Origin of the sequence: Brevundimonas sp. (assembly GCF_018608325.1) — a bacterium.
In the GTDB taxonomy this organism is placed as follows: domain Bacteria; phylum Pseudomonadota; class Alphaproteobacteria; order Caulobacterales; family Caulobacteraceae; genus Brevundimonas.
The window spans coordinates 7,729-65,399 of sequence record NZ_JABAZW010000159.1 but is presented as its reverse complement, the minus strand read 5'-3'; the positions used below and the strand labels follow the sequence as shown (position 1 = coordinate 65,399).

The following is a 57,671-nucleotide window of genomic DNA, read 5'->3' as shown; positions in this document are numbered from 1 at the left end:
CGGCCGAAGGTGTAGCCGACGCGGGCGCGCAGGGCGGCGTTCCAGTCGAAGCTGTAGAGGGTGCGCGCCTGCATGCGGATGTCGTCGGGGAACAGCGGCGAGCCGTCGGGTTCGCGCAGGATGCGAAGCTCGCTGGAGACGGAATCCTGGTTCGCCTTGGCGCTGCCCCACGAGCCTTCGCCCTGGATGCCGACGACCCAGCGGCCCGCGACCTGCCAGTCGTATCCTGCTATCAGGCCCAGACGGGCGTCGCGGGCGGTGACATCGGCGGATTCGCTGGCGGGGATCGGCCCGGTGGAACCGTCGAGGAAGCTGGTCTGGCCCCGGCTCTTCAGCCATTCGTACCCGGCCAGCAGGCCGACGCGCAGGCCTGACCAGTCGCCGTCGAAGTTGCCGAAGACCACGCCCTGATCCAGCACGCTCTCGACCGCGCGGGTGCGCTGGGCCAGCGAGTCCGCCTGACGGGGACCTCCGAACCGGCTGGTCAGGTTCAGGCGGAAGGCGCGCCCCGGCGAGGGCATCAGCCCCATGGTCAGCGCGTCCATGTAATAACGGTCGGAGACGTTATCGACGGCGAAGTCCAGGCTGATGCTGTCGCTGATCCGATAGGCGCCCCACAGGTCGACCAGATCGTAGGGCGTCCAGTCCAGCACCGCCATCGAGCCGCCGTATGTGACGACCGAGGTGTCGCGCCCGCCGACGTGGCGGTAACGCGCGCCCAGCGTCAGGTCTTCGTCCAGCAGGCGCGCGCCCAGCGTGACGGCCAGCGAACGCTTCGGCGGGATATGCGCCGGGATGTAGCTGTTGATCGTATTGCCTTCGCGGCAGACCTTGTCCGTGTCGCAGAACTGGGTGTGCGTATAGAGGGTGCCGCCCGCCTCGGCGAAGAAACGGCCCACGTCATAACGGGCGTTCAGTTCGACGCCCTGGAACTCGGCCCGGCCGATGTTGATGACCGAGGTCAGGCCGTCGCTTTCGCCGCGCGTCAGATAGTCGTCCACATGGTTGGAGAAGACGGCGAACTTGGTCTGCAGCACGTCGCCGCCCAGGAAGGCGGAGTCCTTCTGATAGTTGACGCCCAGTTCGGTGTTCCTGGCGCGCTCTGGCCGCACGGGATTGCGCGGGTCGGGGTAGAAGGAGAAGCCGGTGGTGGATTCAAACAGGCTGGGCGCGCGGATGGCCTCGGCGTAGCGGACGTAGAACTGAAGCCCCGCCGTCGGCTCGACCAGCAGCGACAGGATCGGTGACACGCCCGAGCTCTTGGCGCGGTTGTAGCCCTTCACCCGGTTCGAGCTGGAGCCCGCCGTGACATCGACCAGATTATAGTCGCGCGACTGGGTGTCGGTGTAGCGCAGGGCCGCGTTCAGGATCAGCCATTCGTTAGGCTTCAACTCGCCCGCGACAAAGGCGCTGTATTCGTCGCGCTCGCCGTCGCGGGGCTCCAGAAAGGCCGGATAGTTGGAGTTGTCCTTGTAGTCCTTCCATCCCTTGGGCGGCGAAATCCGCTCGTGGGTGTAGGAGGCGCCGTAGTTGACGGCCAGCGGCCCGACCGGGGTGTCGAAGCCGGAGGTGTTGGACAGGTTCAGGCCCCAGCGGTCCGACTGGCTCATATAGGCCACGTCCTGAATCGACAGCGATCCGTCCCACATCACATAGCGGTAAAGGGTCTCGATGCTGGTGTAGTTTGCGGTGGACCAGGCATCGGCCTTCAGGTCGATCAGACGGCTGCCAGCGGGCTTGTAGCGATAGCGGCCGGTCCAGGTGTCGACCTCGGTGCGGCTCAGCGGCGACTGCAGCGGCCCGCCGTAGCGGATGATCTGCGACGGCATGGTTTCGCCGAAGTCGCTCTCATAGCGCATGTACGACAGGTCCAGCGCCTGTTCGTCGGTCGGGCGGATCACCGCGCGAAGCAGGTAGGAGGTGTTCTTCTGCGAGCTGGACAGCACCTCTTCGCCATGGTCGTAGCGCTGCACCCCGTAGGCGTTGGGGATCAGGCCGCTTTCGCCCGAGAAGTAGTTGCCGACCTCGCGGTGCGTATAGGCGGCGACCAGATCGAACCGGTCGAAACGGCGGCCCAGCGCGATGCTCAGGCTCTGGCCGTCGTTGAAGTCCAGCGCGCCGGGACGGTTGAAGCGTTCAGCCGTGCCCTTGCCCGCGCCCAGGGTTCCGGCGGCGGGCGGTGCGACGGTGTTGCCGGTCAGGCCGATGCGGACCTGGGCGCCGAACACGCCGTCGCGCGCGACCAGATCATTGACGCCGATGGTCTCGACCCGGACCACGCCGCCGGTTGCGCCGACCCCATCCGCCGAGGCGCTGGGGCCTTTTTCTATGGTGACCGAACCGACCAGGTCGGGGTCCAGATAGGTGCGCCCCGCAACGCCGGAATAGCCGCGATAGACGGTCGACTGCTGCAACGACCCGTCGATCACGACCGGCACCCGGTCCATGCCCTGCATGCCCCGGATGTTCACATCCAGAGCGCCCGAGTTGCGGTTGTCGCTGTTGATGACGCCCGGCGTGCCGCTGAGGAAGTCGCCGGTCGAAACGCCCCGGTTCCGCTGGATGGCCTCCTGCGAGATGTAGGCGCTGGAGCTTGCGGTGCGATAGGGGGCGTCGGCGGGGGCGGGGCCGCTGCCGGCCGACAGGCCCGCCAGTCCCGGTTCGCTGGCTGCGCCCTGAACCCGAACGGCGCCCAGCATGATGGCTCCGTCCGCCGCGTCGGGCGCACGCTCCAGCGTGACCACATTGCCGTCCAGCCGATAGGTGAAGCCGGTGCCGTTCAGCAGACGTCCCAGCGCCTGCATCGGCGCGGCGTGGCCGCTGATGCCCGGGGACTGCACACCGCGGATGGCGGCGGCGTCGACGCTGACCTGAAGGCCCGACTGGCGGCCGAAGGCGGTCAGGGCGGCGCCCAGAGGCTGGGCCGGGATGGAGAAGTCGCGGGCGGTGACCGTGGCGCTGGACTGGGCCGCTGCGGGGAAGGCCGTCGTCAGGCCCGCCAGAGCCGTCGTCGCCATCAACAGGCCGCCAAGGGCCACCGCCCGCCGTTCACGCCGCTTCGCCGCCAGAGAAATCAACACGCCTTACGCTCCATTGTCGGTGGCCCGACATTATTGCAAATGCAACGCAACTGCATTGCTCGTTGCATCAGGAGACGAACCGAGGCGGCGGTGTTTCGGAAGTTTTTTCGTCCCGCGGGCCAAGCGACGGTTTAGTCGAAGGAAATTATCATCACCCAGGGCGATATGCGCTGCACCGTCGCCCCATTGGCCCGCGATACGGCGATCAGGGCGCCGACCGGGTCGCCCAGATCGTACACCCCCGTCACCCGCGCCGTCTCCAGCCGCGCGCCCCGGGTCAGGATGACGCCGCCGTACCACGGCCGCAGGGCGTCCACGACTGCGCTGACCGGCTGAGCCTCGACGATCAGCCGCTTCTGGGTCCAGGCGGCGACATTGTCAGGATCGGTCCCCAGCAGCTGCAGGGCGCCGGTCTTGTCGGCGCGGGCCATTTCGCCCGCCGTCAGGATGCGCGAACCGCCCTTGGGCGCGGTGGTCTCGACCTTCACCCGGCCATGGCGAACTCCGACCAGAGCCTCGGCCGAGCGGACCTCGAACCCGGTGCCCAGCACGGTGGTCTCGATGCGTCTGGAGGTCACGCTGAAGGGGCGGTCGGGATTGCGTGCCACCTCGAAATAGGCGTCGCCCTTCAACAGGTCGATGTGGCGCTGGTCGGCCTGATAGCGCACGGTGACGGCGCTGCGCGGCGCCAGCGTCAGGCTGCTGCCGTCCTCCAGCCGCACGGTGCGAAGCTCTTGCGCACCGGTCGCATAGTCGGACCGCAGCCGCAGCACTGCATCGGGCGCCGCCACCACGGCGAACAGGGCCGCAGCGCAGGCGGCGAGGGCGGCGGCTAGACGTCTGCCGCGTCGGGTGGGTGCAGTCTGGCGAGCGCGGCCCTGAATGGGGCGTCGTGCGGATGGAACGGCGGCAGCAGCGGCGATGGTGTGCGTGGTTTGCGCGAGCTCGCTCCAGGCGGCGGCGTTCTCGGGCGTGGCGCAGACCCAGGCCTCGAAGCTTTCGAAGACGGCCTCGTCCTCGGTCTCGCGCAGGCGGATCAGCCAGTCGGTCGCCTGACGGTCGGCAATGTCGCGCAATGAGGCGTTCAGGCTCATGGGACCATTCCTGGGGCCGAGGCGGCCTGCGCGGCCGGGGCGGCGGCGCTTCTGAATGAATAGACGCATGGGCGTCGTGGTTTTTCGGAAACCCTCTGCATGTTTGCGTCAGCCCCTGCGGCGCAGAGCGTCGCGGCAGCGTTCGACCCCTTCTGCGACCAGTTCATGCGCGACCGTCACCGATACGCCCAGACGTTCGGCGATGTCCTTCAGCCGCGCGCCCTCGATCCGGTGCATTTGCACGGCGACCTGCATCCGCTGGGGCAGGGCCTGCATCGCCGTCAGGGTCTTGCGCAGGGCCTCGCGCGATGCAGCGGCAGCTTCGGGTGTCGGTTCGTCAGTCTGTGCGGCCTGTTCGGCGGCGTTCTGGTCGGTGAAATGCAGTCGCTCGAAGCGCGCTCGCCGCATCCGGTCCAGCGCCAGATTGCGAACGGTCCGATACAGAAAGGCCTCTGGTCGGTCGGCGGCGGCGAAGGCGTCGGACCCATGCAGTCGCACCCAGGCGTCCTGAACCACATCCTCGGAGGCGGCGCGGTCACGGGTGATGGCGCAGGCGTATTCGACCAGACCGGCGCGACGCAGGTGAAAAAGGTCTTTCAGAGAGTTCGAGGCTGGCAAGTCGGCCATCCCCCAAACTGCCGGTTATAATACCCGTTCCACATGCGACCGATTTGCATTTACTGCAAGGCTATTGCGCTCTGTAGGAAACCCCTCTCCTAGAGTGGGCATTATAAATTCGAGTATGAAGAACCTAAAAGATATCAGTCCGACCCGGACTTATGCCCCTTCCAGTCGAACAGTTCTTCCAGCACCTGCACGGCCTGACCGCGCTCTGAGGTCAGGCCGGGATCGCGATTCATGATCAGGCGGGCGTCGTCAGCGGCGGCCAGCATCAGGGTGCGATGTTTGATTGGATCGGCGAAACGGTAGGCGGGGAAACCGCTCTGTTTCAGGCCCAGAGGATCGCCGCCGCCGCGCAGGCGGAAATCCTCTTCGGCGATGACGAAGCCGTCCTCGGTGCGGCGCAGGGTCTCCAGACGCTCCTTGGCGGTTTCGCCTAACGCGCCGTCCTGACCGCCATACAGCAGGATGCAGGAACTGGCCTTGGCGCCGCGTCCGACGCGGCCTCGCAACTGGTGCAGTTGGGCCAGGCCGAAACGGTCGGCGTGTTCGATGACCATGATCGAGGCGTTGGGCACATCGACGCCGACCTCGACAACTGTGGTGGCGACCAGAACGGGGATACGGCCGTCTGCGAAGTCGGCCATGACGGCTTCACGCTCGGCGCCCGGCATCTGGCCGTGGGCCAGTCCGACCTCGACGTTCAGCAGGCGTCGCAGATCATCGGCACGGTCCACGGCGGCGGCGAGGTCGATGGCTTCGGATTCTTCGACCAGAGGGCAGATCCAGTAGGCCTGAGCGCCGCTTTCGACGGCGGTCTTCAGGCGCGCGGCGACCTCGCCGATGCGCGCCAGCGGCAGGACGGCCGTGGTCACCGGCGTGCGGCCGGGCGGTTTCTCGGTCAGGCGGCTGACCTCCAGTTCTCCATACTGGGTCAGTTCCAGTGTGCGGGGAATGGGGGTCGCCGACATGGTCAGCAGGTGAACGGCGCCGATGCGCGGGTCGCCCTTGGCCTGAAGTCGCTGGCGTTCGTTGACCCCGAAACGGTGCTGCTCGTCGATGACGGCCAAGGCCAGCCGGTCGAACCGCACGGCGTCCTGGAACAGGGCGTGGGTGCCGATGGCGACCTGAGCTTGCCCTGAGACAAGGGCGGCCAGTTTCTCACGCCGCTGGGCGCTGGTGTCGCGTCCGGTCAACAGAACGGCGGTGACGCCTGCCGCCTGCAACAGCGGACCCAGCTTTTCATAATGCTGGCGGGCCAGGATTTCGGTCGGCGCCATCAGGGCGGACTGCAAGCCGCTGGAGGCCGCATCCGCCAGTGCAAGGGCGGCGACGGCGGTCTTGCCCGAGCCGACATCGCCTTGCAAAAGGCGACCCATCTGCTGACCGGACGCCAGGTCGCGGCGGATTTCGGCGACCGCCTGAGCCTGAGCATTGGTCAGTTGGAAGGGCAGGGCCTGAAGCAGGTGTTCGGATGCTGCACCGGGTGTGATGACGGGGGCGAGCTTGATCTCACGCGCGCGGCGACGACGGGCCAAGGCCAACTGGTGCGCCAAAAACTCGTCATAGGCCAATCGCTGGCGCACAGGGGCGTCGGCTGTCAGATCGAGTTCGCCAGTGGGGACGTGCAGGGCGTCCAGCGCCGCGCGCCAGCCCAGCCAGTTCTGCTTCTTCAGCCATGCGGCGTCCTGCCACTCTGGCAACTCGGGCGCGGCGGGCAGGGCGGTCTGAACCAGTTTTCGTAACTGGCGTGAGGTCAGGCCTTGGGTGGCGGGATAGACGGGTTCCGATGACGGGATGTCCGCCGCCTTGTCCACCGTCACGATGTCAGGGTGGACGATCTGGACCTCGCCATTGAAGCGTTCGACCTTGCCGGACACCAGCCGCGTCTCGCCGCGCGGCAACAGGCGGTCGACATGCTGGGGCGAGCCGCCGAACCAGACCTTCAGCGGTGCGCCGGGACGGCTGGGCACGAACATCCGGTCGATGGTCACCTCGAAGATGCCGACCTCGCCATCGACGGCGGTGGCGGCCTCCATCGGGCGGCGCACGATGACGCCGGACGGGCTGAGGAAGACCAGATCGCGCACCAGCGGCCCGGCCACCTTCTGCACCAGCGGCAGGACGCGCGGCCCCACACCCTTCAGGGTGGAGACCTCGGCGAACAGGGGAAAGAGAATCTGCGGACGCATCGCCGTGAACATAGCGTGACCATCACGGGTGGCGAAGTGGCTCCGGGGACGCTATTTGACCCAACCTGTTTGAAAGTCTGGACCGGGCAAGGATTCTTGTGGCCGAAATCGACGCGCGTCCCCAAAGCGAAAGTGGCGACGAAATGACCCCTGAACGTAAGCAGCGGCTGGGCCGCATCCAGTTCCGCTCATGGCGGCGGGGCTTCCGCGAGGCCGACATGGTGCTGGGCCCGTTCTCGGATCAGGTGGCGCCGACCCTGAGCGATGCTGAGCTGGATGAATATGAGCGGCTGATCAACGAAGAGGATCAGTGGCTCTACGGCTGGATCATTGAACGTGATCCCACGCCGCCCGAGTTTGAGACGCCGGTGATGGCCAAGGTGCGAGCCTTCATGCGCGCGCATGTGGCCGCAGAGGTCAGCAAGGGGATCGGCTGATGGATGCGCAGGTGCATCGGACCGACGCCGAACTGGGCGGCGCGCCGGAAGGTCTGGACGCCCTGATCGTCGCAGAACGGGTCAAGGCGTCAGGCGGCGTCGGTCTGTTCGTGACGCGGGACTACCAGCGATCGGCTTCCTTCGTTCAGGCGTTTCAGTTTTTCACTCAAGATATTGAAGTGCTGGAATATCCGGCGTGGGACTGTCTGCCCTATGACCGGCTGAGCCCCACAGCCGGGATTGCCGCACAACGTATGGCGACCCTGACGCGGTTGGCGCAGCGCAAGCCCGGGGACGGCTCTGTTCTGGTGGTGACGACGGTGTCGGCGGCCATGCAGCGCACGCCGCCGAAGTCGGTGACGACGCTGGCGGGCTTTGACGCCAAGGTCGGGCATGATCTCGATATTCAGGCGCTGGAGCGGTATTTCGCCGCCAACGGCTATGTGCGCGCATCGACTGTTTCCGAGCGCGGCGAGTTCGCTGTGCGCGGCGGTGTGGTGGATGTCTTCCCGCCCGGATTCGCCGAGCCGGTGCGTCTGGACATGTTCGGTTCCGAACTGGAATCGATCCGCACCTTTGATCCCGAGACGCAGCGTTCGACGGGGCAGATGAAGGCGGTCGCTCTGGCGCCTGTGTCCGAGGCCCTGCTGGACAAGGAAGCCATCTCGCGATTCCGCACCGGATACCTGAACCTGTTCGGGGCGCCGGGGGACGATCCCCTCTACGCCACGATCAGCGAGGGTGCGCGACGTCAGGGCATGGAGCAGTGGCTGCCGCTGTTCTACGACGGGCTGGACACCCTGTTCGACTATCTGCCGGATCAGGCGCAGGTGTTTCTGGACAATCAGGTCGAGACGGCGCGCAGTGAGCGCTGGGATCTGGTCGCTGACGCCTATGAGGCGCGCGCCGAGGCCGCAAAGACCAAGGGGAACGCCAGCGCCAATCGCGCCCTGCCGCCCAAGCGGCTTTATCTGGACGCGGGCGACTGGAACCAGGCGCTGGCCGGACGCGCGGTGCGGCGGTTCACGCCGTTCTCTACGGGCGGAGAGGATGCCGGCGGACGGCTGGGGCGGACATTCGCGGCCGAACGCGCGCAGGACAGCGTCAATCTGTTCGAGGCCGTCGCCGCCCATGCCCAGACGTTGAAAAGCCAGGGCAAGCGGGTGCTGTTCGCGTCGTGGACCGAGGGTTCGTCGGACCGTCTGGCCACCATGCTGGCGGACCACGGACTGGATCACATCATCGCCGTGCGCGACTGGAGTGATGTCCAGAATGCGCCGAAGGACATCTATCTACGCGGCGTTCTGCCGGTAGAGCATGGGTTCGTCACCGACGATGTGGCGGTGATCTGTGAGACGGATATTCTGGGCGACCGTTTGGCGCGACCACGCAAGAAGCGCCGTGCCTCGAACTTCCTGGCTGAAGCTTCAGCCCTGACGACCGGCGATCTGGTCGTGCACCTGGATCACGGCATCGGGCGGTATGAGGGGCTGAAGACGCTGGATATCCAGCAGGCGCCGCATGACTGTCTGGAACTGTTGTACGCTGGTGAGAGCAAGCTCTATCTTCCGGTTGAAAACATTGACCTTCTGACCCGATATGGCTCGGATTCTGATGGTGCGCAACTGGACCGTCTGGGCGGCGCTGGATGGCAGGCGCGCAAGGCCAAGGCCAAGGAACGTCTGCGGGCGATGGCCGAGGGGCTTATCGCGCTGGCGGCCAAACGTGCGCTGCGGGAAACCGAGGCGGTGGTTCCGCCGTCCGGTCTGTTCGCCGAATTCTGCGCCCGCTTCCCCTACGAGGAAACGGACGACCAGTTGAACGCCATCGGCGATGTGCTGGAAGATCTGGGCAAGGGCACGCCGATGGATCGCCTGATCTGCGGCGACGTCGGCTTCGGCAAGACTGAGGTGGCCCTGCGGGCGGCGTTTGTGGTGGCCATGACGGGGCAACAGGTGGCCATCGTGGCGCCCACGACCCTGCTGGCGCGCCAGCACTTCAAGACTTTCACCGAACGTTTCGCCGGCTGGCCGGTGAAGGTGCGGCAGTTGTCGCGGATGGTGGGCTCTAAAGAGGCGTCGGAAACGCGCCAGGGCCTGAAGGACGGCTCAATCGAGATCGTCGTCGGCACCCATGCGGTTCTGTCGGAACAGGTTGGGTTCCGCGATCTGGGTCTGGTGATCGTGGACGAGGAGCAGCATTTCGGCGTCAAGCATAAGGAGAAGCTGAAGACTCTGCGGGCCGATGTTCACCTGCTGACCCTGACCGCAACGCCGATCCCGCGGACGCTGCAGATGGCCCTGTCCGGCATTCGCGAAATGTCGATCATCGCCACGCCGCCGGTCGACCGTCTGGCGGTGCGGACCTATGTGACGCCGTGGGACCCGGTGCTGGTGCGGGAGGCCCTGCTGCGCGAGAAATATCGCGGCGGTCAGGCCTATTACGTCGCGCCGCGCCTGAAGGACCTGCCGGACATCGAGAAGTTCCTGCGTGAGCAGGTGCCCGAGGTGAAGTTCGTCGTTGGCCACGGCCAGATGAGCGCGACCCAGTTGGAGGAGGTGATGAGCGCCTTCTACGACGGCGAATACGACGTGCTGGTCTCGACGACCATCGTCGAAAGCGGGCTGGATATTCCGACGGCCAATACGCTGGTGGTGCACCGCGCCGACATGTTCGGCCTGGCGCAGCTTTATCAGATCCGCGGACGGGTCGGACGGTCAAAGGCGCGGGCCTTCGCCTATCTGACCACCGATGCCATCAAGCCGATGACCCTGTCGGCCGAGCGGCGTCTGCAGGTGCTGCAGTCGTTGGATAATCTGGGCGCCGGTTTCCAACTGGCCAGCCACGATCTGGACCAGCGCGGGGGCGGCAACCTGCTGGGCGACGAACAATCGGGTCATATCCGCGAAGTCGGCGTCGAACTTTATCAACAGATGCTGGAGGATGCGGTCGCCGAACTGCGCGAAAACGGCGAGCCGGGTTCTGTAGATCGCGGCTGGTCGCCGTCGATCAATGTGGGCGCTTCTGTTCTGATTCCAGAGAACTACGTCCCAGACCTGAATGTGCGTCTCAGCCTTTACCGACGCCTGTCCGACGCCGAACAGGCGGAAGACCGTGAAGCCCTGGCGGCTGAACTGATCGACCGGTTCGGGCCCTTGCCGGATGAGGCGCAGCAACTGCTGAAAATCGTCGGGATCAAGGCCAACTGCCGCAAGGCCTGTATCGAGAAGATCGACATCGGTCCGCGCGGTGCGGTGCTGACCCTGCGTGACAACAGCTTCCCCAATCCGGTGGGACTGGTGGGGTTGATCCAGAAGAACCAAGCGTTCTGGAAGATCAGGCCGGATCAGAAGATCGTAGTGTCGGGCGACTGGCCGACAGCGGAAGACCGTCTGAAGGTGGCGGAACGGATCACGGCCGATCTGGCGCGGGTGGCGGGAGCTTAAGCTACCGCTACAGCGGCGCTAGCGCGTCTGTTCGAACAGATCGGCGGACGCGCGCTCCAGCAGGGCGCCGGGGGCCTCGCCCTCGCGCATCTCTGCAACGCCGACATCGAACTCGGCGACGAATGGCGAGCGGTCGGCGCCTGCGTCAAAGGCGGTGCAGCCGATGACGGCGGCGATGCGTTCAGCGGCCAGCCGCGCCTGTGCGGCGTGTGTGGCGGGCAGGGCCAGGGCGAAGACTTCCTTGGCCAGACGCGCGGGCGTGTCCTCGATGCGGACCAGGCGCGAAACCATGGCCCCGATCTGAGGCATGGCCCGGTCCAGCCAGCCGCCCTGGCGCGCCCAGGTGACGGCATCGTTCTCACGAACACGCAGGACGCAGACGGACAGAGGGCGACGGCGCGCGCGGGCGCCGTCGGTGATGCGTCCCAGATGCGCGGCGAAGAGTTCAGGCGTGAACAGACCCGTCGTCGGGTCCATCAGGTCCAGACTGCGCACCGAGTCCAGCGCACGACGGATCGCCAGATGTCTGCGGTGAGCCGAGGCCAGCGCCAGAAGGCGTTCGGCCGTTTCATCTTCAGGCGTGTCGGCGGCCGCAACATCGGCGAACCCGCGATTGAACAGCTCAGACAGGCCGATCTCGGTCTGGCCGCGCAGATAGAGCATCAGCGGGATGTGATAGAGGCGGGTGTTCCGCTTCATGCCCGAGGCGATGGACAGGGCAGGGGCGTGATCTTCGGCGCCCCACAGCACGGCGGCGTCAAACGGGCTTTCGTGCAGATAGTCGAACGCGGTGTAGGGCGTCGGCGCGGCGATCACCTCGACGCCTTGGGCGGTCAGAAGGTTTGACAGGGCCAGGAAACGCCGGTCAGCCGATCCGGCCGCCAGCACACGTAGCGGCGCTTCATCTTCCGGGCGGGCGTTCAGGTCGACGCCACGCAGAGAGAAGGTCGTGGTGCGGAGCTGGTATTCCTCTTCAGCGATGGAGGCGCGGACCAACTGCTCCAACCGCAGGGCGGCTTGCGCCGGGTGCGGCGGCGCAGACATGACCAGATCGGCGCCTTCGACGGAATCAGGGCGAGCGCCGACGACCAGCACGGGCAAGCGGCGAGGCTCTGCAGCCTCGCGCAGACGCAAAGCCACGTCAGGCGCAAAGGACGCCATGTCGATGATGGCCGCTTCGAGAGGGAAATCCTGAAGCGTCGCGGCGGCGGAAGCCAGATCGCGGGCGGTCACAGTGCGCCAGCCCAGCGCATCCAGGCCCTCAGCCAGCGGCCCGATCCGACCGTCATCGGCCGCCAGGATCAATACACGCGCGTCGAAAGCCAAGCAGATCGTCTCCAGGGGACGCCCCCGTCCCAACGCGCCCATACCGCCTGGACCGCGCGCGGACCATAGGGATGCTAAGCTTAAGGAAGTTATGTCGTGGACGAACGTCCCAATACGGGAACATTCACGCGGTTGCGACTTCCTTGCGCGCGGGAATCCGTTAGGTTCCGCCGCTTGGCGTAACGGTTGTGGGGACCGGCTTGAGTGACAATCTGACCCGATCGGTGCTGAAGGCGCCCAGATTCTGGGGCGGCCTTGCGGTCCGAGCCTTCACGCGCAGCTGGGGCCGCGACGTGATGCTCTATACGGGCGGAGTGTCGTTCTTTGCGCTGCTGGCCGTGTTTCCGGCTATCGCCATCCTGATCGGCTTCTACAAGCTGGGTCTGTCGATCTCAGAGGTCAGCGCCCAGGCGACGGCCTTGTCCGACCTGCTGCCCAGCGCTGCGCAGAACATCTTTCAGAGCGAAATCACGCGGTTGAGCAACGCCTCTGCGCGGACGGTGTCGGCTCAAAGCGCCTTCGCCCTGATTGTCGGCGCCTATGCGGCGCATCGGGGGTTCAAGGCCCTGTTGGCCGGGTTGAACCTGATCCACGATGAGACGGAGCCGCACGGCTTCTTCAAGTTCAATCTGCTGGCCTTCTTTGTCGCTGTCTTCGCCTTTGCATTGTTCACTGTCGTGTCGGGCGCCGTGGTGACGGTTCGGATCATGGCCCATGCCGCCAACGCCTCGGGCGCTGTTGTGGAGCATGGACGGTTCATGCCGTTTGATACGGCTCTGCCTGCTGTCGGCCTCGTGATCGGCCTGACCATGCTTTATCGTTATGCAATGAGCCACTCGACGCCGGTGAAGTGGGTTCCGGCCATTACGGGCGGCGTGGTCGCAACCTGCATGTCGGTCGTGTCTTCGTGGCTGTGCGCCATCTATGTCGAGCAGATTGCGCCGCTGGGCGCGACCTATGGCTCGGTCGGGGCCGTGGTGGTGCTGCTGATCTGGTTGTCGTGGAACGTGAACGCCATCTTCTATGGCGGCGCCTTCGCCACCGAGATGGAGATCGCTGACAAGGCCCGAGCCCGGGACGTGCCGGAGGAGGCCCCGGCCGAGGTCGTCAATCTTTCCGAGCGTCGGGCCTCGCGGGTCCGCTCTCGACGGTGAGGTGCAGGACGCCGTCGATTTCCTCGATTTCGATCAGGCGACCGTTCTGCTGTGACATCATGAACGGCACGTCGATGCGCGCCATCGGGTCCGTGGCCAGCAGGAGGAAACGCGCACCCGGCGCGGCGTTGGTCATGGCCTTCTGCAGTTTCAGGCTGGGCGTCGGGCAGCGGTGACCGCGCGCGTCGACAATGATGGGTTGGCTCACCCCAGTTGATCCGCCAGCATCGACAAGGCGGTGCGGACGCTGGCCAGTCGAATGGCGTCACGGTCGATGTCTCCGAACCGTTTTTCGACGTGGATCAGGCCCTTTGGTCCCTGAGACGCGAAATGCACCAGGCCGACGGGCTTTTCTGCTGAGCCGCCGCCTGGTCCTGCGATGCCGGTGACCGAGACGCTTATCTGTGCGCGAGAGTTGGCGACTGCGCCTTCGGCCATGGCCCGTGCGGTTTCTTCAGAGACCGCGCCGTGGGCCATCAACGTGGTTTGACGGACGCCCAGCATCTGGGCCTTGGCTTCATTGCTGTAGGTGACAAAGCCCCGATCCAGCGCAGACGATGAGCCGGGAATGGCGGTCAGGGCGGCGGACACGAGCCCACCCGTACAGCTCTCGGCTGTCGCCAGCATCAACTCTCGGGCGGCGGACGCCGCGACAATCTGTTGCGCCAGTTGCTGAATATCATCGGGAAACATCTGCTTTTCATAATCGCCGAACCGGGTTCTAACCAGAGGCATGACCGATTTCGTGGATGCGCCAACCCCAGTTTCGGACGTAAAGCGGGATCGGTCGACGCCGATCCTTTTCGCTGTCGCCATCTTCACCTCGGCCTGTCTGGTCTTCGTCGTGCAGCCGATGGTGACCAAGCTGGTGCTGCCGACACTGGGTGGTTCGCCATCGGTGTGGAATGCCTCGATGGTCTTCTTCCAGACGGCGCTGCTGGCGGGCTATGGCTATGCTCACCTGCTTCAGAGGATCGGGTCGATCCGAACGCAGGTCATGGTGCATGTGGGCTTGCTGCTGCTGGCGGCCCTGTTCCTGCCGCTGAAGATCAACGGCCTGTTGGGTGATCCTGATCCGGCGGCGCCGGTGGCGTGGCTGCTGGGGACGCTGGCCCTGTCGATCGGCGCGCCGTTCGCCATTCTGTCCGCGACGGCGCCGCTGCTGCAGGCCTGGTACGCGCGGGTTCGGGCGGGCTATGCCGATGGCAAGAACCCCTATGTCCTCTACGCCGCCTCGAACCTGGGCAGTTTCCTGGCGTTGTTGGCCTATCCGGTCCTGATCGAGCCGTTGGCCAGTCTGTCAGGGCAGCGCTGGGGGTGGAGCGGCGGTTACGGCCTGTTCCTGCTGATGGTCGTCGGACTGGCTCTGGTGGTCTGGCGGCGACGTGCGGATACAAGCCCTGAGCCTGAGAAGTTGGCGGCCAGCGCGCCGATCCTGTGGCGCGAAAAGGGAATGCTGGTCCTGCTGGCGGCGGCGCCATCCAGCCTGATGCTGGGCGTGACCGCGCACCTGTCGACGGACGTGGCCTCGGCGCCCTTCCTGTGGGTGATCCCGCTGGCGCTCTATCTGCTGACCTTTGTCATCGCCTTTCAGGCGCGGCCCATCATCCCACCGCATATAGGCTTGGCCTTCCACGGCGCGGCGGCGGCCCTTTGCGCGGCCATGATCGCGTTCCGAACGGGCGAGTGGGCACTGGTCTTTTTCGTCAATCTGACGGCCTTCTTCTTCACCGCCCTGATGTGTCACCAGCGTCTGGCGGCGCGACGCCCGGCGCCAGATCGGCTGACAGAGTTCTATCTGCTGCTGTCGTTCGGCGGTGTGGTCGGGGGTGTTTTCAACGCCCTGATCGCGCCCGTCATCTTCAACATGGTCTGGGAATATCCCATCGTCTTGGTCGCAGCGGTGCTGTTGCGTCCGTGGGGGCGTGACGCCTTCAAGCCGTGGCAGATCATCTGCTTCCTCGGCGCGCTGGCCATCGCATTGGCGCCTCCGGTCTTGCTGGAGATCATGCGCTATAATCCGGATTTCCGGGCCATGGTGCCGCCAGGTGAGACGCCCCGGATCGCGCAGGGCATTCTGGGCATCGCCGCCGTCATCGCGTTTCTTGTGCGGGATAGGGCGCTGCTGTTCGCCATTGTGCTGGCGACGATGGTCTGGTCGGGGCTGCATATTGCACGCGGCTATGACTGGGACCTGACGGAGCGCAGCTTCTTCGGGGTGATGCGTGTGGCGACGACGCAGGATCAGGCTCTGGGCGGGCGCATTCATGTCCTGATGCACGGCACGACCCTGCATGGCGCCCAGTCGATGGAGGCTTCGCATCGCTGCGCCCCGACGTTGTACTATGCCAAGACAACGCCTTTGGGGCAGTCGGCCCTCAAGACGCAGGAGCGCCACCCGGACGGCGCCGTCATCGGCGTGGTGGGGCAGGGCTCAGGCGCGATGGCTGCCTATAAACGCGCCGAGGACCGCCTGACATTCTTCGAAATCGATCCGATGGTGGATCGACTGTCGCGCGACCCCAAGTGGTTCAGCTTCATCAATGGCTGCGCCGAGGGGCCGATCCGCACGGTGTTGGGCGATGCGCGCCTGACGATGGAGCGTGAACCGGCGGGAACCTATGACCTGCTGATCATCGACGCCTTCACCTCTGACGCCGTGCCGACCCACCTGCTGACGGTCGAGGCGATCCAGGGCTATCTGCGCCTGCTGAAGCCGGATGGCGTCGTGGTGCTGCACCTGTCGAACCGCAATCTGGAGATCACCCTGCCAGCAGAGGCGGCGGCTCAGGCGCTGAATGTCCCGAACCTGCACCAGATCTACTTCGAACGTCAGGACGGACCGGGCATGTCAGAGGCCTCGACTGAGGCTATGATCATCGGCAAGTCCGAGGCCGCGCTGACGCCCTATCGCGAGGATGGACGCTGGCGAAAGCTGGAGCGGACTGACGTTCGTCCGTGGACGGATGACTACGTCAATCTGTTTGGTTCGCTGCTTCGTCAGTGGAAGCTGGCGGCGCGTTAAAGCGTCTGTGGCGCGGGCATATCGACCGTGGCGACGGCCTGAGCCGCCATGCCTTCGCCACGTCCGGTGAAGCCCAGGCCCTCGGTCGTGGTGGCCTTCACACTGACGGCGTCGAGGGGCAGCGCTAGAATGGCGGCGATCCGTTCACGCATAGCCTGACGATGCGGCTTCACCTTGGGCTGTTCGCAGATCAGGGTGACGTCGACATTGATGATGCGGCCACCGCGTGCTGCGACCAACTCTGCGGCGTGCTGGAGGAAACGGTCGGATGCCGCGCCCTTCCATTTCGGATCGCTGGGCGGGAAATGATCGCCGATGTCGCCCTCGGCGATTGCGCCCAGAAGCGCATCGGTCAGGGCATGCAGCCCCACATCTGCATCCGAATGGCCAATCAGTGTCTGGTCGTGCGGGACTTCGACACCGCACAGCCAGACCGACCCGCCGGGGCCCCAGCGGTGGACATCATAGCCGGAGCCGATGCGGGTCTGACGGGGCAGCAGGGCCTCGGCCATGGCGAAATCCTCGGGGTAGGTCAGTTTCATCAGGCGTTGGTCGCCTTCGATCAGGGCAACGCGTCCGCCGTTACGTTCGACGACGACGGCTTCGTCTGTGGGGGCGTCAGCGCCTGTCCAGGCGGCGTAGGCGGCTTCAATGGTCTGGCGGCGGAAGGCTTGCGGCGTCTGGGCGCGCCATAGGCCGTCGCGCTCGACCACGCCGGCCATCTGGCCGTTCTCGCCACGACGCAGGCTGTCCGCCACGGGCAGGGCCGGCAGAGCGCCGTCGGCAGTATCCAGTGCGGCCAGCAGACGTTCGATGACGGCTTGGGACAGCAGGGGGCGGGCCGCGTCGTGGATCAGGACGGGCTGATCCGGTTCGCACGTCAGGGCGGAAAGGCCTGCACGGACAGAATCGGCGCGCGCCGCTCCGCCAGCGACGGCGCGCCAGTTCGACAATCCGGCCAAGGCGTCTGCGGTGCGCGCATCCTCACCCGGCGCGACCACGATCACGACCTCATCGGCGCCTGCGTTCAGCAGGGCCTCGACCGACCAGCGCAGGACGGGCTTGCCCGCCAGTGCGCGCCATTGCTTGTCGCCGCCCGCGCGCGAGCCAGAACCAGCCGCGACGATAATGCCTGAAAACCTCATGGCGGCCTTACTAATGCGCGATGCTGAAAAGGTCAGCGCTTTTCGGTGAAACCATGAAACCGCGCTGTCAGGCTTGACGAACCCTGTCCCAATGCGGCGAAAGGCGGAAATGGCGAAGACCTTACAGATCGGCGATGTGACCGTGCCCGGCCAGGTGCTGATGGCGCCCATGACCGGCATCACCGACCTGCCGTTCCGTGTGTTGGCCTCGAAGTTGGGCGCCGCCTATGTCGCGACCGAGATGGTGGCGGCCAAGGAACTGGCGCGCGCAAGGCCCGATGTCGTGCGTCGCGCGGCGGTGGGGGCAGGTTTGCCGCTGACCGTGATCCAGTTGGTGGGGCGCGACCCGGACCAGATGGGCGAGGGCGCGCGAATGGCGGAAAAGGCGGGCGCCGACATCGTCGACCTGAACTTCGGCTGTCCGGCCAAGGAGGTCACAGGATCGGCGGCTGGGTCGGCCCTGATGCGGACCCCGGATCTGGCCTGTCAGATCATGGCGGCGGCGGTCGCTGCGACCAGCCGTCCGGTGACGGTCAAGATGCGTCTCGGTTGGGACGACGACAGCAAGAACGCCGCCGAACTGGCCAGACGCGCCGAGGACATCGGCGTCAAGGCGGTGACGGTTCACGGACGCACCCGCAAACAGTTCTATACCGGACAGGCGGATTGGGATGCCGTAGGCGCAGTGAAGGCGGCGGTCGGAATTCCTGTCATCGTCAACGGCGACATCATTACAGCGGAAGAAGCACGCGAGGCGCTGGACAGGTCAGGGGCGGATGGCCTGATGCTGGGGCGTGGCGTCTATGGGCGACCGTGGCTGGCGGCGCACCTGGAACGGGCGTTGATCGATGGCGTCGCCTTGGCTGAACCCGATGCGGAGGCGAGGCTGGCGATTGTGATCGAACACCTGCGGGCGTCGGTCGCCTTCTACGGGATGCCGCTGGGCCTGCGCATGTTCCGCAAGCACCTGGGTTGGTATATTGAACAGGCGCCTTGGCCGGCTGATCCGCAACACCGACGTGAGGCAAAGGCAAGAATTTGCCGTCTGGACGAGCCGGAGGCTATCGAGCGGGATTTAACTGAGCTGTGGCGGCGGAATTTACCGCAATTCGTCAAGTCAGATGTTGAATATGAGACACAGCTGAGAGTAACTGCTGTGGCATGACGGATACGCCTTCAGATGTGACCCCTCTGCCCGACCCAGCGTCGGTCGATGAGTCATTCTGGGGACGATTAGAAGGCGAACGCGCAAGAGCCGCCTTCGGTCTGGCCTATCTGATCGCTGTCATCATCACGGCGGCGGCCATTTGGCTGGTAGCGGTGGCGCCGGGCGCGACCTCTGGTGGTGAAGGATCATCGACCAGTCAACTGGTCCTGTATGTCCTGATCGCCAACCTGATCCTGATATCCGTTCTTGCCTTTCTGGTGGGGCGCAGAGTGTTGGCGCTGGCGCGAAGCACCAACGAGGCCGGTTCGCGGCTGCATCTGAGATTCGTCGCCCTGTTCTCGATGGTGGCCGTGATTCCAGCGGTGCTGATCGCGTTGGTGTTCGGCATGTTGGTCACGCGCGGCGTCGATCAGTGGTTCAGCCAGAATGTGCAGGCTTCGGTCGAGAACGGCGCCATCGTCGGTCGCGCCTATATCGATGACGTGTCGGGCACGATGGATTCCGATCTGGTCATCATTGCTGACCAACTGACCGGCGCCCGAGGGTTGTTCGACAACCGCATCCGTTTCAACGACGCGCTGCAGCAGATCGGCGACATTTTCGGCTATCCGGCGGTCTATATCCTGAACGGCAAGGGCGAGGTTCTGGCGCGCGGTGAGTCCGCCAAGGCGCCGCCCTATCTGGCGCCGCCACGCTCAGAACTGGAAGCTGCCGCCGAGGGTGGAAAGCCGCCGCAACAGGTGACGGAGCATCCGGACGCCGTGCGGTCAATCATCGCCCTGCCTGCCTATGGCGACGCCTATCTGTATCTGGTGCGTCCGCTGCAGGAGGGGCTGGTGGCGCGGATGAATGCGTCCAGCCAGTCCATCGTCGCCTATCGCGAGGCGCAGGAAAGCCGCGCGCGAATCCAGTCGGCCTTCATCCTCAGCTACCTGGAGACGGCGCTGCTGGTGCTGGTCGGTGCGGTCTGGCTGGGCATGTCGGCGGCCAGCAGCATTTCGGCGCCGATCGGGCGATTGGTGAAGGCGGCAGGACAGGTTTCTGCGGGTGATTTTACGGCCCGGGTCGATAGTCATGGCGCGCCTGCCGAGGTGGCGACCCTGTCGGAAGCCTTCAACCGCATGACCGGCGATCTTCAGGCGCAACAGACTGCCCTGAAAACCGCGAGTGACGAGGCGCAGGACCGCAGCCGATTCATTGAAACCGTCCTGTCCGGTGTCAGCGCGGGTGTGATCGGTCTGGACCGGCTGGGGCGTGTCTCGGCCATTAATGAAAGCGCCCTGCAGCTTCTGCACATCGAAGAGGCCGAGGTTCTCGGTCACGAACTGGGCGCCCTGTCGCCGGAACTGAGCGATCTGGTGCGACGCGCAGAGGCCCACATCGAAGAAGACATCGATGTCAGCCGCGCAGGAGAGACCCTGCGCCTGCGCGTTCGGATCGAGGGCGGTCTGGGCGGCGAGATGGTGCTGACCTTTGATGACATCACGCGTCTGGTCACCGCTCAGCGCAATGCGGCCTGGCGCGACGTGGCCCGCCGTATCGCCCATGAGATCAAGAACCCGCTGACCCCGATCCAGTTGTCGGCCGAGCGGCTGAAGCGCAAATACCGCTCGCGCATCGGCGAGGATGTCGAAATCTTCGATCGCTGCACCGACACCATCATCCGTCAGGTCGGCGACATCGGCCGCATGGTGGATGAGTTTTCCTCCTTCGCCCGAATGCCTGCACCACGCTTTGCTCAGGCCAACCCGGCGGAGATGCTGCGCGAGGCGGTGTTCGCCCAACGCGTCGCTGCGCCCGATATTGTCGTCAGCATGACTGAACCTCTGCCCAAAGCGACGCAGAAGTGCGACGGTCGCATGGTGGGGCAGGCGCTGCTGAACATTCTGAAGAATGCCGGTGAGTCTGTTGCTGCACGCCGTCTGGCGGACGGTGCGCCTGCTGCTTCTGACATGCCCGGCGTGATCGCCTCTCTGACGATCACCGACGGCATCGCCACCTTTGCGGTCGAGGACGATGGCGTGGGCCTGCCTGCGCGTGACCGTGACCGCCTGACCGAGCCCTATGTCACCACGCGTGAGAAGGGCACGGGCCTCGGTCTGGCGATAGTAAAGCGTATCTGTGAGGACCACGGCGGCGAGCTGAAGCTTGGCGACGCGGAAACCCTGCGTGGCGCACGTGTGTGCCTGATTTTCCCATTGAACCCACCCGGCAAAAACGGTGACGCATCGGAGCGCAAGCTTCTGAGCGTCTCCGCCGAATAGCGAGGCAAGATGCGACCTACTGGTTCCGACATTCTGGTCGTCGATGATGAGGCTGATATCCGCGATCTGGTGTCCGGCCTTCTGGAGGACGAAGGTCATGCCGTGCGCGTGGCCGCCAACTCCGATGAGGCGCTGGCGGCTATTCGTGCGCGCAAGCCTTCTCTGGCCATTCTGGACATCTGGATGCAGGGCGGCGGCCTTGACGGGCTGGAACTGCTGGAAGTCGTCAAGGAGATCGACCCCGACCTGCCGGTCGTGATGATCTCTGGTCACGGCAACATCGAAACAGCGGTGACGGCGCTGAAGCGCGGCGCCTATGACTTCATCGAAAAGCCGTTCAAATCCGACCGGCTAGTGGTGGTGGTGGAACGCGCTATCGAAGCGGCGACCCTGCGGCGTGAGAACCGTCGTCTGCGCGCCGCAACTATGACGCCGTCAGGCCTGATCGGTCGCTCGCAAGCAGCGCAGGCCCTGCGCAGCACCATCTCCAAGGTGGCGCAGGCCAACAGCCGTGTTCTGATCTCGGGCCCGGCCGGTTCGGGCAAAGAACTGGTTGCGCGCCAGATCCACGAGGGCAGCCCCCGTGCGCGGGCCGAGTTCGTGGCTATTTCGGCCGCCGGCATGACGCCGGAACGTCTGGACCTCGAACTGTTCGGCGAGGAAGGCCAGGACGGCCGTCCCAGCAAGATCGGCGTGTTCGAGCGCGCCCACAACGGCACCCTGTATCTGGATGAAATCAGCGACATGCCGCGCGAAAGCCAGAGCCGCATCCTGCGGGTTCTGGTCGATCAGCGGTTCCGTCGGGTCGGCGGCGAACAGGACGTGCAGGTCGATGTGCGCGTGGTCACCTCGACCTCACGCGACCTGAAGGCCGAAATCGCAGAGGGCAAGTTCCGCGAAGACTTGTTCCACCGCCTGAACGTGGTGCCGATCCGGGTTCCGGCCCTGTCGGAACGGCGCGAGGACATCGCCGAACTGGTCGAATATTTCGTGGACACCATCAGCGCGGCTCAGGGTCTGCCCAAGCGGGTGGTTGGTGACGACGCCGTGGCTGTGCTGCAGGTTCACCCCTGGCCGGGCAATATCCGCCAACTTCGCAACAATATCGAACGCCTGCTGATCCTGGCGACTGGCGATCCGAACGAGACGATCACCGCCGACATGCTGCCGCAGGAGGTGGCGACATCGAACGGGGCGACGCCGTCTCTGGGCGCAGAACGCACCATCGCCCTGCCGCTGCGTGAGGCGCGTGAGGTGTTCGAGCGCGAGTATCTGGCGGCCCAGATCATGCGTTTCGGCGGCAATATTTCGCGGACCGCCGCCTTCATCGGCATGGAGCGGTCTGCCCTGCACCGCAAACTGAAGTCGCTGGGCGTATCGCCTGCGCGGGGCGGTGAAGAGGACGAACCGGCCTGATGTCACGCGTCGCCTATGTGAACGGCAGCTACAGCCCGCATGGGGAGGCCGTGGTCCATATCGAGGATCGCGGCTTCCAGTTCGCTGACGGCGTCTATGAGGTCTGGGCGGTGTTTGACGGCAGGCTGGCGGACTTCGACGGCCATATGACGCGGTTGCACCGCAGTCTGAATGAGTTGCGGATCGATATCCCCATGTCGGTCGCCGCCCTGACGCAGGTGCTGCGCGAGACAATCCGGCGCAACCGTGTACGCAACGGGTTGGTCTATCTGCAGATCACGCGCGGTACGTCACGTCGCGATCATCCGTTTCCACATGCAGATACGCCGCCCAGCGTCATCGTCACGGCCAAGTCCGTCAATCTGTCGCGCGGTGAGGCGCAGGCGTTGAAGGGTGTCGCCGTTCTGACCCAGCCGGATATCCGTTGGGGGCGTTGCGACATCAAGACGGTGGGTTTGCTGCCGAATGTTCTGGCTAAACAGGCCGCGCGTGAGGCGGGCGCCTATGAGGCGTGGCTGGTCGATGACATGGGGCTGGTGACCGAGGGAACCTCGACCAACGCCTGGATTGTCGATGAGCATGGCAAGCTGCGCACACGCGATACGCAGGCGAGCATCCTGAAGGGCTGCACGCGCACCAGCCTGATGGCCCTGATTGCGGAACATGGCGTTGAACTGGACGAGCGCGCCTTTAGCGTCGACGAAGCGAAACGGGCCCGCGAAGCCTTCTTCACCGCAGCCGGCGCCTTCGTCACCCCCGCCATATCGATTGACGGGGCGAGGATCGGTGACGGAAAGCCTGGGCCGATCACGACGCGGCTGCGCGCCCTTTATCTTGAACAGGCGCGAAGAGACGCCATTTAGGCCGTTGCCCGAGCGGGGAGACGGCGTTTAAGGTCGCCTCCGGCCGTTCCGGCCCCGCGCCGGCTAATCGGCGACGAACAACAAAGAACAGGAAAAACCTGCCATGTCGCAAGACAAACGTCAGAACCTTCAGGACACCTTCCTCAACTCGGTCCGCAAGACCAAGACGCCGCTGACCATCTTCCTGGTCAATGGGGTCAAGCTGCAGGGCATCGTGACCTGGTTCGACAACTTCTGTGTGCTGCTGCGCCGCGATGGCCAGTCCCAGCTGGTGTACAAGCACGCCATCTCCACCATCATGCCGTCCGCGCCCGTGCAACTGTACGAGCCCGACGCCGAAGAAGATTGATTGACCCAAAAACTTATTGATCACGCCGCCCCGGTTCAGCGGGCGGTTGTCATCCACCCCGACGGACGGTCGGAATCGCCTCGTCTGGCCGAAGAACGGCTGGAGGAGGCGACCGGCCTTGCCCGCGCCCTTGATCTGGACATCCAGGCCGAGGAGATCGTGCGCGTCCGCAAGGTCACGCCCGCCACCCTGTTTGGAACTGGCAAGGTCGAGGAACTGGCCGCCCTGATGCGCGCGGCCGAGGCCGACGTCGCCATCATCGACGACGCCCTGACCCCGGTGCAGCAACGCAATCTGGAAAAGGCCTGGGAGGTGAAGGTCATCGACCGCACCGGCCTGATCCTTGAAATCTTTGGACGCCGTGCGCGGACCAAGGAAGGCCGCCTGCAGGTCGAACTGGCGCGGCTGGACTACGAACGTTCGCGTCTGGTGCGCACCTGGACCCACCTTGAGCGCCAGCGCGGCGGCACCGGCTCGACCGGCGGTCCCGGCGAAACCCAGATCGAACTGGACCGGCGTCTGATCGCGGACCGGATCGTCAAACTGAAGGCTGAGCTGGAAGAGGTGCGTCGCACGCGCGGCCTGCACCGCAAACAGCGCCAGAAGGTTCCTTTCCCGACGATCGCACTGGTGGGCTACACCAATGCGGGCAAGTCGACGCTGTTCAATCGGCTGACGGGATCAGAGGTCTTCGCCAAGGACCTGCTGTTCGCCACCCTCGACACAACCCAGCGCACGATCCGTCTGCCGCAGGGGCGACCGGCCATTGTGGCGGACACCGTCGGCTTCATTTCCGACCTGCCGCACGAACTGGTCGAAAGTTTCCGCGCCACGCTGGAAGAGGTCGGTGAAGCTGACCTGATCCTGCACGTCCGCGACATTGCTTCCGCAGACAGCGACGCCCAGGCCAAGGACGTCGAGGCGGTGCTGAAACAGATCGAGACGCCCGAGGGCAAGACCCGTCGGGTTCTGGAGGTCTGGAACAAGATCGATCTGCTGGACGAAGAGGCGCGCGAGGCCGTCCTCGGTCAGGCCGAACGTCTGGCCAGGGAAGGTGAGGCGGTCGCCGTGTCCGCCTGGACAGGCGAGGGGATCGAGCCCCTGCGCACGACTATCGCTGGTCTGATCGACGACGATCCCGAGACACGGCTGACGCTGGCCCCTGAACAGGGCGAGGCGCTGGCCTGGCTGTATGAGCATGGGCGGGTGACGTTCCGCGATACTGACGACGATGGCCGCACTCATGTCACGGTGCGGCTGCATCCTGCGGCGCTCGGACGTTTCGAGCGTCTGTATCCCGACCTGGTCGACTGACACATGCATCTGATCGAGACCGTACTGCTGCTGCTTCTGGCCGTTGTGGTGTCGGGCTCGATTGCCAAAATCACGCGGATCGCCCTGCCTCTGGTGCAGATCGGTCTGGGCGCGTCGCTGGTTCTGATCACCGGCAGCACGGTGGATCTGGAGCCGGATGTCTTTTTCCTGCTGTTCCTGCCGCCGCTGCTGTTTCTGGATGGCTGGCGCATTCCCAAGGAGGCGCTGTTTCGGGATCGGGCGGTGATCCTGGAACTGGCGTTGGGGCTGGTGCTGTTCACAGTCGTCGGCCTGGGCTTCCTGATCTGGTGGATGATCCCGGAGATGCCCTTGCCGGTGGCCTTCGCCCTGGCCGCCATCCTGTCGCCGACTGATCCTATCGCAGTGAAGGCCATCGCCGCGCGGGCGCCGATCCCCAAGCGGCTGATGCATATTCTGGAAGGCGAGTCCCTGCTGAACGACGCGACCGGCCTGACCTGCATGCGGATCGCGGTGATCGCGGCGACGACGGGCGCCTTCTCCATCGGGCATGCCATCGGCACATTCGCCTGGCTGGCCGTCGCAGGCGTCGCGGTCGGGGTTCTGGTCACCATGGCGATCAGCTGGGCCAAAAACTGGGTCAACAAGCGGTGGGGCGAGGATGCAGGCGCTCAGGTTCTGATCAGCCTGTTGATCCCCTTCGCCGCCTATCTGGTCGCGGAAGAGCTGAAGGCGTCCGGCATTCTTGCGGCGGTGGCGGCGGGCATCACCATGAGCTTCACCGAGCGTGGCGGCGTCGGTGGAACCCAGTCACTGGCCATCACCCGCATCCGGCGGGGTGTCGTGTGGGATACGGTTCAGTTCGTCGCCAACGGCTTCATCTTCGTGATCCTGGGCGAGCAAATGCCGTCGATCATGGCGCGCGCGGCTGAAGTGGTCGCCGGGACCAGCCGACCAGAGGTCTGGTGGCTAGCGGTCTATGTGTTCGGCATCGTGGCGGCGTTGGCGGCGCTTCGGTTCATCTGGGTCTGGACGTCGCTGAAACTGACCCTGTTCCGACGTCTGCACAGAGGGCCGCCGCCCAAGGTGGGGCTGCGTCTGACGATGGTGATGTCGCTGGCGGGGGTGCGCGGGGCGATCACGCTGGCGGGCATTCTGACCCTGCCGTTCTTCGTGGCGGACGGGACGTTGTTGCCTTCGCGAAATCTGGCGATCTTCCTGGCTGCGGGGGTGATTATCGTGTCGCTGCTGGTGGCGACCATCGCCCTGCCGCGCTTGCTTCAGAATGTCGAACTGCCGCCCGAACCGTCGCACGATGTGGAAGAAGACCGCTGCCGGGTCGCTGCTGCATCCGCCGCTCTGCGCGCCATTGAAGACGCCTCACACGCCATGGCTGAGAGCAAGCCTGACCCGGACCTCTATTCCGAAGTCGCCAGCCGGATCATGGAGGTCTATCGCCGCCGGATTGAGACGCACACACATGGCGAAGAGGATGACGCCGCCATGACTCGCAAGATTGACCGGGTCGAGCGTGAGCTGTGGCTGGCCGGATTGGCGGCGGAACGGTCGGAACTGGGGCGTCTGATGCGTCTGCGTCAGATCGATGAAGTCACCGCCCGTCGGATGATCCGCGAAGTGGACCTGCAGGAAATCCGCTACCTGTAGGGATCAGCGGTCCATGAAGGTGGCGACGGCGTCATAGCTGTCCGCCACATGATGCGCGCCCTTGGCGACCAGACGTTGGGCCAGACCATCACGCACATGCCCGCCCGCCGTCAGGCCGACGACCGTCATGCCGGCGGACAGGCCAGCCTGAACACCCGCCTCGCTGTCCTCGATCACCAGCGTCCGTGCCGGATCGACGCCCAGCGTCTCGGCTGCATACAGGAAGACGTCGGGATGTGGCTTGCCGCGGTTCACATGAAGGGCGGCGCTGTAAACCCGGTCCGCGAACATCTCCGACAGGCCGAACCTGTTCAGCCCCAGTGACAGCCAGTCCGGTCCGCTGGACGAGGCGATGCAACGGGTTTCGGTTCGGCTGTTCAGGAAGTCGATCAGACCCGGCACAGGCTCCAGTTCTGCCTGGGCGCGTTCTCTGGAAATACGTGAATAGTTGACATGGAACTCATCCGGGCAGGGACGTCCGTGCCGTGCCTCGACCAGGGCGCGGTTGTCGCGCCAGCGCCGCCCGACATATTCGCTCAGCACTTCATCCACCGTGGTCGGCAGGCCCAACGCAGTCAGTTCATCCGCCATGATGGTGCTGGTCAGCAGTTCGCTGTCGGCGACGACGCCGTCATAGTCGAAGATAATCAGGTCGTAGGTCACGCGCGGCACTCAGTTCTTTACGGCGGTCTTCTCTGCGGCCTTTGCGGCGTCCCAGAGGCGATCCATTTCTTCCAGCGTCGATTGATCCGGGGTGCGCCCGTCCTTGGCCAGTTCTGCCTCGATGAAGCCGAAGCGGCGGACGAACTTGGCATTGGTGGCACGCAGGGCGTCTTCGGGCTCTACGTCCAGCTTCCGGGCCAGATTGGCGACGACGAACAGCAGGTCGCCCAGCTCTTCGCGCGCCTTGGCCTTGTCGCCCGCAGCGATCTCGACGCGCAACTCCTCGACCTCTTCCGCCAGCTTGTCGAACACCTCGTCGGTCGAAGGCCAGTCGAAGCCGACGCGGCCCGCGCGCTTGGTCAGTTTGGCCGCGCGGGTAAGGGCGGGCAGGCCCACAGGCACGTCATCCAGAACACCGGGCTTTTTGCGGTCCTTGCGCTCGGCGGCCTTGATGACCTCCCAGGCGACGGTCTGTTCTTTTGAGGACCGCTGGGCTTCCTCGCCGAACACATGCGGGTGGCGACGTTCCAGCTTTTCTGAGATGGCGGTCACCACGTCGTCGAAGGCGAACAGGCCCTGTTCTTCGGCCATGCGGGCGTGGAAGACGACCTGGAACAGCAGGTCGCCCAGTTCGCCTTTCAACTCCGTCAGGTCATTGCGCTCGATGGCGTCGGCGACCTCATAGGCTTCTTCGATGGTGTAGGGGGCGATGGTGGCGAAGGTCTGCTCCACGTCCCAGGGGCAGCCGCCGTCCGGGTCGCGCAGTTTCTCCATGATGCCCAGCAGGCGGTCGATGGGTCTCAAGAACGGGCTCCGTCGCGGGCTTCCAGCGCCAGCCGGATTTCATCGTGACGCTTGGGCGTCAGCGGATAGCCCTTCAGCACCAAGGCAGCGGCGGCCAGAAGCAGGCCGGGAACCAGAATGAACAGGACCTGCAGGGTCAGAAGCGAGAACTCGCTGTTGCCCTCAGGCCCCGGCAACGCCTTGAAGCCAACCTGTTGCAGGATGATGTAAGGGATCAGTGCCACGACGTGACCGATCTTGGTCGTTGCGGACAGGACTGAGAACATCAGGCCAGTACGGTCCACGCCGGTCTCTAGCCGAACCTCATCGCCTGCGTCCGCCATCATGGCGCGCAGCAGGAACAGGCCGGCGGCATAGGGCAGGCCCGCGATGAACATGACCACCGCCGTGACCGCGAAATTGCCGCCGGGCACAAGAGTCGCACCGATATAGAGAACTGCAAAGATCAGGCTGGCGATGGCCAGGGCCTTGTCCTTGCCGACCTTGGTGGCCAGCCAGGCCCAGATGGGGGCGCCGCACAGGCCGGCGACGAAATAGCAGAGCATGAACAGGCCAGCCTGGCTGTGGTCATAGCCTTTGATCTGACCGAAGAAGAAGAACAGCAGCGAGCCGGTGATGCCCGGCGCAACGCCCAGCAGCAGGTCCGCGATCAGCAGCTTGCGCACGGTCGGCATCGTCAGAAGGTTCAGATAGGCGCTGGCCCCGCCATGCGGTTGCTGGCCCGAGTTGACCGGCTCAGGCACCGCGAACATGGCCAGACCGATGGTCAGGGGCAGGGCGATCAGGATGGCCCAACCCATGATACGCACCCCGTCGGCATAGGTGCCGATGCCGGTCTGAACCACGACTGTCGGAAGAACCAGGATCAGGATGACGCCGATGATGTTGAACACCTGCCACCAGCCATAGACGCGGCTGCGCTGATCATACTGAGGCGCCAGCACCGCCGCCCAGCCCAGTTGGCCGAGAGTGCCGATCGAAAAGCCGAGGTAGAGAACCAGCAGCCAGCCAAACAGATAGGCGGGGCCTGCGCCGGGCTGGACCACGACAAACATCATGAAGGCCGACAGCATCAGGATCGGCGTCGAAATCGCCATCCACGGGCGATAGCGGCCGAACCGCGTCTTGGTCTTGTCCATGCCCCAGCCGATGAAGGGGTCAAAGACGATGTCGATCAGCCGCACAGCCATGAAGACGGCGGCGACGACGCCCAACTCCAAACCGACATGGGTGGCGTAAAACTCGGGCAGGGTGACGGGCAGGGCGACGCCGAACGCCGCCAATGGCAGGCAGGGGCCGGAAAAAGCGGCCAGCACGGCGTTGGAGCGCCGGGGGGCGGTCGTCGCAGGGGCGGTCGACATGCGTCGTTCCGAAACGGCGCGGCGCGAGTCGGCCGCGCGTCACCATGCCAGCGATTGATGAAGCTTGCACAGGGACATGTGCGATCACAGGTCAGGCATTCGGGGTTGTCGGAACGGACGGCTTGGGGCTTCCTGTCGCCATGTTGCGAAGTCTGATTGCGTTTCTGACCCTTGGGCTTGCGGTGATGGCGGCCAGTGGCGCACGGGCCTCTGGTCCCTGTCACGCCGACACTGGCGACTGGAACGAACAAGGGCTGGCGAATGCCGCCTCCTTCTACACGCTGGAATGGTCGCCTTTCGGCGCGTCGGAGTGGGGGTGGGAGACCTATCTGCCGCTGATCCAGCATGAGATCGGTACGGATTGCGGGCCGGGAACGCCGATCTTCGCCACGCGATTAGCGACGTTTCAGCAGACCTATGGCTTGCCGCCGACGGGCGTGTTCGACACCGCGACCTTTCAGGTGTTTCGCGGCGTGTGGCAGGAGCGACGCCCCTTCGTGATGGCGCGCCTGCGTCAGGAATGTCCTGAGCCGCCGCCGATCAACCAACTGGGCTATCTGGTGGCGTCCGAGGAACATGCGGATCGTCTGACGCGTCTGCTGAGGCGTGATGTGCTGGACGCCTACCGCCGACTGGTCGCAGCCGCGCGGGCGGAGGTGCCAGAGGCGGCGTCTGATCCTGAATTGCTGCAGATATTCTCCGGCTTCCGTGACCCGGAGGCGGATGCGGCACGGTGCGCTCAGGATCGAAACTGTGATGGCCTGCGTCGCGCCGTCTGTTCTCCACACCGTACAGGGACGGCTGTTGATCTGTATGTGGGACAGTTGGCGGGGATGGGCGTTGATTCCACCAGCGCCGCCAGCCGTCAGCATATGAGCCGCACCGCGACCTATCAGTGGCTGGTCGCCAATGCGGGACGTTTTGGCTTTGTGCCCTATGTCTTTGAACCCTGGCACTGGGAGTATGTGCAGCCGTGGAACGACTCATTCGCGCCCTGACGGATGGCGAGGCCGCGCTGGCGCGTGAGGCGTTCGGAGAGGCCATTCGTCTGGATAAGGTGCGGCTGATCGGCTGGCCGTTCGCGCGGGCCTTTGTCGCTGGGCGCTGGTTCGGACGGGACTGGATCGTCTGGCCCGCGCGGGCACTGGCTCAGGATTTCGCGTCGGCGGGTCTGGGTGTGCAAGGGGTTCTGGTCCACGAACTGACCCACGTCTGGCAGGCGCAGCAGGGCGTGAACCTGTTGTTCGCCAAGCTGAAGGCCGGGGACAGCGTCGCCAGCTATTCCTATGTGGCGGATGCGACCTGTCACTGGGATGCGTTGAACATCGAGCAGCAGGCGATGGTCATGGAGCATCGGTTTCATGCCCGGCGTGGAGTGAAGACGCCCGCCGCCACGGCCTTTTATGACGCCGTCTGTCCATTCAGCGATGCCAGTCCAATTCTGGCGGCTCTTGACCGAACCACCGCAACGCCCCAAATCTGAAACTGTATTGGTGGCGAATAGCTGCTGCGTCGAAGATGGAGTTTTCAGACCATGACTGCCGATCAAGATCGCAATGGTGCGCCGTTTGGCGTGGCGGGCCGCCAGCCAGCGCTCTTCTTCGGGCATGGCTCGCCGATGAATGCGTTGGGCGGACCCTTCGCCCAGGCATGGCGCGATCTGGGTTTGTCTGTCGGAAAGCCAAAGGGCGTCGTCATGGTCTCCGCCCACTGGGAGACGCGCGGCCTGGGCGTGACAGCACAGGAGCGACCCGAAACCATCCATGATTTCGGCGGCTTTCCGCAGGCGCTTCATGATGTTCAGTATCCATCGCCCGGTTCACCAGAATTGGCGGCGCGGGTGGCGCAACTGACGGGCGCCGTCCAGACCCAGCAATGGGGACTGGACCATGGGACATGGTCCGTCCTGGTCCACGTCTGGCCGGAGGCTGATGTTCCCGTTGTGCAGTTATCGCTCAATCGGGGCCTGACGGCGCGCCAGCATTATGAACTGGCCAAGGCGCTGCGGCCTCTTCGTGATGAAGGGGTGATCATCGCGGGGTCAGGCGATTTCGTCCACAATCTGCGGACCTGGAAGCGGGAGGCGGGCGCCGAACCCTATGCCTGGGCGACCAGCTTCAACGAGGCGGTGAAACACGCCTTCGAACGCGGCGATCACGAGGCCCTGATCAACTGGGTCGGACTGGCGGAAGACGCGCAACTGAGCGTGCCGACGGACGAGCACTATCTGCCGGTTCTTTATGTCGCCGCGCAACAGGAGCCGGGAGAGCCGGTCGCGTTTTTCAACGACAGCATCGACGGCGGATCGATTTCTATGACGGGCGTGCGGCTGATCCGCACGCGGGGACGGCTCAGGCCGCCTTGTCGGTTTCCACCATCTTCTGGATGGCGACATAGTCTGTCTTGCCAGTGCCCAGGACGGGCACTTCTGCGACCTTGACGATCTTCTTGGGCACGATCAACTCGGGCGCGCCATTGTTGCGCGCCCATTCGGCCAGGGGGGCGACCTCGGCGTCGGCGTGATCGGTGACCAGCACCAGCTTCTCGCCCTTGCGGCTGTCGGGGATGGAGATGACCGCATGGCGCTGTTCGGGCCAGACCGCGCCCGCGATCCCTTCGACGGCGGTCAGGGACACCATCTCGCCGCCGATCTTGGCGAAGCGTTTGGCGCGGCCCTTGATGGTGATGTAGCCCTCGGCATCGACATCGACGATGTCGCCGGTGTCCAGCCAGTCTTCGCCGACCGGATCCCAGGCCAGGGGTTCCGCCTGGGTGACATAGCCGCTCATGACGTTCGGGCCTTTGAGGAACAGACGGCCGCCGCCGTCGATGCCCTCGACCGGCTCCAGTTTCCAGTCGATGCCGGGAAGGATCTGACCCACGGTGCCGGGCGCGTTATAGTCGGGATGGTTCACGGCGATGACGGGGGAGGCCTCGGTCGCGCCATAGCCTTCCAGAAGTTCGACGCCGCCGAACTTGGTGTTGAACAGGGCCCGCGTTTCCTCGCGCACCTTCTCGGCGCCAGCGACGGCGAACTTCAGGGTGGCGAAATCGTCCGGCTCTGCGACGCGGGCGTACTGGCTCAGGAAGGTGTCCGTCGCGAACAGGATCGACGCCTTCACCTTGGGCAGCAGGTCGGTGATTTGTTTGGCGTGCAGCGGTGATGGGTACTGGAAGGCCTTCAGTCCCTGCAGCAGCGGCAGGATCACCCCGCCGGTCAGGCCGAAACAGTGGAAGGTCGGCAGCGGGTTGAACATTACCCAGTCGGGCTTCAGGTCGATGTGGGCGGCGACCTGACGGGCGTTGGCGACCAGATTCCTCTGGCTCAGCACAACACCCTTGGGCGTGCCGAAACTGCCGGAGGTGAACAGGACCACACCCGGCGCATCAGGATCGGTCTTTACGCGGAAACGCTTGGGCGCGGCGCCTGCGGCCAGACCATACAGTTTGTCGGCCAGACCAATGGTCTTGCGCACGTCATCCAGCCAGACGACCTCGGCCACGGTCGTCAGTTCGGCGATCAGGTCGTCCAGCTTGGCCTGTTCAATGAAGCGTTTGGCGGTCAGCACCTTATTGACGCCTGACGCCTTGATGGCCGCCTTCAGATTGGCCTCGCCCGCGGTGAAGTTCAGCATCACCGGCACCCGCCCGTGGGCATGCAGGCCAAAGAAGGTGACGACCACGCCCATCGACGACGGCAGCAGGATCGCAACCCGATCCCCCTTTTGCGTCATGTTGGCGATCTTGCGCCCCAGCACGAAGGCGGCGCGGATCAGGCCGGTGTAGGTGAGGGGGTGCCTGTCCTGATCTTCAAGGATTTCCTTGTCGCCGAACCTTGAGCGGGCCTCGACCAGGGCGTCGATCAAAGAGGCATCGTACAGCGAGGGATCCAGAGCCTGGCGCAAACGCGTCTCCTACGGAGGGCGCCACCGGCCCTCTCTGTTGTTCGGGCATCTGTCATTAATGACGCCGCGTCATCTTGAAAAGATATGTTACGCGCCGTGAGTTCCAAGGCCAGATCACGCCTGCGGCATATCTGTAACCGGGTTTGGCTTGCCTAAACGGCTTTGAAGTCCGAAATACCGGTCATGGTCACCCTGATCGACACCTTGCAGCGCAAGCCCTCCGAGCTCCGTCACCCGGAGAAGCAGAATCGTCCGGAGACGGTGGTTCTGAAGAAACCTGACTGGCTGCGCGTCAAGGCGCCCGGCTCGGGCCAGTACAACGCCACCAAGGACATCGTCCGCTCCAAGGGGCTGGTGACGGTGTGCGAGGAAGCGGCCTGCCCGAACATCGGCGAGTGCTGGAGCCAGAAGCACGCCACGCTGATGATCATGGGCGACACCTGCACGCGGGCCTGCGCCTTCTGCAACGTCAAGACGGGCCTGCCCCAGCCGCTGGACCCGGAAGAAGCCGGCAAGGTCGGTCTGGCTGTGCAGCAGATGGGTCTGAACCACGTCGTGATCACTTCGGTGGACCGTGATGATGTCGCTGATGGCGGCGCCGCCCACTTCGCCGAGGTCGTGCGCCAGATCCGCATCCAGGCGCCGGGCACCACCATCGAAATTCTGACGCCGGACTTCCTGCGCAAGGATGGCGCGGCCGAAGTGATGATCGACGCCAAGCCGGACGTCTTCAACCACAACCTTGAAACTGTTCCGCGCCTGTATCTGAAGATCAGGCCCGGCGCCCGCTACTTCCACTCCCTGCGTCTGCTGCAGATGGTCAAGGAGCGCGACCCCAACCAGTTCACCAAGTCCGGCATCATGGTCGGCCTGGGCGAGACCAAGGAAGAGGTCATGCAGGTGATGGACGATATGCGTTCCGCCGGCGTCGACTTCATCACCATCGGCCAATATCTGCAGCCGACCCGCAAGCACGCCGCCATCGACCGCTTCGTCACGCCCGAAGAGTTCAAGGCCTATGAGGCGATCGCACGCGCCAAGGGCTTCTTGATGGTGTCGTCCAGCCCGTTGACGCGTTCGTCGCACCACGCTGGCGACGACTTCGCCCGGCTGAAGGCCGCGCGCGAGGCGCAACTGAAGCGTTAAGCCCGGAATGGCTGTCCATCGCGTCACGCGCATCCTTCCGTATGCGCCAGACCAGCTTGCCGATCTGGTGGCTGACATCCGCGCCTATCCGGACTTTGTGCCGTGGGTGACGTCCATGCGTGTCTGGAACGACCGGGGCGAGGGTGAGGGCGTTACGGTGATCGACGCAGAGGCGGGCGTCGGCTTCGCCTTCCTGAAGGAACGGTTCTCCACCTGGGTCCGGCATGATCGTAATGCGCCCAAGGTCGAGGTCGGTCTGCTGCGCGGGCCGTTCAGGCACCTGAAGAACCGCTGGGAGTTCTTCCCGCATCCAGACGGGACGCGGCTGGAGTTCATGATCGACTTCGCCTTCAAATCGAAGATGCTGGATGTCATGCTTCAGGCGAACTTCGATCTGGCGGTCGGCAAGCTGATCAGTTGTTTCGAAGCTGAGGCGAAGCGGAGGTACGGACCGAAATGAGCTTTGATTTCGATGCGGTCGTTGTGGGCGCGGGCGCTGTGGGCCTGGCCTGCGGGCGAGCGTTGTCGAAACGGGGCCTGACGGTTCTGGTGCTGGAGAAGGAAGGCCATATCGGCCAGGGCGTCTCCTCACGAAACTCCGAGGTCATTCACGGCGGCCTCTATTATCCGACGGGCTCGCTGAAGGCGCAGTTCTGCGTCGCGGGGCGTCGCGCGCTTTATGATTTCCTGACCAGCCACAAGGTCGACCACTGGAAGTGTGGGAAGCTGGTCGTGGCGACGCAGGAATCAGAAGTCGATCGGATCGAAGCCATCTTCGAACAGGCGACGGCCAATGGTGTCGAGGGGTTGGAGCATCTGACGGGCGCTCAGGCGCGGGCGCTTGAGCCTGAATTGAATGCCCACGCCGCTATCCTGTCGCCGGAGAGCGGCCTGTTCGACAGTCACGGCTATATGCTGGCTCTGCAGGGTGAGATTGAGGATGCAGGCGGTTCCGTCGTCGTGTCCGCGCCGTTTGAAGGGGCTGATCCTCTGACGGGCGGCGGTTTCAACGTGCGTGTGGGCGGGGAGGGGGCGATGACGGTCACCAGCCGTCTTCTGGTTACCGCGCCGGGTCTATCGTCCCAGGCGGTCGCCGCAAGTATCGCCGGTTATCCCGCCGTTGACATTCCCGCGCGTCATCTGGGCAAGGGCGTCTATTTCCGACTGGTCGGCAAGGCGCCGTTTAATCGCCTGATCTATCCGCCGCCGATCCCCGGCGCGCTGGGCACCCACTATCGCAAGGATCTGGGCGGGCAGGCGGTGTTCGGGCCGGACCTCGTCTATGTCGAGACCGAAGACTATTCAGTCGATCCTACCAAGGCGGACGGGTTCGCAGCCTATATCCGCCGGTTCTGGCCCGGACTGCCCGACGGCGCCCTGACGCCAGACTATGCAGGCATTCGTCCCAAGCTGCATGGGGCAGGCGAGCCCCAGCCGGATTTCCAGCTTCACGGGCGCGAGCATCACGGCATCGACGGCCTGATGGCCCTGTTCGGCATCGAAAGCCCCGGCCTGACCAGTTCACTGGCAATCGGGGAGGCTGTGGCCGCACGTCTGACGTCAGACGACGGATAAAAACGGGGCCTGCTACGGATCTGTATCGGCTGGGATTTGGCGGGTTGAAGGTGCTGGTGATCGCACACTTACGCTTCCCTGCTCGGGAGCTGCTTATACGCCTTGAAATCGCCCGTCACTTCATGCATAAGCCGCGCCTCGCGTGGCGGTCCCCCGTTCTTCACTTCGAAGGGTTGGAGCCGCCGCTATTGTTTTCGCGCTAGACAGGCTTCGGCTCTGGGCGGCGCCCGACTTAGAAGATTGAGACGGACATGGCCGTTCCGAAGCGCAAAGTATCTCCCTCGCGTCGCAACATGCGCCGCGCCCACGATGCCCTGATCTCCAACGTGTACGTTGAGGACAAGGACACCGGCGAGCTGAAGCGCCCGCACCACATCGACCTGAAGAGCGGCACGTACCGCGGTCGTCAGGTTCTGACGCCGAAGGAAGACTAAGGTCTTTCAGGCTTCCCGACTTTAGTCGGACGATAATTTTTACGGCGCGCGGTGGTCCCGCGCGCCGTTTTCGTGCGTTCTGCCCGGTGAAGCTTTCCCGGGAGATTTCGCCTTATGATTCGTTTCGCAGCCGTCAGCGCTTTGGCGCTTCTCACGCTTGCCGCCTGTGATCGTGGCGAAAAGCCTGCCGAGACGGTTTCGTCCGGCGCCGCGAATCCGCCCGCAGCGGCGCCTGCGGTTGAAACCGTCCTGACTGCTGACGGGCTGGGCGTGGTGCGAATCGGCATGACGGCGGCGGAAGTGGCGACGGCCTGGGGTGCAAACGCCGCTGTCAGCGATCCGATGTCCTGCCAAGTCTATCATCCCGACAAGGCGCCTGAGGGCGTGGACGTGATGCTGCAGGACGGTCACCTGACGCGAATCACCCTGGGCAAGGGATCGTCTGTGAAGACGGATCGCGGCTTTGGCGTCGGCGACAGCGGCATTGCGATCAAACAGACCTATGGCGGCGCCGTCTTTGCGCAACCCGCCAAATATGATCCGGCCCCTGCCGAGGACCTGTTTGCCTGGGCCAAGGGGCGTTCGACCGCCTATGTGGTCGATCCGGCGGCGCGCGGCATCCGCTACGAGGTGGGCAGGGACGGCGTCGTTTCGCGGGTTCACGCGGGCGATCCGTCGATCCAGTTGGTCGAAAACTGCGGTTAGGTAGCAACCTGTTACCGGTGGGAGCGGGCGCAGCCATTGGCCTTTCGCGGGTAGGCGGCTAAACCCCTCGCAACTTCCATCCGCCCTGAGCCAAAGAACCGAGCCATGACTGATATCGCCGACATCGTCGCCCGCCAGATCCTCGACAGCCGGGGTAATCCGACGGTCGAAGTCGATGTGATCCTGGATGACGGCTCTTTCGGCCGCGCCGCCGTGCCGTCGGGCGCCTCGACGGGCGCGCACGAGGCTGTTGAACTGCGCGACGGCGACAAGGACGTCTGGGGCGGCAAGGGCGTCCAGAAGGCGGTCGACGCTGTGAATGGCGAAATCTTCGACGCCCTGTCTGGCATGGACGCCGAAGACCAGCGCCGTCTGGATGAGGCGATGATCAATCTGGACGGCACAGCCAACAAGGCCCGTCTGGGCGCCAACGCCATCCTGGGCGTGTCGCTCGCCGCCGCCAAGGCCAGCGCCATCTCGGCCGGCCTGCCGCTGCACCGCTACATCGGCGGCGTTTCGGCCCGCGTCCTGCCGACCCCGATGATGAATATCATCAACGGCGGCGCCCACGCCGACAATCCGATCGACATTCAGGAGTTCATGATCCTGCCGACCGGCGCGGAAACCTTCTCGGAAGCCCTGCGCATGGGCACGGAGATCTTCCACGCGCTGAAGAAACAGCTGAAGGACGCAGGCCACAACACCAACGTCGGTGACGAAGGTGGTTTCGCGCCCAATCTGGCGTCGGCTGATGAGGCCCTGAGCTTCATCACCAAGGCTGGTCAGGCGGCTGGCTATCTGGCCGGTGAAGACTTCCACCTGGGTCTGGACGTCGCCTCGACCGAATTTTTCAAGGACGGCAAATACATCATGGCGGGCGAGGGCAAGACCGTCGACGCCGAGGGCATGGCCGCCTATCTGGTCGATCTGTGCGAGCGCTTCCCGATCGTCTCGATCGAAGACGGCATGGCCGAGGATGATTTCGACGGCTGGCGTCTGCTGACGGAACGTCTGGGCGACCGCGTCCAACTGGTCGGCGACGATCTGTTCGTGACCAACCCGGCGCGTCTGGCTGCGGGCATCGGCGAAGGCCTGGCCAACTCGATCCTGATCAAGGTCAACCAGATCGGCACCCTGTCCGAGACGCTGGACGCCGTCGATATGGCCCAGCGCGCAGGCTACACCGCCGTGATGAGCCACCGCTCGGGCGAGACCGAGGACTCGACCATCGCTGACCTGGCCGTCGCCACCAACTGCGGACAGATCAAGACTGGCTCGCTGGCCCGCTCGGACCGGGTGGCGAAGTACAACCAGCTGCTCCGCCTTGAGGAAATGCTGGGCGACCAGGCTGTCTATTTCGGCGACGGAATGCTGCTGAAATAGGTCTTTGAATTGTCGGTGGAGAATCAGCGTTCTCCACCGACCTTCTTACCGTCAAGCTACAATTTGTTAGGCATTGTCAGCCACAGTCTGTGAACTGTGTTTTCGCGCTCAGAAGGAGCGTCTGCTGTGCCTGAACGGATGAAACCGTACCGTATCTCCATCGTCCTGCTGCTGCTGTTCGCGTATCTTGGCGTGCAGGCCCTCACGGGGGAGCGCGGCCTGTTGAGCGGCGCGTCGCGGGATGCGCTGCTGACCGAGCGTGCTGAGCAGCTCGCACATCTGACGGAGCAGCGACGCGACCTTGAGACGCGCGTCCGCTACCTGCGTACCGACAGTCTTTCAAAAGATCTTCTGGAAGAGCGCGCGCGCGCCGTGATCGGTTTTTCCGATCCGCGCGACTATGTGATCCGCGTTCCCGCGCAAACCGTCCAAGGCTGACCGCCAGTCAATACTTGAACTATTGTTACAGGTGGCATGGCGCCCCTTTGCGTTCCGGGAAGGAAGGCTGCTAAAGCCCCCTTCCGTAACGATAAGTAAGGCGTCGCCAACTGGCGCCTAGCCGGGAGATGCCGGATGGCGAAAGCCCCTGCCAAGAACGCTCAGACCAACGCGCCTGACAAAATACCAAATACGCCGACGGCGTCGAAGGAAGACCTCCTTCGTTTCTACCGCGAGATGGTGCTGATCCGCCGTTTCGAGGAACGTGCAGGCCAACTGTACGGCATGGGTCTGATCGGTGGCTTCTGCCACCTGTACATCGGCCAGGAAGCGGTCGCTGTGGGCGTTCAGGAGAGCGTCAAACAGGGCCACGACAAGATCATCACGGGCTACCGCGACCACGGTCACATGCTGGCTGCCGGCATGGACCCGAAAGAAGTCATGGCCGAGCTGACCGGCCGCATCGGCGGCTCGTCCAAGGGCAAGGGCGGCTCGATGCACATGTTCGACGTGCCGACCGGCTTCTATGGCGGTCACGGCATCGTCGGCGCGCAGGTCGCACTGGGCACCGGGCTGGCCTTCGCTGGCAAGTACCGCGGCGATGACTCGGTCGCCTTCGTCTATTTCGGAGACGGCGCTTCGAACCAGGGCCAGGTGTACGAGAGCTTCAACATGGCGCAGCTGTGGAAGCTGCCGGCCATCTACATCATCGAGAACAACCAGTACGCCATGGGCACGAGCATCGATCGCTCGTCCTCGACGACTGAGCTCTACATGCGCGGCGCCAGCTTCGGCATTCCGGGCGAGCAGGTCGACGGCATGGATGTTCTGGCCGTGCGTGACGCCACCGCCCGTGCTGTGAAGCGCGCCCGCGAAGGCGGCGGTCCCTACATCCTTGAAGTGAAGACCTATCGCTATCGCGGCCACTCGATGTCCGACCCGGCGAAATATCGCACCAAGGAAGAGGTCGACGAGGTCAAGAAGACCCGCGACCCGATCGATCACATCAAGCTGCTGCTCGCGGAAGCCAAGGCGACCGAGGAAGAGCTGAAGGTCATCGACAACGAGATCAAGGCGATTGTCGCCGAGTCTGTGCAGTTCGCGCAGGAAAGCCCGGAGCCGGATCCGTCCGAGCTCTATACTGACGTCTACGTGGAGGCCTGATCCGTGACCGACATTCTGATGCCGGCGCTGTCCCCCACGATGGAAGAGGGCACGCTGACCAAATGGCACATCAAGGCAGGCGAAAGCGTATCGGCTGGCCAGGTGATCGCCGAGATCGAGACCGACAAGGCGACGATGGAAGTCGAAGCTGTCGATGAAGGCGAAGTGCTGGAAATCCTGATCCTCGAGGGTTCGGAGAACGTGAAGGTCAACACGCCGATCGCGCGTCTGGCCGGTGAAGATGGCGCTGCGGCGCCTGCGCCCAAGGCTGAAGCTGCTGCTGTTGAGGCCCCCAAGGCCGAGGCGGCTCCGGCTGCTGCGCCCGCAGCGCCCAAGGTCGAACTGCGTGACCCGGAAATCCCGGCGGACGCCAAGCTGGTCAAGACGACCGTGCGCGACGCCCTGCGCGACGCCATGGCCGAGGAAATGCGTCGTGACGACCGCGTCTTCCTGATTGGTGAGGAAGTCGCCCAGTACCAGGGCGCCTACAAGGTCAGCCGTGAGCTGCTGCAGGAATTCGGCGAACGCCGCGTTGTCGACACCCCGATCACCGAGCACGGCTTTGCCGGTCTGGGCGTCGGCGCCGCCATGTCGGGCCTGAAGCCCATCGTCGAGTTCATGACGTTCAACTTCGCCATGCAGGCGATTGACCACATCATCAACTCGGCGGCCAAGACCCTGTATATGTCAGGCGGCCAGATCCGCGCGGACATCGTCTTCCGCGGCCCCAACGGTGCGGCCAGCCGTGTCGGCGCCCAGCACAGCCAGGACTATTCCGCCTGGTATGCTCAGGTCCCCGGCCTGAAGGTCATCGCGCCCTATGACGCCGCTGACGCCAAGGGCCTGTTGAAAGCCGCCATCCGCGACCCGAACCCGATCGTCTTCCTTGAACACGAGATGCTGTACGGCACCGAGTTCGACGTGCCGGAAGTCGACGACTACGTCCTGCCCATCGGCAAGGCCAAGGTCCGTCGTGAAGGCAAGGATGTCACCATCACGGCGCATGCCCGCATGGTTGGTTTCGCTCTGCAGGCTGCTGAGAAGCTGGCTGAAGAGGGCATCGAGGCCGAGGTCATCGACCTGCGCACCCTGCGTCCACTGGACCACGAAACCATCGTCGAAAGCGTCAAGAAGACCAACCGTCTGGTCTCGGCCGAAGAAGGATGGGGTCCGATGGGCGTCGGCGCCGAGGTCGTGGCCCGCGTAATCGAACACGCCTTCGACTATCTGGACGCCCCGCCGCTGCGCGTGCACCAGGAAGACGTGCCGCTGCCCTACGCCGCCAATCTGGAAGCTCTGTCGCTGCCCGGCGTGGACAAGATCATCGCGGCCGTGAAGCAGGTGGTGGCATGACCGACATTCTGATGCCCGCCCTGTCTCCCACGATGGAGGAGGGCGTTCTGGCCAAGTGGCACGTCAAGGTGGGCGACGTCGTCTCCGCCGGTGACGTGATCGCTGAAATCGAGACCGACAAGGCCACGATGGAAGTCGAGGCTGTGGACGAGGGCGAAGTCACTGACATTCTGGTGCCGGAAGGCACTGAGAACGTGAAGGTCAACACGCCGATCGCACGTCTGAAGGATGAGGGTGGCGCTGCCGCCCCCAAGCCTGCCGCCAAGACGGAAGACGCGCCCAAGGCCGAAGCCGCTCCGGCCAAGGCTGAGGCGGCCAAGCCTGCGGCGCCTGCGCCCGCTGCGCCGAAGTCGGACAGCGGTGCGCGCATCTTCGCCTCGCCTCTGGCGCGTCGCATCGCCGCCCAGAACGGCGTCGATCTGAAGTCGGTCAAGGGCACCGGTCCGCACGGCCGCATCGTCAAGCGTGACGTTGAGGGCGCGCCGAAGGGGGCTGCTCAGCCTGCTGCGGCTACGACGATCCCGGCTGCTGCGACTTCGGGCATCGAGCCCCGCAAGGCGCAGTCTCTGGCGCAAATGGGCATCCCGGACGGCAGCTACGACTTGATCCCGCTGGACGGCATGAAGAAGGCTGTCGCCCGCCGCATGGTCGACAGCATCCAGAACGTGCCGCACTTCCCGCTGTTCATCGATGTCGAAATCGATCAGCTGATGGCTGTGCGCGCCAAGGTCAACAAGATGCTGGAGCCGCAGGGGATCAAGGTCTCCGTCAACGACTTCGTCATCAAGGCAGCTGCTCTGGCCCTGAAGGCCGTGCCGGAGGCGAACGCCTCCTACACGCCGGAAGGCATCGCCATGCACCACAACGCCGACGTCTCCATGGCCGTGGCCATCGACGGCGGCCTGATCACGCCGATCATCAAGAAGGCCGAAACCAAGGGTCTGGCGCAGATCGCGACCGAGTCCAAGGACCTGGCCAAGCGCGCCCGCGAGCGTAAGCTGAAGCCTGAAGAGTTCCAGGGCGGCACCTTCTCGGTGTCCAACCTGGGCATGTTCGGCATCAAGCAGTTCACCTCGATCATCAATGAGCCGCAGGGCTGCATCATGAGCGTGGGCGCAGGCGAACAGCGCGCAGTCGTCAAGGACGGCCAGATCGTTGCGGCCACCGTCATGACCGTGACCCTGACCTGCGATCACCGCGTGGTAGACGGTGCGACCGGCGCCCGCTTCCTGCAGGCGTTCAAGCCGCTGATCGAAGATCCCGTCGCGATGCTGGCTTAAGGGAGAAGAGGGGTCATGACTTCGGTTTATGACTTCTCCGCCCGGGCCATTGACGGCACGGACGTATCGCTTGACCGTTTTCGCGGTCAGGCGCTGCTGATCGTGAACACGGCGTCCAAGTGCGGCTTCACCGGCCAGTATGATGGTCTGGAGAAGCTGCATCGGGATTTTGCCGGTGCTCCGTTCGAGGTGCTGGGCTTTCCCTGCAACCAGTTCGGAAATCAGGAGCCGGGCAGGGCGGCGGAAATCGCCGCCTTCTGCGCGACCAGCTTCGATGTGAGCTTCCCCCTGTTTGACAAGGTGGAGGTCAACGGGCCGAACCGTCACCCGCTCTATGCCTGGCTGACCCGACAGAAGCGCGGCTTCCTGGGTTCTCAGGCCATCAAGTGGAACTTCACCAAGTTCCTGACCGACCGCGAAGGCCGCGTCGTCGCGCGCTATTCGCCTCAGACTGAACCCTCGGCCATTAAGGCCGACATCGAGAAGTTGATCTGATCATGGCTGCTGAATTCGATCTCGTCGTCATCGGCTCGGGCCCCGGCGGTTATGTCGCCGCCATCCGCGCCAGCCAGCTTGGCCAGAAGGTCGCCATCGTCGAGCGTGAAAACCTGGGCGGCATCTGCCTGAACTGGGGCTGTATCCCGACCAAGGCCCTGCTGAAGTCCGGCGAAAAGTTCGAGAGCCTGTCGCACCTGAAGGAATACGGCCTGTCCGCATCGGGCGCTTCGTTCGACTTCGACGCCATCATCCAGCGCTCGCGCGGTGTCGCGGCGACGATGAACAAGGGCATCGGCTTCCTGATGAAGAAGAACAAGATCGAGGTGATCGAGGGATCGGCTACGCTCGAAAAGGGCGCTGCTGCGCCCAAGGTCGTCGTCGCCCTGAAGGCAGGCGGCACGCGCGCCATCGAAGCCAAGTCGGTCATGCTGGCCGTCGGCGCTCGCGCCCGCGCCCTGCCTCAGATCGGCCTGGAAGCTGACGGCGACAAGATCTGGGCCTATCGCGACGCCCTGGCGCCGAAGAAACTTCCCAAGACCTTTGTTGTCATCGGTTCGGGCGCCATCGGCATCGAGTTCGCCAGCTTCTATCGCGCGCTGGGCGCCGAGGTCACGGTTGTCGAGGCTGTGGACCGGATCATGCCGGTCGAGGACGAAGAGGTCTCCAAGGCCGCTCAGAAGTCGTTCGAAAAGCGCGGCATCAAGTTCAAGATCGGCGCCAAGGTGTCGAAGGTGACCAAGACCGCACAGGGCGTGAAGGTCGACGTCGAGATCGGCGGCAAGGCCGAAGCCCTGGAAGCCGAAGTCTGCATCTCGGCGGTCGGCATCACCGCCAACACGGACGGCATCGGTCTGGAGGCGCTGGGCGTCGAACTGGACCGTGGCCACATCAAGACCGACAGCCACTGCGAGACCAATGTGAAGGGGCTGTACGCCATCGGCGACTGCGCCGGTGCGCCGTGGCTCGCGCACAAGGCGTCGCACGAAGGCATCCATGCCGCCGAACACATCGCCGGTTACAAGACCCCGAACGTCCATTCGCCCATCGCGGGCTGCACCTACGCCCAGCCGCAGGTCGCATCGGTCGGCGTCACCGAACAGGCTGCACGCGCCGAGAACCGCGAGGTCAAGATCGGCCGCTTCCCGTTCCGCGTGAACGGCAAGGCCGTGGCTGCAGGCGAGATCGACGGCTTCGTCAAGGTTCTCTTCGACGCCAAGACCGGCGCCCTGATCGGCGCCCACATGATCGGCCACGAAGTCACTGAGATGATCCAGGGCTACGTCACCGCCATCACCATGGAAGCGACGGAAGAAGACATCCATGGCATCGTCTATCCGCACCCGACCATGTCGGAAGCCATGCACGAAGCCGCTCTGGACGCCTACGGACGCGTGATCCACATCTGATTTCCTTTGCTGTCCCGTCAGCGTTCTGACGGGACAGCGACAGAATGTCGCGCTAACCTCGCTCTCTAATCGGGAGGGCGGGATGACGTCTTTGTTGCGCAAACGGGTGAAGGGTGAGCATGCCCGCGTGGGCTTTGTCGAACTGTTCTTCGACCTGGTCTTCGTCTTCGCCATCACACAGGTCAGCCACGGGCTGTTGGCGAATCTGACGCCGCTCGGGGTCGCGCAGGCCGCGATGCTGCTGGCTGCGGTGTGGTGGGCCTGGATATTCACGTCCTGGGTGACCAACTGGCTCGATCCCGAAACGGGGCCGGTCCAGGCAGCACTGTTCGGCCTGATGGGGATCGGGCTGGTGATGTCAGCATCGCTGCCGCACGCCTTTCAGGAGACGGGGCTGGCTTTCGCCTTGGCCTTTGCCGCCATTCAGGTGGGACGGACCGCCTTTATGGTCTGGGCGATGCGTAACGAAGAGGGCCTAAGGCTCAACGCCATCCGCATTCTGGTCTGGCTGGCGGCTTCGGCAGTGTTATGGATCGCTGGCGGTCTGGCCGCGCCTGAGCAACGTGTCTGGTTCTGGTTGGCCGCGCTGGCGGTCGAATATGCGTCTCCGGCTCTCTATTTCTTCGTGCCAGGTCTGGGGCGGTCCCGCACTGAGGACTGGACCATCGAAGGCGGTCATATGGCCGAGCGTGTCGGCCTGTTTGTCATCATCTGCCTGGGCGAGACCCTGCTGGTCTCGGGCGCTACGTTTGGAGGGCTGGACTGGTCATCGGGCGCGGTCTGGGCCGCCTTTATCTCGGCCGTCCTGTCCACGGTCGCCATGTGGCGGCTGTTCTTCAGCCAGGCGCACGAATCCGCATCCGACGCCATCATACATTCGCCCGACCCCGGACGTGTGGCGCGACGCGCCTATACATATTCGCCCATTCTGGTCATCGCGGGGATCATCGTCGTGGCGGTCAGTGACGAACTGGTCCTGGCGCATCCCGGCGGTCATGTCTCAACCGCGACGGCCCTGACGATGCTGGGCGGCCCGATCCTGTTCCTGCTGGGAACAGCGGTGGCAGGTTGGGCAATCTGGCGGCACATCAACTGGACGCGACTGGTCGGCTGCGCCGTTCTGGCGGCCGGCTGGCTGGCGGTTCCGTGGACGACGCCGCTGATCCTCAGCATCGCAACAACAGTCGTCCTGATGGCTATCGGTGTCTGGGAAAGCCTGCGACCGCCTCAGGTCTGAGGGCGGAAAACCATCCACATTTCGTCTTAAGGCGCGGTTTCGCGCTTGGCTGAGACGATGGTGATGCGCGGTTCCAGCATCTGGCCGCGCATGAAGCCTTCGCCCTCGGTCGGAGAGGTGGAGGCGTTCAGCATGGCGCGGGCCACGTCCATGCCCTCGACCACCTTGCCGAAGACGGCGAAGCCATAGGCGTCGATGGAGAAGGGGCGGCCTGCGTCATATGAGGGCGTGGCGCCGACCGAGATGAAAAAGTCACCGGTCGCCGTGCCGGGGTCGTAACGGGCCATCGAGACGGCGCCGTCGACATGGCTGAGGCCTGTCTCGGTCGTTGGTTCATGGGCTATGGGCGGCAGAAGGCGGGCCGGTTCATTGTTCGCGCCGCCCTGCACCAGACCGTTCTCGGGGCCGGACTTCATGGCTCGATAGAAGGTCGCGCCGTCGAACCGATGCTGATCCACATAGGCCAGGAAGTTGGCCCCGGTGATCGGCGCGGCGCGGTCATTGACCTCGATCACGATACGGCCCGCAGTCGTCTCCAGAACCACGCGGGGCAGGGGCGTGGGCGCGGCCTCCTGCGCGAAGCCAGCGGCGGGCAACAGCAGGGCGGCGGTCAGACCGATCAGGGTGCGTCTCAGCATGAGGTCACCCTATGATCCGCCGCCTTTGCCAGCAAGCTATGCGCCCAGCAGCCGCGCCGCCTTGGGTGCGAAATAGGTCAGGACGCCCGCGCAGCCTGCGCGCTTGAACCCGTGCAGGGTCTCCAGAATGGCGCGGTCCTCGTCCAGCCAGCCGTTGGCGATGGAGGCCTGCATCATCGCGTACTCGCCTGACACCTGATAGGCGAAAGTGGGTACGCGGAAGGTCTCGGACACACGGCGCACGATATCGAGGTAAGGCATCCCCGGCTTGACCATGACGGCGTCGGCGCCTTCCGACAGGTCCATCGCCACCTCCTTCAGCGCCTCGTCCGAGTTGGCGTAGTCCATCTGATAGGTCTTCTTGTCGCCCGTCAGCATCTTCGACGATCCCACGGCGTCGCGGTACGGGCCATAGAAGGCTGAGGCGAACTTGGCGGCGTAGGACAGGATCATGGTGTCCTGAAAACCGTTGGCCTCCAGCGCCTCACGCACGGCCTGGATGCGGCCATCCATCATGTCGGAGGGAGCGACGACGTCGGCGCCTGCATGGGCGTGGATAAACGCCTGCTCGGCCAGACGATCCAGAGAGGCGTCATTGGCGATGCGGTCGCCTTCCATCACCCCGTCGTGGCCGTGGTCGGTGTAGCAGTCCAGCGCCACGTCGGTCATGACGCCGATCTCGGGGGCTGCGTCCTTGATGGCCTTGATGCAGTCGGGGATCAGGCCGTCCGGGTCGGTGGCGCCGGTTCCGACAGCGTCCTTGATCGCGCCATCGACATTGGGGAACAGGGCGATCAGCGGAATGCCCAGATCGCGGGCCTCGACGGCGGCCTTGGCGGCCTCCTTGGGCGACAGGCGGAAGACGCCGGGCATGGAGGCGACGGGCTGACGGTCCTCGGCGCCGTCATGGACGATCAGCGGCCAGATCAGATCCGCTGGCGTCAGGGTCGTCTCGGCGACCAGACGGCGCACCCACGGATTGGCGCGCAGACGGCGCGGGCGGGCGAGCGGGAAGGGGGCGGGCTGATAGGGAAGCATGGACCGAAACCTTGGAAACCTGACGCGGGACTAGCGCCGTGGGCGTCGCGGCGCAAATCGCGTGATGTGTCGGATCGTGTTCGACGCAGACGCCGCTTGCACGGAACGCGGAAATACGGGCCTATCGCCACAAATCATGGAGATGGCGATGATCAAGCGGTTGGTGGCGAGCGCGGCGGTTCTGGCTCTGGCGGCGGGCTTGTCCGGCTGCATCATCGTGTCGTCCAGCGGCGGGCAAAAGACGGTCGTGACCAATACGGCGTCGGCCGAGCCTTCTTCCTACGCCGGTCTGTATGCTGATGCGGTGGCCGATCCGAAACGCCCGGCGGAAGAGGTCGCGCGCGACGCCCTGCGCCACCCGTCGGAGATCCTGGCCTTCGCTCAGGTCGCGCCGGGCGACAAGATCGCCGACATCCGCCCCGGCGCAGGCTATTTCAGCCGCCTGTTCTCGGACGTGGTCGGACCAACGGGGCGCGTTTACGCCTTTGTGCCGAACCGGACGGCGGAGCGTGAGAACCCGACGGCGGACCTGCTGGTCGCGGCCTATCCGAACATCACGCGGGTCAATGGTCTGCTGGACTCGATGACCTATGCCGAGCCGCTGGACCTGATCTTCATGAGCCAGGAATACCACGACTTCCACATTTCCGGTTTCAACACCGATGTGGCGAAGATGAATGCGGCGGTGTTCGCGGCGCTTAAGCCGGGTGGGCTGTATGTGGTCATCGACCATCAGGCGGCGGCGGGAACGGGGATTTCGGTCGTCAGCACCCTGCACAGGATCGAGGGCGACTATCTGAAGCGTGAAGTCCAGGCGGCAGGCTTCGTCTTTGACGGCGAGAGCCAGGTGGTGGCCAATCCCGCCGACGACCACAGCCTGAACGTCTTTGACGCCGCCATTCGTGGCAAGACGGATCAGTTCGTCTATCGCTTCCGCAAGCCGGGCTGATCACGGCTCTGTTGTGAGAACCGTTATCAATTAAGGGTTTGGGCGTTTTGTCCATGTCGGGGACATGGACAAGCCGTCGGGGGTGGAGCAAATAACGCCAATACGTCGCCATAAGCGAAAGAACGCGTAGTTTGTTCGACTATAAGGCCGCCTTTAAGAGCTCCGTAGAGCAGGTCCGCAGCGAGGGTCGCTACCGCGTCTTCGCCGACCTGAAACGTGTCCGTGGACAGTTCCCGCAGGCCGTGCGCCGCCGCGTGGACGGGTCCGAACAGGACGTCGTGATCTGGTGTTCCAACGATTACCTCGGCATGGGCCAGCACCCCGTTGTGCTGGATGCGATGCACGAAGAGATCGATGCTGTCGGCGCGGGCGCTGGCGGCACACGCAACATCTCGGGCACCACGCGCTCGGCCGTTGATCTGGAAGCCGAGCTGGCCAGCTGGCACCAGAAGGAAGCGGCCCTGCTGTTCACCTCGGGCTATGTCGGCAACGAGGCGACGCTGTCGACGCTGCAGAAGATTCTGCCCGGCCTGATCATCTTCTCCGATGCGCTGAACCATGCCTCGATGATCGAGGGCATCCGCCACGGCGGCGGACCGCGCCATGTGTTCCGGCACAATGATCTGGAGCATCTGGAAAGCCTGCTGGCTGCAGCGCCTGCGGATGCGCCCAAGCTGATCGCCTTCGAGAGCGTCTATTCGATGGACGGCGACATCGCCGATCTGGCGGGCACGATTGCTCTGGCCGAAAAATACGGCGCTATGACTTACCTGGACGAAGTCCATGCGGTCGGCCTGTACGGCGAAACCGGCGCAGGCGTCGCTGAGCGTGACGGCGTTCTGGACCAGATCGACATCATTGAGTGTACGCTGGGCAAGGCTGTCGGCGTCATGGGCGGCTATATCGCCGGTGATGCGGTCATCATCGATGCGGTGCGCAGTTGGGCCTCGGGCTTCATCTTCACGACCTCGCTGCCGCCTGCTTTGACGGCGGGGGCGCTGGCCTCCGTGCGCCACCTGAAGGTTCACCCCGAACTGCGTGAACAGCATCAGGAGCGGGCCGCCACCTTGAAGGCGCGCTTCGCTGCTGCGGGCATTCCGGTGATGGAGAGCGAGAGCCACATCGTGCCGGTACACGTCGGCGATCCCGTCCACTGCAAGATGATTTCGGACATGCTGCTGGACGAATACGGCGTCTATGTTCAGCCGATCAACTATCCGACCGTGCCCAAGGGGACCGAGCGTCTGCGCTTCACTCCGTCGCCGAACCACACGGACGCCATGATGGATCATCTGGTCCAGGCGATGGACAAGCTGTTCGCCCACTGCAACGTGGCGCGTCGCCCCGTCGCGGCCTGAGCCTAAACAGTGGCGGGCAACGACCTGGGCCCTGATCTGGGTCAGGTGATCGTCGAGTTCACCCGCAATGGCGCCTATGTGAAATGCTCGGCCATCCACGTCGCCACGGGCCGCGAGGTCAGTGCGATGGGGCCTGTGCGCGAGCCGAAAGCCGTCGAACGGGTGGCCATCGCCAAGCTGAGGCGGGCGCTGGAAGGCCAAGCCTAGTCCACAGGTGTCGGCCGCCAGATCGAAACGTCTGGCGACCGCTCAGACCTGATCGCTATTGCGGTCCCAGGAAGGGGAAGGGCGCGGCGTCGGTGAACTTGGCCGTGGCGTCGCCCGCGTGGGTGTTGATCTGGTTCTCGCCCAGCACCAGCCGCTTGACCCGGGCGCGCGGCGAAAAGTCGATCTTCTTCAGGTCCACCCAGAAGGTGTTCGGCGTAAGGGCGGATTCGAAGAAATACAGTTTGCGCTTGTGATCCACGACCGTGCGCCAACGGGTTGAGGAGATGTTCGGCTGGTCCGGGGTCGAGATGCCGAACGGCACTGATGCGTTGCGGATCACGCTGAACACGCTGGCCAGCGCCAGGTTCGGGTCTTCGAACTTGGGCACCGCATTGACGTAGAATGAGGCGCGGGCGAAGCGGTCTGCCGCCCGGTTCGTGCCCGGCAGGAAGACCGTGCCGCCGATCTCCTGCCAATAGCTGTTCAGGGCCAATTGCTGATCGAAGGTCGGTGAGTTGGTCATCACCTGATAATCGCGGCTGTGATGCACGACCAGCTTGCCGTCGATGTATTCGAAGATGGCGCTGTCGCCGCTGGCGTCCGACAAAGACAGGTGCAGGGTCGTCAACCGCTGCTGGCCCGGCACATTGTCGGTGATCAGGACAAAGGGCTCGTCCTTCAATGCATCGACCGCTTCTGTGACAGTGGCGTAGTTGTCCAGCACGTACTGGGCCCAGGCGGCTATGCTGAGGGCGGGCTTGTTCGGGTCATGGTCCGGGTATTTCGACTCGACCAGCCACAGGACATTGGCGACCAATCCCACCTCATTGACCCCATCCACGGTCGAGACGTCATAGCCGCTGGAAATGACGCTGCCGTATTTCGACGTCCATTTCACCGAGTTGGGACCGCCCGCGCCGTCACGCGCCATCCCGCGCGGGAAAATCCAGAGGTTGGTGAGGATTTCGTCCTTCCAGTCCATCGACCGCGCCGTGATCACCGCGCCGTCATAGCCATGATAGACAAGCCGGGTGCAGGCCTCCGCCGCTGGAACAGCCAGCATGAAGGCCGCAGTCAGGGCGGCGACGCCCCTCTTCACTCCATTACGCATGTCGTCTCCTTGGGTGGGGGATTCAGTAAGTCAGCGACAGGCCGATGACCGGGCCATGGCGCGACACGTTCCAGTCGAAACTCTGGCCAGTGAAATCATCCTGCTGATAGGTCTGCTCCAGCAGGCGGTAGCCCAGATTGACGGACACCGCGCCGCCCGCCAGCGGCGTGCGATAGACGGCCAGCGCCTGCCATGAGCGGCTGTTGCGGCCGCTGTCGCCCAGGCCGCCGACGTCGACCTGTCCGCGCAGGGTCCACCGGTCTGTGGCGTCCGCCTCGACCCGCAGGCCCAGCAACAGATCGGTCCAGTCCGCCCCCTTGCTGGTTGCGCCCAACGGCGTGCTCAGGTCAGCCCTCAGCTTGCTCCAGCGGGCGCCGACGATCGGTTCGACACGGAAGCTGCGCTGGTCGCCGAAGACCGTTCGACCGCCCAGCGGGTCATCGACCAGCCGATACGCAAGACCGCCCGACACCGACGTCGCACGCGTTCCCAGTTCGACAGGCACGCCCAGCAGGGACACAGCCTCATTGGTCCGGGCGTACTGATAGTCGACAAAGCCGCCCCAGCGGCCCTTGCGGACCTCCACGTCGCCCATAACGGCGGCTTCCAGATGCTCGAAGGCGTCAGAGAAGGGAACATCCACCGGAGCCCTGCGTCCGGCCAGAGTGACGTGTCCGTCCAGCGAAGTGGCCCAGACATAGGGACTGACGGTGACACGCCATCTGTCGTTGTTGATTTCGGATTGAGCAGCAGCGGTTCCAGCAGCAGCCGTGATCGTCAGCAGGCTGAATGAAAACGAGGCGAAACGAGAGAAATCCATGTAGTTTCAACTCACAACGACCGACAACTCCTGCCAGCTAAGACAGCCAAGCTTAAGCAATCATGGATATGCGTGATTAACTCGCCTTGCTTGTGTGCGGCGGGCTGGCATGGTTCCCTTGTGTTGGCGGGAGAGTATTGATGTTGGACTTGAGGCATCCCACGGCTCTGGGGCTTGGGACCTTCGCGTTCTTCGCTGTGCTTGCCGGGCTGACGCTGCTTGTGGCGGCAGACCACTCATCCCCCGGCTGCACCGGTCCCAGGGTGCAACGGTGCGACTATGTCGTCACGGCCAAGACCGCCATCACTCAGCATGCCTATCGACGGTTCAGTCCTGATCTTGGTTTTGAACTCATCGATGTGGGTTCGTCCGTCCGAGTGCAGCAGTTTCTGCCTAAGGGCCAAGTCGGCTTATTTGAAGGGCCAAGCGTACTGATCGACAAGAGAAGCTGTCGTGTCTGCGCAATCGAGGTGCGGGTTCCAAGCGAGCCCCAGCCCAGAGCGCAAATCGAACGGGTCTCGTCAGCTTCAGCACAAGATGTTGTGGTCGCGCGCGGTGCGGACTAGATAGGCGACCTTCTGATTTGCGGGGATCCCAGCGTGACTGCCTTCACCCACGACGCCTATTTCACCAAGACGCTCGCCGACGCCGATCCGGACGTCTTCAAGGGCATTCAGGGCGAACTGGGTCGCCAGCGTGAGCAGATCGAGCTGATCGCTTCCGAAAACATCGTCTCGCAGGCGGTTCTGGACGCGCAGGGCTCTGTCCTGACGAACAAATACGCCGAGGGCTATCCCGGTCGTCGCTACTACGGCGGTTGTGAGTTCGTGGACATCACCGAGGATCTGGCGCGTGAACGGGCCAAGAAACTGTTCGGCGCGGCCTTCGCCAACGTCCAGCCGCACTCGGGCGCGCAGGCCAACCAGGCGGTGTTCTTCACCCTGCTGCAGCCCGGCGACACCTTCCTGGGCATGGATCTGGCCTGCGGCGGTCACCTGACGCACGGTTCGCCTGCCAACCAGTCGGGCAAGTGGTTCCGCCCGGTGACCTACAAGGTGCGCGAAGACACCCATCTGATCGATTACGATCACGTCGCCGAAATGGCCGAGCGTGAGAAGCCCAAGCTGATCTTGGCGGGCGCCAGCGCCTATTCGCGCCACATCGACTTCAAGCGCTTCCGCGAGATCGCTGACAGCGTCGGCGCCTATCTGATGGTCGACATGGCCCACTATGCCGGTCTGATTGCGGGCGGCGCCTATCCCGACCCGCTGCCGCACGCCCATGTCGTCACCACCACGACGCACAAGACCCTGCGCGGCCCGCGCGGCGGCATGATCCTGTCGAACGACGTGGATCTGGGCAAGAAGATCAACTCTGCAGTCTTCCCCGGCCTGCAGGGCGGCCCGCTGGAACACGTCATCGCCGGCAAGGCCGTGGCCTTCGGCGAGGCATTGAAGCCCGAGTTCAAGCTGTACGCCCAACAGGTCGTCAAGAACGCCCAGGCCCTGTCCGGCGTACTGATCGAGCGCGGTCTGGCCATCGTTTCGGGCGGCACCGACAGCCATCTGGCCCTGGTCGATCTGCGTCCCAAGGGTGTGACCGGAAAGGCGACCGAGCATGAACTCGAAAAGGCGCTGATGACCTGCAACAAGAACGGCGTGCCGTTCGACACCGCGCCCTTCACCGTCACCTCGGGCGTCCGTCTGGGCACCCCGGCGGGCACGACGCGCGGCTTCGGCGAGGAAGAGTTCAAGCAGATCGGTCACTGGATCGCCGACGTCGTCTCGTCGATGAACGGCGGCGACGAAGCCGATCCGGCTGTGGTCGCGGGCGTCGCGGCCCAGGTGCGCGAACTGACCAACCGCTTCCCCATCTACGGATGAGATGACGGATGAAGTGCCCCTTCTGCGGTCATCAGGACACTCAGGTTAAGGACAGCCGGCCGTCGGACGACGGCTCGGCCATCCGACGCCGCCGGTCCTGTCCGGCCTGCAACGGGCGCTTCACCACCTTCGAGCGGGTGCAACTGCGCGAATTGGTCATCCTGAAGCGCAACGGACGGCGTACGCCGTTCGAGCGCGACAAGCTGGAACGGTCGTTGGGCGTGGCCCTGCGCAAGCGTCCAGTGCAGGCGGATCAGGTCGAGCAACTGGTCAACCGGATCGTGCGTCAGCTGGAAAGTCTGGGCGAGACGGAAATCCCGTCCAGCACTGTCGGTGACTTCATCATGAAGGCGCTTAAGGGCGTCGATGAGGTCGCCTATGTCCGCTACGCCTCGGTGTACAAGGACTTCCGCCACACCGGCGATTTCGCCAAATTCCTGGGCGACGAGGGTTTTGACGAACCGACCGGCAAGGCCTGATGCGGCCCCGGATCACCCTGAAGCTGGCGACGTCTCTGGACGGGCGCATCGCGACGGCGTCTGGCGAAAGCCAGTGGATCACGGGTGAAGAAGCGCGTCTGGAAGGCCACCGGCTGCGCGCTTCGCACGACGCCATTCTGGTCGGTGTCGAAACGGTCCTGAAGGACGATCCCGAGCTGACCGCACGTTTGCCGGGACGCAGCGTCGATCAACCGTTGCGCGTTGTGCTGGACAGCCGCCTGCGGACGCCGCGGACCGCCCGGTTGGCAGGTGAAAACACCCTGATCCTCACCTCGAACGAACCCCGCGTAATCGGCGCCGCCAGAGTGCAACAGGTGGCGGCTGAAGACGGTCGGCCCGCCATTTCCGCCGTGTTGTCGGCCCTGTCAGCGGCAGGAGTGACGTCTGTGCTGATTGAGGGCGGCGGTCAGGTGGCGGCGTCATTTCTGAAGGCGGGCGCGGTCGACAGGCTGGAATGGTTCCGCGCGCCGATCCTGCTGGGCGGGGAGGGGCGGGCCTGTGTCGCCGGTCTGGCGCTTGCAAAGCTGGCCGACGCCCCCAAGTTCCGGCGTCTGTCCGTCCAGGTCGTCGGCGACGACCTGTGGGAGCGGTACGAAAGGCTCTGAGTTCATGTTCACTGGAATCGTCACCGACATCGGGCGGGTTCGCGAGGTTCGCGAAACCCATCGCGACCGCCGCTATGAGATCGAAACCGTCTGGGACACGGACGGCATCGACCTGGGCGCGTCGGTCAGCCATGCGGGCTGCTGCCTGACGGTTGTCGAAAAAGGCCCCGGCTGGTTCGCGGTCGAGGTGTCAGGCGAAACCCTGTCCAAGACGACGCTGGGCGACTGGAAGGCGGGCGACGGCGTCAATCTGGAGCGCGCGGCCAAACTGGGCGACGAGATGGGCGGCCATGTCGTCTCGGGCCATGTCGATGGTCTGGGCCGGATCGTCTCGATCACGCCCGAGGGCGGTTCGCACCGGATCGAGGTCGAGGCGCCTGCGCCATTGCACCGCTACATCGCAGCCAAGGGCTCGATCACGGTCGACGGCGTGTCCCTGACGGTGAACAGTGTGGCGGGTCAGATTTTGTCTCTGAACATCATTCCGCATACGTGGGATGCGACGACGCTGGGGCGGTTGAAGGCCGGTGATCCGGTCAATCTCGAAATCGACATGCTGGCGCGATACCTCGCGCGGTGGCAGGAGACGGCGTAATGCAATTGGCCGCGAACATGAACGACAGCCCGATCAGCCCCATCGAGGACATTCTGGAGGACGCCCGCAACGGCCGTCCCTACATCCTGGTGGACGCCGAGGACCGCGAGAACGAGGGGGACATCATCATCCCCGCCCAGTTTGCCACGCCGGACCAGATCAACTTCATGATCCGTCAGGCCCGTGGGCTGGTCTGTCTGGCCATGACGGCAGACCGGGCCAGCCAGCTGCGGCTGCCGCCGATGGCCGCCGACAACCGCGAGAGCATGAAGACCGCCTTCACCGTCTCGATCGAGGCCAAGGAAGGCGTGACGACCGGCATCTCCGCCGCCGACCGCGCCCGCACCATCCAGGTCGCCACGGATGCGTCGAAGGGCATGGATGACATCGTGTCGCCGGGCCACATCTTCCCGCTGGTCGCGCGCGATGGCGGAGTTCTGGTCCGTGCAGGCCACACTGAGGCCGCCGTCGACATCAGCCGCATGGCGGGCCTGACCCCGGCGGGCGTGATCTGCGAGATCATCAAGGACGACGGCGAAATGGCCCGGATGCCGGACCTGATCTCCTTTGCCCAGTTGCACGGCCTGAAGATCGGCACCATCGCCGACCTGATCGCCTATCGCCGCCGCACCGAGCGGTTCGTCGAGCGGGTCATGGATACGCCGTTCGAAAGCGTCCACGGCGGCCCGTTCCGGCTGATGCTGTACAAGAACACCATCGAGGGCGCTGAACACGTCGCCCTGGTCCACGGCAAGATTGATCCAAGCAAGCCGACGCTGGTGCGGATGCACCAGGTGGACTTCGCCTGCGACCTGCTGGGCCATGTCGAGGCGCGTCAGGACTATGTGCCCAACGCCCTGAAACAGATCACCGAACATGACGGCCCGGGCGTGGTCGTCTTCCTGCGCGACCCCTCGCTGAACTCGCTGGCAGAGCGGCTGGCAGGGGTGGACAAGCCGACGGCGGTGGATCGTTCGCTGCGCGCCTATGGCGTGGGGGCACAGATCCTGCTGGATCTGGGCGTGCGCGATATGATCGTTATGAGTTCGACGCGACCTGAACCGACGGCGCTGGAGGGCTACGGCCTGCGCATCGTCGGCTGGCGCGACATGAATGGAGAAGACAAGTCGTGACCGACGCACCCCGTATTCTGATCGTTGAGGCACGTTTCTACGACGACCTGGCCGACGCCCTTCTGGAAGGCGCCAAGGAAACCCTGAAGGCGCGCGGCGTCGATTTCGACGTCATCACCGTGCCGGGCGCGCTGGAAGTGCCGCCCGCCATCGCCATGGCCGAAGAAGCCGGTCGTTTCCCGACCGCGCCACGCTATGACGGCTATGTCGCCCTGGGCACGGTGATCCGCGGCGAGACCTATCATTTCGAGATCGTGTCGGATCAGTCGGCGGCGGGCATCATGGCGCTGGGCGTCAAGGGCGTGGCCATCGGCAACGGCATCCTGACGACCGAGGATGAAGACCAAGCCTGGTATCGCGCCCGGCTTTCAGAAGGGGATAAGGGCGGCGGCGCAGCAAAAGCTTGCCTCGACCTCATTGCATTGAAGAAGCGGTTGCGCGTAGGCGTCGGCGCATGACTGAACCGAACAGCGTAAAAGCCGTCCTTGAGCAACTCGCCGAGGCCGAAAAGCAGCGGGCCGAGCCAAACCTGAGCTCCAAGCAGCGCCGCGCCCGCACCGTGTCGCGCCTTGCCGCCGTGCAAGCCCTCTATCAGATGGAACTGGCGGGCGAAGGCGTGGAGACGGTGATCTCCGAATTCTCCAACTTCCGTTTCGACGCCGACATTGAGGGCGAAGCCCTGGCCGAGGCTGATGAAGCCTATTTCGGCGACATCGTTCGCGGCGTGATCGAGAGCCAACGCGACATCGACACTGCCATCAAGGCCCGTCTGGCGTCCAACTGGCGTCTGGAGCGGATCGACGCGACCCTGCGCGCCCTGCTGCGCTCCGGCGCCTGGGAGTTGATCAAGCACCCCGAGACGCCGCGTGAAGTGGTGATCGACGAATATGTCGAACTGGCGAAAGCCTTCTTCGACGACTCCGAGGCCCGCTTCGTCAATGCGG

Annotated in this window: 53 protein-coding genes (1 of these 53 running past the window's edge); 37 read left to right on the top strand and 16 right to left on the bottom strand. The window is 64.5% G+C overall.

The genetic code is table 11. The features are described 5' to 3' along the window. From QZ281_RS16260 to recG, 4 genes are all read right to left on the bottom strand, one after another. On the bottom strand, window positions 1–3,080 hold the 5' portion of the coding sequence (locus tag QZ281_RS16260) for a TonB-dependent receptor (RefSeq protein WP_292230164.1). The gene continues 499 nt to the left of window position 1, outside the view; only the first 3,080 of its 3,579 coding nucleotides appear in the window; the start codon lies at window positions 3,078–3,080; the stop codon falls past the left edge of the window. Window positions 3,081–3,211: 131 nt separating this feature from the next. Then, window positions 3,212–4,174: a FecR domain-containing protein gene (locus tag QZ281_RS16255; protein WP_292230162.1), complete on the bottom strand. Its 963-nt coding sequence runs from the start codon at window positions 4,172–4,174 to the stop codon at window positions 3,212–3,214. A 108-nt stretch (window positions 4,175–4,282) separates the two neighbouring features. Then, on the bottom strand, window positions 4,283–4,801 hold the full coding sequence (locus tag QZ281_RS16250; RefSeq protein ID WP_292230160.1) for a sigma-70 family RNA polymerase sigma factor: 519 nt from the start codon (window positions 4,799–4,801) through the stop codon (window positions 4,283–4,285). Between the two features lie 134 nt (window positions 4,802–4,935). Beyond that, window positions 4,936–6,987, bottom strand: coding sequence for an ATP-dependent DNA helicase RecG (gene recG / locus QZ281_RS16245; RefSeq protein WP_292230172.1), 2,052 nt, complete (start codon window positions 6,985–6,987; stop codon window positions 4,936–4,938). A 143-nt stretch (window positions 6,988–7,130) separates the two neighbouring features. Between recG and QZ281_RS16240 the strand changes: the two genes are divergently transcribed. Both QZ281_RS16240 and mfd read left to right on the top strand, forming a co-directional pair. Further along, window positions 7,131–7,424: a succinate dehydrogenase assembly factor 2 gene (locus QZ281_RS16240; protein WP_292230158.1), complete on the top strand. Its 294-nt coding sequence runs from the start codon at window positions 7,131–7,133 to the stop codon at window positions 7,422–7,424. Further along, window positions 7,424–10,870, top strand: a complete 3,447-nt coding sequence (gene mfd, locus QZ281_RS16235) for a transcription-repair coupling factor (RefSeq protein ID WP_292230156.1) — start codon at window positions 7,424–7,426, stop codon at window positions 10,868–10,870. Before QZ281_RS16240 ends, mfd begins: the two co-directional genes overlap by 1 nt. 18 nt (window positions 10,871–10,888) lie before the next feature. On the opposite strand, the gene QZ281_RS16230 is transcribed toward mfd, so the two are convergent. Continuing rightward, window positions 10,889–12,196, bottom strand: a complete 1,308-nt coding sequence (locus QZ281_RS16230; RefSeq protein ID WP_292230154.1) for a diguanylate cyclase — start codon at window positions 12,194–12,196, stop codon at window positions 10,889–10,891. A gap of 200 nt (window positions 12,197–12,396) precedes the next feature. On the opposite strand from QZ281_RS16230, the gene QZ281_RS16225 reads away from it, so the two are divergent. Then, the gene (locus QZ281_RS16225) at window positions 12,397–13,350 is read left to right on the top strand and encodes a YihY/virulence factor BrkB family protein (RefSeq protein WP_292230152.1); all 954 of its coding nucleotides are present in this window, start codon (window positions 12,397–12,399) and stop codon (window positions 13,348–13,350) included. Here QZ281_RS16225 and QZ281_RS16220 read toward each other — a convergent pair. Further along, window positions 13,304–13,558: a sulfurtransferase TusA family protein gene (locus QZ281_RS16220; protein WP_292230150.1), complete on the bottom strand. Its 255-nt coding sequence runs from the start codon at window positions 13,556–13,558 to the stop codon at window positions 13,304–13,306. The two genes, QZ281_RS16225 and QZ281_RS16220, sit on opposite strands and share 47 nt — an antisense overlap. Continuing rightward, window positions 13,555–14,043 carry a CinA family protein gene (locus tag QZ281_RS16215; RefSeq protein ID WP_292230170.1) on the bottom strand — a complete coding sequence of 163 codons (489 nt, stop codon included), beginning with the start codon at window positions 14,041–14,043 and terminating at the stop codon, window positions 13,555–13,557. The genes QZ281_RS16220 and QZ281_RS16215 overlap by 4 nt, the downstream gene beginning before the upstream one ends. Window positions 14,044–14,083: 40 nt before the next feature. Here QZ281_RS16215 and QZ281_RS16210 point away from each other — a divergent pair, with 40 nt between their 5' ends. After that, entirely contained in the window at window positions 14,084–16,375 is a 2,292-nt protein-coding gene (locus QZ281_RS16210) for a fused MFS/spermidine synthase (RefSeq protein ID WP_292230148.1), read from the top strand. Here QZ281_RS16210 and QZ281_RS16205 read toward each other — a convergent pair. Next, window positions 16,372–17,520, bottom strand: a complete 1,149-nt coding sequence (locus QZ281_RS16205) for a bifunctional 2-C-methyl-D-erythritol 4-phosphate cytidylyltransferase/2-C-methyl-D-erythritol 2,4-cyclodiphosphate synthase (RefSeq protein ID WP_292230146.1) — start codon at window positions 17,518–17,520, stop codon at window positions 16,372–16,374. The genes QZ281_RS16210 and QZ281_RS16205 overlap by 4 nt on opposite strands. 109 nt (window positions 17,521–17,629) lie before the next feature. On the opposite strand from QZ281_RS16205, the gene dusB reads away from it, so the two are divergent. The 7 genes from dusB to QZ281_RS16170 all read left to right on the top strand — a co-directional run bounded on the left by dusB (window position 17,630) and on the right by QZ281_RS16170 (window position 26,538). Continuing rightward, window positions 17,630–18,685, top strand: coding sequence for a tRNA dihydrouridine synthase DusB (dusB, locus tag QZ281_RS16200; RefSeq protein ID WP_292230144.1), 1,056 nt, complete (start codon window positions 17,630–17,632; stop codon window positions 18,683–18,685). A gap of 17 nt (window positions 18,686–18,702) precedes the next feature. Beyond that, entirely contained in the window at window positions 18,703–20,952 is a 2,250-nt protein-coding gene (locus QZ281_RS16195; RefSeq protein WP_292230142.1) for a PAS domain-containing sensor histidine kinase, read from the top strand. 9 nt (window positions 20,953–20,961) lie between these two features. Beyond that, window positions 20,962–22,368, top strand: a complete 1,407-nt coding sequence (locus QZ281_RS16190) for a sigma-54 dependent transcriptional regulator (protein WP_292230140.1) — start codon at window positions 20,962–20,964, stop codon at window positions 22,366–22,368. Further along, on the top strand, window positions 22,368–23,231 hold the full coding sequence (locus QZ281_RS16185) for a D-amino-acid transaminase (RefSeq protein WP_292230138.1): 864 nt from the start codon (window positions 22,368–22,370) through the stop codon (window positions 23,229–23,231). The genes QZ281_RS16190 and QZ281_RS16185 overlap by 1 nt, the downstream gene beginning before the upstream one ends. 103 nt (window positions 23,232–23,334) lie before the next feature. Continuing rightward, window positions 23,335–23,580, top strand: a complete 246-nt coding sequence (hfq, locus tag QZ281_RS16180; RefSeq protein ID WP_003164861.1) for an RNA chaperone Hfq — start codon at window positions 23,335–23,337, stop codon at window positions 23,578–23,580. Then, the gene (gene hflX / locus QZ281_RS16175; protein ID WP_292230137.1) at window positions 23,581–24,894 is read left to right on the top strand and encodes a GTPase HflX; all 1,314 of its coding nucleotides are present in this window, start codon (window positions 23,581–23,583) and stop codon (window positions 24,892–24,894) included. Between the two features lie 3 nt (window positions 24,895–24,897). Further along, window positions 24,898–26,538 (top strand): Na+/H+ antiporter, encoded by a 1,641-nt coding sequence (locus QZ281_RS16170; RefSeq protein WP_292230136.1) that lies wholly within the window; start codon window positions 24,898–24,900, stop codon window positions 26,536–26,538. A gap of 3 nt (window positions 26,539–26,541) precedes the next feature. On the opposite strand, the gene QZ281_RS16165 is transcribed toward QZ281_RS16170, so the two are convergent. The 3 genes from QZ281_RS16165 to QZ281_RS16155 are packed head-to-tail and all read right to left on the bottom strand — an operon-like array spanning window position 26,542 to window position 29,366. After that, window positions 26,542–27,201 (bottom strand): HAD family phosphatase, encoded by a 660-nt coding sequence (locus tag QZ281_RS16165; protein ID WP_292230134.1) that lies wholly within the window; start codon window positions 27,199–27,201, stop codon window positions 26,542–26,544. 9 nt (window positions 27,202–27,210) lie between these two features. Continuing rightward, on the bottom strand, window positions 27,211–28,005 hold the full coding sequence (mazG, locus tag QZ281_RS16160; protein ID WP_292230132.1) for a nucleoside triphosphate pyrophosphohydrolase: 795 nt from the start codon (window positions 28,003–28,005) through the stop codon (window positions 27,211–27,213). Further along, window positions 28,002–29,366, bottom strand: coding sequence for an MFS transporter (locus tag QZ281_RS16155; RefSeq protein ID WP_292230130.1), 1,365 nt, complete (start codon window positions 29,364–29,366; stop codon window positions 28,002–28,004). Before QZ281_RS16155 ends, mazG begins: the two co-directional genes overlap by 4 nt. A 140-nt stretch (window positions 29,367–29,506) precedes the next feature. Here QZ281_RS16155 and QZ281_RS16150 point away from each other — a divergent pair, with 140 nt between their 5' ends. The 3 genes from QZ281_RS16150 to ygiD are packed head-to-tail and all read left to right on the top strand — an operon-like array spanning window position 29,507 to window position 31,806. After that, window positions 29,507–30,364: a M15 family metallopeptidase gene (locus tag QZ281_RS16150; protein ID WP_292230128.1), complete on the top strand. Its 858-nt coding sequence runs from the start codon at window positions 29,507–29,509 to the stop codon at window positions 30,362–30,364. Further along, window positions 30,340–30,849, top strand: a complete 510-nt coding sequence (locus QZ281_RS16145) for a hypothetical protein (protein WP_292230126.1) — start codon at window positions 30,340–30,342, stop codon at window positions 30,847–30,849. Before QZ281_RS16150 ends, QZ281_RS16145 begins: the two co-directional genes overlap by 25 nt. Window positions 30,850–30,900: 51 nt before the next feature. Next, on the top strand, window positions 30,901–31,806 hold the full coding sequence (gene ygiD / locus QZ281_RS16140; protein ID WP_292230125.1) for a 4,5-DOPA dioxygenase extradiol: 906 nt from the start codon (window positions 30,901–30,903) through the stop codon (window positions 31,804–31,806). Here the strand turns inward: ygiD and QZ281_RS16135 are convergent. Continuing rightward, on the bottom strand, window positions 31,718–33,271 hold the full coding sequence (locus QZ281_RS16135; protein WP_292230123.1) for an AMP-binding protein: 1,554 nt from the start codon (window positions 33,269–33,271) through the stop codon (window positions 31,718–31,720). The two genes, ygiD and QZ281_RS16135, sit on opposite strands and share 89 nt — an antisense overlap. Window positions 33,272–33,454: 183 nt before the next feature. On the opposite strand from QZ281_RS16135, the gene lipA reads away from it, so the two are divergent. The 13 genes from lipA to QZ281_RS16070 all read left to right on the top strand — a co-directional run bounded on the left by lipA (window position 33,455) and on the right by QZ281_RS16070 (window position 45,890). After that, the gene (lipA, locus tag QZ281_RS16130) at window positions 33,455–34,417 is read left to right on the top strand and encodes a lipoyl synthase (RefSeq protein ID WP_292230121.1); all 963 of its coding nucleotides are present in this window, start codon (window positions 33,455–33,457) and stop codon (window positions 34,415–34,417) included. A gap of 7 nt (window positions 34,418–34,424) precedes the next feature. Beyond that, window positions 34,425–34,877: a type II toxin-antitoxin system RatA family toxin gene (locus QZ281_RS16125; protein ID WP_292230119.1), complete on the top strand. Its 453-nt coding sequence runs from the start codon at window positions 34,425–34,427 to the stop codon at window positions 34,875–34,877. Further along, entirely contained in the window at window positions 34,874–35,992 is a 1,119-nt protein-coding gene (locus QZ281_RS16120) for an NAD(P)/FAD-dependent oxidoreductase (RefSeq protein WP_292230117.1), read from the top strand. Before QZ281_RS16125 ends, QZ281_RS16120 begins: the two co-directional genes overlap by 4 nt. Window positions 35,993–36,243: 251 nt before the next feature. After that, complete coding sequence (gene rpmF, locus QZ281_RS16115; protein ID WP_292230115.1) at window positions 36,244–36,426, top strand: 50S ribosomal protein L32; 183 nt, start codon at window positions 36,244–36,246, stop codon at window positions 36,424–36,426. Between the two features lie 114 nt (window positions 36,427–36,540). Further along, window positions 36,541–37,131, top strand: coding sequence for a hypothetical protein (locus QZ281_RS16110; protein WP_292230113.1), 591 nt, complete (start codon window positions 36,541–36,543; stop codon window positions 37,129–37,131). A gap of 105 nt (window positions 37,132–37,236) precedes the next feature. Next, window positions 37,237–38,514 carry a phosphopyruvate hydratase gene (gene eno, locus QZ281_RS16105; RefSeq protein ID WP_292230111.1) on the top strand — a complete coding sequence of 426 codons (1,278 nt, stop codon included), beginning with the start codon at window positions 37,237–37,239 and terminating at the stop codon, window positions 38,512–38,514. A gap of 138 nt (window positions 38,515–38,652) precedes the next feature. Continuing rightward, window positions 38,653–38,952 (top strand): septum formation initiator family protein, encoded by a 300-nt coding sequence (locus tag QZ281_RS16100; RefSeq protein WP_292230168.1) that lies wholly within the window; start codon window positions 38,653–38,655, stop codon window positions 38,950–38,952. A 135-nt stretch (window positions 38,953–39,087) separates the two neighbouring features. Next, window positions 39,088–40,116, top strand: coding sequence for a pyruvate dehydrogenase (acetyl-transferring) E1 component subunit alpha (pdhA, locus tag QZ281_RS16095; RefSeq protein ID WP_292230109.1), 1,029 nt, complete (start codon window positions 39,088–39,090; stop codon window positions 40,114–40,116). Window positions 40,117–40,119: 3 nt separating this feature from the next. Beyond that, on the top strand, window positions 40,120–41,469 hold the full coding sequence (locus tag QZ281_RS16090) for a pyruvate dehydrogenase complex E1 component subunit beta (protein WP_292230107.1): 1,350 nt from the start codon (window positions 40,120–40,122) through the stop codon (window positions 41,467–41,469). Beyond that, window positions 41,466–42,749 carry a pyruvate dehydrogenase complex dihydrolipoamide acetyltransferase gene (locus QZ281_RS16085; protein WP_292230105.1) on the top strand — a complete coding sequence of 428 codons (1,284 nt, stop codon included), beginning with the start codon at window positions 41,466–41,468 and terminating at the stop codon, window positions 42,747–42,749. The genes QZ281_RS16090 and QZ281_RS16085 overlap by 4 nt, the downstream gene beginning before the upstream one ends. Before the next feature lie 15 nt (window positions 42,750–42,764). Continuing rightward, the gene (locus tag QZ281_RS16080; RefSeq protein WP_292230103.1) at window positions 42,765–43,244 is read left to right on the top strand and encodes a glutathione peroxidase; all 480 of its coding nucleotides are present in this window, start codon (window positions 42,765–42,767) and stop codon (window positions 43,242–43,244) included. 2 nt (window positions 43,245–43,246) lie between these two features. Then, window positions 43,247–44,653 (top strand): dihydrolipoyl dehydrogenase, encoded by a 1,407-nt coding sequence (lpdA, locus tag QZ281_RS16075; protein ID WP_292230101.1) that lies wholly within the window; start codon window positions 43,247–43,249, stop codon window positions 44,651–44,653. Window positions 44,654–44,735: 82 nt separating this feature from the next. After that, window positions 44,736–45,890: a low temperature requirement protein A gene (locus tag QZ281_RS16070; protein ID WP_292230099.1), complete on the top strand. Its 1,155-nt coding sequence runs from the start codon at window positions 44,736–44,738 to the stop codon at window positions 45,888–45,890. Between the two features lie 26 nt (window positions 45,891–45,916). On the opposite strand, the gene QZ281_RS16065 is transcribed toward QZ281_RS16070, so the two are convergent. Then, window positions 45,917–46,528, bottom strand: a complete 612-nt coding sequence (locus QZ281_RS16065; protein WP_292230098.1) for a peptidylprolyl isomerase — start codon at window positions 46,526–46,528, stop codon at window positions 45,917–45,919. A gap of 36 nt (window positions 46,529–46,564) precedes the next feature. Continuing rightward, window positions 46,565–47,566, bottom strand: a complete 1,002-nt coding sequence (gene hemB, locus QZ281_RS16060) for a porphobilinogen synthase (protein ID WP_292230096.1) — start codon at window positions 47,564–47,566, stop codon at window positions 46,565–46,567. A 148-nt stretch (window positions 47,567–47,714) separates the two neighbouring features. On the opposite strand from hemB, the gene QZ281_RS16055 reads away from it, so the two are divergent. The 3 genes from QZ281_RS16055 (at window position 47,715) to QZ281_RS16045 (ending at window position 50,080) form a co-directional block, all read left to right on the top strand. Next, the gene (locus QZ281_RS16055) at window positions 47,715–48,515 is read left to right on the top strand and encodes a hypothetical protein (protein ID WP_292230095.1); all 801 of its coding nucleotides are present in this window, start codon (window positions 47,715–47,717) and stop codon (window positions 48,513–48,515) included. 131 nt (window positions 48,516–48,646) lie between these two features. Then, window positions 48,647–49,873, top strand: coding sequence for a 5-aminolevulinate synthase (hemA, locus tag QZ281_RS16050; RefSeq protein ID WP_292230092.1), 1,227 nt, complete (start codon window positions 48,647–48,649; stop codon window positions 49,871–49,873). Between the two features lie 9 nt (window positions 49,874–49,882). After that, complete coding sequence (locus QZ281_RS16045; RefSeq protein WP_292230091.1) at window positions 49,883–50,080, top strand: hypothetical protein; 198 nt, start codon at window positions 49,883–49,885, stop codon at window positions 50,078–50,080. Window positions 50,081–50,135: 55 nt separating this feature from the next. Here QZ281_RS16045 and QZ281_RS16040 read toward each other — a convergent pair whose 3' ends face one another. Next, window positions 50,136–51,191, bottom strand: a complete 1,056-nt coding sequence (locus QZ281_RS16040) for a linear amide C-N hydrolase (protein ID WP_292230089.1) — start codon at window positions 51,189–51,191, stop codon at window positions 50,136–50,138. 22 nt (window positions 51,192–51,213) lie between these two features. Further along, entirely contained in the window at window positions 51,214–52,011 is a 798-nt protein-coding gene (locus QZ281_RS16035) for a hypothetical protein (RefSeq protein WP_292230087.1), read from the bottom strand. Between the two features lie 599 nt (window positions 52,012–52,610). On the opposite strand from QZ281_RS16035, the gene glyA reads away from it, so the two are divergent. The 7 genes from glyA to nusB all read left to right on the top strand — a co-directional run. After that, window positions 52,611–53,894 carry a serine hydroxymethyltransferase gene (gene glyA, locus QZ281_RS16030; protein WP_292230086.1) on the top strand — a complete coding sequence of 428 codons (1,284 nt, stop codon included), beginning with the start codon at window positions 52,611–52,613 and terminating at the stop codon, window positions 53,892–53,894. An 8-nt stretch (window positions 53,895–53,902) separates the two neighbouring features. After that, a complete protein-coding gene (nrdR, locus tag QZ281_RS16025) occupies window positions 53,903–54,373 on the top strand; it encodes a transcriptional regulator NrdR (protein WP_292230084.1) in 471 nt (156 codons plus the stop codon). Then, on the top strand, window positions 54,373–54,999 hold the full coding sequence (gene ribD, locus QZ281_RS16020; RefSeq protein ID WP_292230082.1) for a bifunctional diaminohydroxyphosphoribosylaminopyrimidine deaminase/5-amino-6-(5-phosphoribosylamino)uracil reductase RibD: 627 nt from the start codon (window positions 54,373–54,375) through the stop codon (window positions 54,997–54,999). Before nrdR ends, ribD begins: the two co-directional genes overlap by 1 nt. Window positions 55,000–55,003: 4 nt before the next feature. Then, entirely contained in the window at window positions 55,004–55,594 is a 591-nt protein-coding gene (locus QZ281_RS16015; RefSeq protein WP_292230080.1) for a riboflavin synthase, read from the top strand. Continuing rightward, a complete protein-coding gene (ribB, locus tag QZ281_RS16010) occupies window positions 55,594–56,727 on the top strand; it encodes a 3,4-dihydroxy-2-butanone-4-phosphate synthase (protein ID WP_292230077.1) in 1,134 nt (377 codons plus the stop codon). Before QZ281_RS16015 ends, ribB begins: the two co-directional genes overlap by 1 nt. Then, window positions 56,724–57,185 (top strand): 6,7-dimethyl-8-ribityllumazine synthase, encoded by a 462-nt coding sequence (gene ribH, locus QZ281_RS16005; protein WP_292230075.1) that lies wholly within the window; start codon window positions 56,724–56,726, stop codon window positions 57,183–57,185. Before ribB ends, ribH begins: the two co-directional genes overlap by 4 nt. Then, window positions 57,182–57,671: transcription antitermination factor NusB (nusB, locus tag QZ281_RS16000; RefSeq protein WP_292230073.1), on the top strand; the 490-nt coding region annotated here is incomplete at its 3' end. The genes ribH and nusB, both read left to right, overlap by 4 nt.

Coding starts and splice junctions, on each gene's coding strand:
- QZ281_RS16255 (WP_292230162.1), bottom strand. CDS start 4,174: ATGAGCCTGAACGCCTCATTGCGCGACATTGCCGACCGTCAGGCGACC.
- QZ281_RS16250 (WP_292230160.1), bottom strand. CDS start 4,801: ATGGCCGACTTGCCAGCCTCGAACTCTCTGAAAGACCTTTTTCACCTG.
- recG (WP_292230172.1), bottom strand. CDS start 6,987: ATGCGTCCGCAGATTCTCTTTCCCCTGTTCGCCGAGGTCTCCACCCTG.
- QZ281_RS16240 (WP_292230158.1), top strand. CDS start 7,131: ATGACCCCTGAACGTAAGCAGCGGCTGGGCCGCATCCAGTTCCGCTCA.
- mfd (WP_292230156.1), top strand. CDS start 7,424: ATGGATGCGCAGGTGCATCGGACCGACGCCGAACTGGGCGGCGCGCCG.
- QZ281_RS16215 (WP_292230170.1), bottom strand. CDS start 14,043: ATGTTTCCCGATGATATTCAGCAACTGGCGCAACAGATTGTCGCGGCG.
- QZ281_RS16210 (WP_292230148.1), top strand. CDS start 14,084: ATGACCGATTTCGTGGATGCGCCAACCCCAGTTTCGGACGTAAAGCGG.
- QZ281_RS16205 (WP_292230146.1), bottom strand. CDS start 17,520: ATGAGGTTTTCAGGCATTATCGTCGCGGCTGGTTCTGGCTCGCGCGCG.
- dusB (WP_292230144.1), top strand. CDS start 17,630: ATGGCGAAGACCTTACAGATCGGCGATGTGACCGTGCCCGGCCAGGTG.
- QZ281_RS16190 (WP_292230140.1), top strand. CDS start 20,962: ATGCGACCTACTGGTTCCGACATTCTGGTCGTCGATGATGAGGCTGAT.
- QZ281_RS16185 (WP_292230138.1), top strand. CDS start 22,368: ATGTCACGCGTCGCCTATGTGAACGGCAGCTACAGCCCGCATGGGGAG.
- hfq (WP_003164861.1), top strand. CDS start 23,335: ATGTCGCAAGACAAACGTCAGAACCTTCAGGACACCTTCCTCAACTCG.
- QZ281_RS16170 (WP_292230136.1), top strand. CDS start 24,898: ATGCATCTGATCGAGACCGTACTGCTGCTGCTTCTGGCCGTTGTGGTG.
- QZ281_RS16155 (WP_292230130.1), bottom strand. CDS start 29,366: ATGTCGACCGCCCCTGCGACGACCGCCCCCCGGCGCTCCAACGCCGTG.
- QZ281_RS16150 (WP_292230128.1), top strand. CDS start 29,507: ATGTTGCGAAGTCTGATTGCGTTTCTGACCCTTGGGCTTGCGGTGATG.
- ygiD (WP_292230125.1), top strand. CDS start 30,901: ATGACTGCCGATCAAGATCGCAATGGTGCGCCGTTTGGCGTGGCGGGC.
- lipA (WP_292230121.1), top strand. CDS start 33,455: ATGGTCACCCTGATCGACACCTTGCAGCGCAAGCCCTCCGAGCTCCGT.
- QZ281_RS16125 (WP_292230119.1), top strand. CDS start 34,425: ATGGCTGTCCATCGCGTCACGCGCATCCTTCCGTATGCGCCAGACCAG.
- QZ281_RS16120 (WP_292230117.1), top strand. CDS start 34,874: ATGAGCTTTGATTTCGATGCGGTCGTTGTGGGCGCGGGCGCTGTGGGC.
- rpmF (WP_292230115.1), top strand. CDS start 36,244: ATGGCCGTTCCGAAGCGCAAAGTATCTCCCTCGCGTCGCAACATGCGC.
- QZ281_RS16110 (WP_292230113.1), top strand. CDS start 36,541: ATGATTCGTTTCGCAGCCGTCAGCGCTTTGGCGCTTCTCACGCTTGCC.
- eno (WP_292230111.1), top strand. CDS start 37,237: ATGACTGATATCGCCGACATCGTCGCCCGCCAGATCCTCGACAGCCGG.
- QZ281_RS16100 (WP_292230168.1), top strand. CDS start 38,653: ATGAAACCGTACCGTATCTCCATCGTCCTGCTGCTGCTGTTCGCGTAT.
- pdhA (WP_292230109.1), top strand. CDS start 39,088: ATGGCGAAAGCCCCTGCCAAGAACGCTCAGACCAACGCGCCTGACAAA.
- QZ281_RS16085 (WP_292230105.1), top strand. CDS start 41,466: ATGACCGACATTCTGATGCCCGCCCTGTCTCCCACGATGGAGGAGGGC.
- QZ281_RS16080 (WP_292230103.1), top strand. CDS start 42,765: ATGACTTCGGTTTATGACTTCTCCGCCCGGGCCATTGACGGCACGGAC.
- lpdA (WP_292230101.1), top strand. CDS start 43,247: ATGGCTGCTGAATTCGATCTCGTCGTCATCGGCTCGGGCCCCGGCGGT.
- QZ281_RS16070 (WP_292230099.1), top strand. CDS start 44,736: ATGACGTCTTTGTTGCGCAAACGGGTGAAGGGTGAGCATGCCCGCGTG.
- QZ281_RS16065 (WP_292230098.1), bottom strand. CDS start 46,528: ATGCTGAGACGCACCCTGATCGGTCTGACCGCCGCCCTGCTGTTGCCC.
- hemB (WP_292230096.1), bottom strand. CDS start 47,566: ATGCTTCCCTATCAGCCCGCCCCCTTCCCGCTCGCCCGCCCGCGCCGT.
- QZ281_RS16055 (WP_292230095.1), top strand. CDS start 47,715: ATGATCAAGCGGTTGGTGGCGAGCGCGGCGGTTCTGGCTCTGGCGGCG.
- QZ281_RS16040 (WP_292230089.1), bottom strand. CDS start 51,191: ATGCGTAATGGAGTGAAGAGGGGCGTCGCCGCCCTGACTGCGGCCTTC.
- QZ281_RS16035 (WP_292230087.1), bottom strand. CDS start 52,011: ATGGATTTCTCTCGTTTCGCCTCGTTTTCATTCAGCCTGCTGACGATC.
- nrdR (WP_292230084.1), top strand. CDS start 53,903: ATGAAGTGCCCCTTCTGCGGTCATCAGGACACTCAGGTTAAGGACAGC.
- ribD (WP_292230082.1), top strand. CDS start 54,373: ATGCGGCCCCGGATCACCCTGAAGCTGGCGACGTCTCTGGACGGGCGC.
- QZ281_RS16015 (WP_292230080.1), top strand. CDS start 55,004: ATGTTCACTGGAATCGTCACCGACATCGGGCGGGTTCGCGAGGTTCGC.
- ribB (WP_292230077.1), top strand. CDS start 55,594: ATGCAATTGGCCGCGAACATGAACGACAGCCCGATCAGCCCCATCGAG.